Raw genomic sequence first — 57,114 nt, forward strand, 5'->3', positions numbered from 1 at the left:
GTTCAAAAGTTACAAGTAGAGCAATTGCAGTACATTGATGGTTTAAAAGGGTTATCAAGCTCATTTGAAGAAATGGTTGTTCAGTTTTGTAAAGAACAAGGAGTTGAATCGTTTCGTGTAAGTGCGTTATTTTCGTATTTTTCTCAAGAAGAAATTGAAAAAATGAAAGAATTACAAAAAAACGTAACTGAATTAGAAGAGAATGTAAAAATGATTCTTTTGAAAAATCAATATTACTTAAACGTACTATTAAAAACTACAGAAAGTATTGTGGATTCTGTTTCTGAATATAATTTAGAGCGAAACAATAATTCGCAAATCTTTATGAACGAACTATTGTAAAGGAGAAGTGAAGCTTTATGAGATTATCTGATTATAATACACCGCTATCGGGCATGTTAGCGGCTCAAATGGGGTTACAAACAACGAAACAAAACTTGTCTAACATTCATACACCGGGTTATGTGCGTCAAATGGTGAATTACGGATCTGTTGGAGCAAGCAATGGTCATACGCCAGAACAGAGAATTGGTTACGGTGTACAAACGCTAGGTGTTGACCGTATTACTGATGAGGTAAAGACGAAGCAGTTTAATGATCAATTATCTCAGCTCTCTTACTATAACTACATGAATTCGACTTTATCACGTGTAGAGTCTATGGTTGGAACGACAGGAAAGAATTCATTATCTAGTTTAATGGACGGTTTCTTTAATGCCTTTCGTGAAGTGGCGAAAAATCCAGAACAACCAAACTACTACGATACATTAATTTCTGAAACTGGGAAGTTCACAAGTCAAGTGAATCGTCTTGCGAAAAACTTAGATACAGTGGAAGCACAGACGGCAGAAGATATTGAAGCGCATGTTAATGAATTTAATCGTCTTGCTGCTAGTTTAGCAGAAGCGAATCATAAAATTGGACAAGCAGGTACACAAGTGCCAAATCAACTTTTAGACGAACGAGATCGCATCGTTACAGAGATGTCTAAGTATGCAAATATAGAAGTATCTTATGAATCTATGAATCCTAATATCGCGAGTGTTAGAATGAATGGTATTTTAACAGTAAATGGACAAGATACATATCCACTTCAATTAAATAAAGAAAAAGACCCAATGTCAGTTGAGATTTACGGTTCAGAAATCAATGTAACTAGCGGAGCGATAAAATCAGCGATTGACACGAAAGCGAAGATAGTTGATTATAAAAAAAATCTTGAAGACTTAATGAGTTCGATGAAAAATCAAGTGAATACAGTGATGGGAAAAGATTTCTTCGTTGGAGATCATGCGAAAGATATGAAGTTAAATCCAGAATTCCAAAAAGATATTTCGAAAATGAAAATATCTGCTGAAACAGCAAATAAACTAGCAGCAGTTACAGAGGACGATTATAAAGAAGGTCTTTCTTATAAACAAGCATTAGATCAATTTATAGTTCGTGTTGCATCTGATAAAAGTGCAGTAAATGGTTATCAAAAAATTCATGGCGACTTACTAGAAGGTATTCAACAAGAAAAAATGAGCGTTGAAGGTGTAAATATGGAAGAGGAAATGGTAAATTTAATGGCCTTCCAAAAATATTTCGTCGCAAACTCTAAAGCTATTACTACAATGAATGAAGTGTTTGATAGTCTATTTTCGATTATTCGATAAGTGATAATAATTGATTGGAAATATATAAGGAGGAGATAGAAATGAGAGTATCTACATTTCAAAATGCAAACTGGGCAAAGAATCAGTTAATGGATTTGAATGTGCAACAACAATACCATAGAAACCAAGTAACTTCAGGGAAGAAAAATCTTCTTATGAGTGAAGATCCACTTGCAGCGAGTAAATCATTTGCGATTCAACATTCATTGGCGAATATTGAACAAATGCAAAAAGATTTAGCTGACTCAAAAAATGTATTAACACAAACTGAAAATACTTTACAAGGTATTTTTAAATCTTTAACGAGAGCAGATCAATTAACGGTACAGGCATTAAATGAGCCAAATGGTGAAAAAGAATTGAAAGCCATCGGTGCAGAGATTGATCAAATTTTAAAACAAGTTGTATATTTAGCGAATACGAAAGAGCAAGGTCGTTATATTTTCGGTGGTGATAGTGCAGAAAAGTCACCATTTACAGAAGATGGTACGTACCAGGGCGGAAAAAATGATGTGAACTGGCAATTAAATGATGGTTATGAATTAAAGGCATTTCGTAACGGAGAAGCATTATTATCCCCGGTTATAAAAACGTTAAAACAGATGAGCGAAGCGATGCAAAAAGGTGACCAAAAAGCGTTACAACCGTTATTGGGAGAAAATAAGAAAAACTTAGATGGCATCATTAACCGTACAACTGAAGTTGGTTCAACAATGAACACGATGGAGACATTTAAAACAATTTTAAGTGAGCAAAATTTAGCGCTTCAAGAAAACCGTAAAGAAATTGAGGATGTTGATTTAGCGGTCGCAATTTCTGACTTGGCATATATAAATGCAACGTATGAAGCGACGCTTAAAGCGGTTAGTACGATGAGTAAAACCAGTATTTTAGACTACATGTAATCTATAAGGAGTGAGAAAAATGGCAGGAACAACGATGACAGGTATTGGTGGTAGACAACAAATTTGGAACCTCGGAAATAATATGATCGATACTTCTAACTTCGTCGAATTAGAAATGAATGCTTTAGATATGAGGAAAACACCATATACGAAAGAAAAGAATGACCTTACAAATGATAAACTACTATATACAAGTTTAAAATCAGAATTTAGTTCTTTTACACAAACTTTTAAAAACTTAGCGGCTTTTAAAGGAAATGAGAAAAAAGTAACGACAACACAAGACGGTTATATTAATGTAAAAGCTGATGGTGGTGCGATTGCAGGAACTTTTAATATGACGATTACACAGCTTGCACAGCGTCATCAAATAGCTTCAAATGACATTAAAGATATAAATGCAAAGCTTCCTAAAGATGAAACATTAAAACTAGGTGGTAAAGAACTAAAAGTAACAACTGATATGACATATAAAGATTTAATTAATAAGATTAATGATGGAGATTATGGCGTATCAGCTTATACACTTGGAAATAAAATTTTCATGACCTCGAAAAAAGAGGGAACAGATGGACAGATTAAGTTTGAGGCGAACACATCTACACTATTTCAAGATATGGGTTTAGCTAAGGCGGATGGCACAGCGCTCAATACAATCAATGAAGCACAAAATGCTATGTATACTATTAATGGTATCAAAGGGGAAGGTTCTACTAATACAATTGAAGCTCTTCCTGGTGTGAAAATTGAATTGTTAAAGGTAACTGAGCCGAAAGTAGAAGGAGCGCCAGATGCTGGTACAACAACAGATCCAAAAGCAAAAGGTATAGATCTGAAATTTACAGTAAGTGATTCAAACGTAACAGATGCATCGAATGTTATTAAAAAAATGGTAGCTGATTATAATAAAGCTGTTTCTACAGTAGATATCTTTGCTGGAAAAGGTGGAGCTTTCCAAGGTCAAGCTATTATGCAAAGTGTACGTCAGGCAATGAACAATGTCGTAACATTTTCTCAAGATGGTAATTATTTATTCACATTTGGCATTCAATTAAAGCAAGATGGAACGATGGAAGTTAATGATGAAAAATTAACACAAGCATTAAAAGAAAAACCCGATGCAGCGAAGCAATTTTTCTTTAGTTCTAACGGTTTAGGAAAAATGATGGAAGAACCGCTTGATAAACTATTCGGTGATAAAGGTGTAGTCGGCGAGAGAGTTAAAAACATTGACTCACGTGTAAGTGATTTAGATAAAAAGATTCAAGATATTGAAAAGCAAAATTTGGACAAACAAAATGATATTGTGAAGAAGTATCAAAAGCTAGAAAGCACATTAGCGGCGCTTGATAGCCAACTAAAAACAATTAAAGCAATGACAAAACAAAAAAGTGATGATTAATGAAAGTTGAGGAAGTGATCGTATGCAAGCATGGCAACGTTATATGCAAAATGATATTATGACGAGTAATCCGATTAAAAATACAATTTTTATTTATGAAAGATGTATTGTAGAGTTTCGTAATTTAGAAGAACTTTTACATACTTTTAAACTACAAGAAGGGGACGCACTTCTTGAAAAATTAGAACGTATTTTTGAAGAACTAAAGCTTCAATTAAATCCTGAGATTACGAAAGATTTATATGATAGTCTCTATGGTTTATATGATTGGATTAGCATTCAAATTCAAACGATGAAAGTAACGCGTGAAGCGAAAGATATTGATGCAATTGTGAAAGTGTTACAAGATTTAATAGACGGTTACCGCGGAGCACTTGAAAATGAACAATGATATTTATCGGACGTTTGTCAGCTGTTTTAATGAAATCGGTGAATTGCAAGTGTCAGACAGAGAGTTTGCTGAGAAGAGTGAGATGTTAAATCGCTGGATGATGACATTGGATGAAGAAACGCGTGCGCAAGTTGCAGCAGAAGTAAGCCCGTTCATTATTAAGGCAGCTCAGCATATTCGAGATAAGCAAAAGATTTTGGAAGAAATGATTATGACAAATGATGGGCGAATGAAGGCTAATTCATTTTACGGTAAATATTAATAATAACGTTTGGAAACAGATTCCCCTTTTAAAAGGGGGTCTATTCCTTCGTTTACATAAAGAACTCCGCTGATTGAGGTTTCATTTTATGACTGTGATGAAAAAATAATAGTAATCTAAATAATAGAAAAATGGATTTTAGTTTATAGTTCATATATTGAAATGTTCTATAGATTACTATGTGTATACAGTTTTTTTGCATTCTTTTTTATATTTTTGTATTTTTCTAAAGACAACAATGAAAAAATGGAATAAAATATGTAAGGGTACATAATAGTAAATATTTTAATAAACGCATATAAGAAAATAAATAATGAAGTGAAACTTCTATCAGTGGATCATTACGTTAGAAAAGGAAGGGTGTGGAATATGCCAGATTTAGTGAGTGATGTAAGCCATTATATGAATTATTTAGTGACGAAACGAAATACTGTTTCTAGTAATATTGCAAATGCGAATACACCTGGCTATAAAGCACAAGATGTAACATTTGCTGAGCAGATGAATAAAAGTAGTGCATTATATAAAAATAATGCGGCTGATTTAAAGAGCAATCCAGATTTATATCAAACGAATGAAATGCACTTACCGACAGTAAATACGAAAAATACATATGCAAAGATTCAAACAAAATCAATGCAAACGAATAAAGACGGAAATAGTGTGGATGTAACGACAGAAATGCTAGATTTAATGAAAACAAATCAGTTATACGGTATTTCAGTTAACGCAATTAATACACAATATGCAATTAACCAAGCGGCACGCGGACGTTAAAAGTAGAAGGAGAGACAACGGATGTTTCAGGCAATTAATGCAAGTGGCTCAGGGCTAACGACAGCGAGAAAGTGGATGGAAGTTACTTCTAACAATATTGTAAATGCAAATACGACGGCGGCTCCGGGGGCAGATTTATATGAGCGTCGTAGTGTGGTGCTAGAATCAAACAATAGTTTTGCAAGTATGCTAGATGGGGCTCCTACTAACGGAGTAAAGATAAAAAGTATTGAAGCAGACAAAACGGAAAATTTAGTGTATGATCCGACGCATCCGCACGCAAATGAAGAAGGATATGTACGTTATCCAAATATTGATGTAACTGCTGAAATGACGAATGTTATGGTTGCTCAAAAAATGTATGAAGCGAATACGAGTGTATTAAATGCAAATAAAAAAATGCTTGATAAAGATTTAGAAATCGGCCGAGGATAAGGGGGAAGATAGTAATATGAAAATCCAACCAATGTTACATACACAACCATTTGGAGCAATTCAGTCAATTGGTGCACCGAAAACTTCTGAAACATCTGTAGCTCCGGGGAAAAAGTTTATTGATTTATTGGAAGATATGAATCAAACGCAAAACAATGCGCAAACAGCAGTATATGATTTACTAACCAAAGGGGTAGGAGAAACACATGACGTTTTAATTCAGCAAAAGAAAGCTGAGTCTCAAATGAAAACAGCTGCTCTCGTACGTGATAATCTTATTGAAAATTATAAGTCACTAATTAATATGCAAATTTAGGAAAGTGGACGGGTGTGTTTAAATGGAAAAGATGAAAAATGTTATCAAATCGTTAAAAACGTGGCATAAGTTAGTAATTGGTGCTGCGCTTTTAGCGATTGTAACAGGAGCACTTTTATACTTCACCTTGCCAGATAAATATGTTGTTGTATATCAAAATTTAAATGATACAGATAAACAAGAGATTACAGCAGAATTATCGAAGTTAGGTGTCGATTATCAATTAGCGGCCGATGGTTCAATTCGTGTGCAAAAGAATGATGCTCCATGGGTTCGAAAAGAAATGAATGGGATGGGCTTACCGTTTAATTCGAAAAGCGGTGAAGAAATTTTATTAGAAAGCTCGCTCGGTTCAAGTGAACAAGATAAAAAAATGAAGCAAATTGTCGGTACGAAGAAGCAATTGGAGCAAGATATTGTAAGAAACTTTGCGACAGTTGAAACGGCAAATGTTCAAATTACATTGCCTGAAAAAGAGACAATTTTTGATGAAGAAAAAGCAAAAGGAACAGCGGCGATTACGGTTGGAGTGAAACGTGGACAATTGTTAACAGCTGATCAAGTTGCAGGTATACAGCAAATGATTAGTGCAGCGGTTCCTGGTGTGAAAGCAGAAGAAGTAAGTGTTATTGATAGTAAAAAAGGTGTTATCTCAAAAGGAGCAGATGAAGCACATTCTAGTAGTTCCTCTTCTTATGAGAAAGAAGTAGAGATGCAGCACCAACTTGAAGGTAAATTAAAGCAAGATATTGATGCAACGTTAATGACGATGTTTAAACCGAATGAATATAAAGTGAATACGAAAGTATCTGTAAACTACGATGAAGTTACACGTCAGTCAGAGAAATATGGTGATAAAGGTGTACTTCGTAGTAAACAAGAGCAAGAGGAAAGCTCTACTGCGCAAGAAGGGGCAGATACGAAGCAAGGTGCTGGTATTACAGCGAACGGTGAAGTGCCAAACTACGGTACGAACAATAATCAAAATGGTAAAGTTGTCTATGATAATAAAAATGGTAACAAAATCGAAAACTATGAAATAGATAAAACAGTTGAAACAATTAAGAAACACCCAGAATTAACGAAAACAAATGTTGTTGTATGGGTAGATAATGATACGTTAGTAAAACGTAGAATTGATATGACAACTTTTAAAGAAGCAATAGGAACAGCGGCAGGACTTCAAGCTGATCCGAACGGTAACTTTATAAATGGTCAAGTTAACGTTGTAACTGTTCAGTTCGATCAGCCGAAAGCTGAAAAAGAGAAAGAGCCAGAAAAAAGTGGTATGAACTGGTGGTTATTCGGTGGAATTACAGCTGGCTTATTAGCAATCGGTGGTCTAGTATGGTTCTTATTAGCAAGACGTAAGAGAAAGAAAGAAGAAGAGGAATATGAAGAATACTTAGCAGAAGAGGAAGTGGCTGCAAGTAATGAAAGTATCTTGGAAATTCCTGAAGAAAAAATAGTGCCAGAGCCAAAACCTGAACCAGAAGAACCGAAAGAACCAACGTTAGATGAACAAGTGCAGGATGCTACGAAAGAACATGTAGAAGGTACTGCAAAAGTAATTAAAAAATGGTTAAACGGACAGTAAGGGAGGAACAACGATGTTAGATGAAATCTCCTCCAAAGAAAAAGCTGCCATCCTCATTCGTACATTAGACGAAGGGGTGGCAGCAAAAGTCATTGAATATATGACAGCTGAGGAAAAAGAAGTATTACTTCGTGAAATTGCGAAGTTTCGTGTATATAAACCAGAAACGTTAGAGAATGTACTAGGAGAGTTCTTATATGAACTAAATGTAAAAGAATTGAACTTAGTCACTCCAGATAAAGAATATATTCGTCGCATATTTAAAAATATGCCAGAAGACGAACTGGAAAAATTATTGGAAGACCTTTGGTATAACAAAGATAATCCATTTGAATTCTTAAATTCACTTACAGATTTAGAGCCACTTCTTACAGTGCTTAATGATGAGTCACCACAAACAATTGCAATTATCGCTTCTTATATTAAACCGCAACTTGCGTCTCAATTAATTGAGAGATTGCCAGATCATAAACGAGTAGAAACGGTAATGGGTATTGCGAAACTAGAACAAGTTGATGGTGAATTAATTAATCAAATTGGTGAGTTGTTAAAATCGAAATTAAATAATATGGCATTTAGTGCAATTAATAAAACTGATGGCTTGAAAACAATCGTAAACATTTTAAATAATGTTTCACGAGGTGTTGAAAAAACAGTCTTTCAAAAGCTGGATGAAGTCGATTATGAGTTATCTGAGAGAATTAAAGAAAATATGTTTGTCTTTGAAGACTTACTTGGTCTTGAAGATCTTGCGCTTCGCCGTGTATTAGAAGAAATTACAGATAACGGTGTTCTTGCGAAAGCACTTAAAATTGCAAAAGAAGAAATTAAAGAGAAATTATTTACATGTATGTCTTCAAACCGTAAAGAGATGATTCTAGAAGAATTAGATGGCTTAGGACCGCTTAAGATGACGGATGCTGAAAAAGCGCAGCAAACGATCACTGGTACAGTGAAAAAGCTAGAGAAAGAAGGAAGAATTATCGTTCAAAGAGGTGAAGAGGATGTCCTTATTTAAAAACAGAATTCCGAAGAATTCTGTTTCTTTTTCTGAAGAAACGTATGAATTACAATTTCCAAAACCAGCTTCAGTCCAAATAGAAGAGGAAGAATTACAAGCTGATCATGCAGAGCTTCGCGCCCAGCAAGAATCATTACATATGGAAATGAATCAGCTAAGGCAAGAGCAGCAAATGTTAGAACGAGAGCGTCAACAGTTATTACAAGAGAAAGAACAATTTCAAATGCATATTCATGAACAAATGGAACAGATGGAAGCAGCGCGTGTGCAGTTTCAAAAAGAACAACAAGAAATAGCATATGAATGGACAGAGTTATTATGGGATCAATCATTTCATTTAGCAGAAAAAATCGTGAATCAAGCGGTAGATTCACGATTGCTTGATGTGTTACCTATTTTAACTGGCATCGTGCAAACATTGCCAACTTCGTTTGAAAAATTAATCATTACAGTACATCCAGAAACGTTTGAACGTATTCAAGAAGAGAAGGAGAATACGAAAGAATATTGGTTACTACAATTAGTAGAATGGAAATATGATTTCTCCCTGCAGTTTGGTGAATTTGTTCTGGAAGAAGAGAAAGAGTTCTTTGAATTTAAATTTGCACCTATATTTGCGAAACTTCGTCAGAAATGGGAAGAAGAGAAGTTATTTGAGGAGCAAAATGTATGAGCCGCCTGTTAATGAATGAGAACGAAAAATGGAATAAGTTCATTGAAACACCGCTGTATACGAAAGTAGGCAAAGTTCATAGTGTACAAGAACAGTTTTTCGTAGCAAAAGGGCCGAAAGCGAAGATCGGAGATGTTTGCTTCGTTGGAGAACATAACGTCTTATGTGAAGTGATTGCCATTGAAAAAGAAAATAATATGCTACTTCCATTTGAACAGACAGAAAAAGTATGTTATGGAGATTCAGTGACACTAGTTTCAGAAGATGTTGTTGTACCACGTGGTAATCACTTGCTCGGAAAAGTGTTAAGTGCAAATGGTGAAGTGTTAAATGAGGAAGCTGAAAACATTCCATTACAGAAAATAAAACTAGATGCACCGCCTATACATGCATTTGAACGTGAAGAGATTACCGATGTATTTGAAACAGGAATAAAATCAATTGATTCTATGCTAACAATTGGTATCGGTCAAAAGATTGGTATTTTTGCTGGGTCAGGTGTTGGTAAATCAACTTTACTTGGAATGATAGCAAAAAATGCAAAAGCTGATATAAACGTTATTAGTTTAGTAGGAGAACGTGGCCGGGAAGTAAAAGACTTTATTCGAAAAGAGTTAGGCGAGGAAGGGATGCGAAAAAGCGTCGTTGTTGTAGCGACGTCAGATGAAAGTCATCTTATGCAACTTCGTGCAGCGAAACTCGCAACGTCTATTGCTGAATACTTCCGTGATCAGGGCAATAACGTATTACTTATGATGGACTCTGTTACTCGTTTTGCCGATGCACGAAGAAGTGTTGATATTGCTGTTAAAGAGTTACCGATTGGTGGTAAAACACTGTTAATGGAAAGTTATATGAAGAAGTTGTTAGAGCGGTCTGGGAAAACACAAAAGGGATCTATAACAGGTATTTATACGGTGCTTGTTGATGGGGATGATTTAAATGGCCCTGTACCAGATTTAGCACGTGGTATTTTAGATGGACATATCGTATTAAAGCGTGAGCTTGCAACGCTTAGTCATTATCCTGCAATTTCAGTATTAGATTCAGTAAGTAGGATTATGGAAGAAATTGTTTCGCCACATCATTGGCAACTTGCAAATGAAATGAGAAAGATTTTATCAATTTATAAAGAAAATGAATTGTATTTTAAGCTAGGAACGATTCAAGAAAATGAAGAAAATGCTTATATTTTTGAATGTAAAAATAAAGTAGAAGGCATAAATACATTTTTAAAGCAAGGCCGATCGGATAGTTTCCCATTTGATGATATCGTTGAAGCGATACACCATATAGTATAAGGCCTCTGCCAAAGAGGTCTTATTTTTTTGTTTTTTAATATTTCACAGATTTTTTTGGAAAAAAACTATATAATAGAAAAAGAGAACGTTATAATAGGAAGGGGCTATGAAAACAGGTGGATAAACAGCAGTACGACACAATAAAATTGCAAATAAATCAAGAAAAAGAACATATTTTAAAAGAAGTGTATGAATTAACAGCTGAAAAAAGAAAAATAGAACAAAAAAAAGAATATGATTTATATGTTGTGAAATCGCGTAGTAAAGTCGTACAAACTGGGCAACGTATTATGGCTGGCATGCTTTCTTCACATACGTTTTCACCTGAAAGAATAGAAGAATGGAATCGAAAAATTAAAAAAACGGAAGGTTTTATTCAAAAAAATGAAAGCCTTTTAGAGCAAGTAAAAGAAAAAGAACGTGTCATTGATGAGATGTATCAAGAAGATTGCCAAAAGCTTGCGAAAGCACAAGAAAAGCTGGAAGAAAAAATGCTTCTTGATTTGAAAATGTGTATGAATGGATGAGGTGAATGTAGTGATACAGTCTGTATTACCGGTGCAACAAAGTTTACCTCCGCAAAAAGAAAAAGGGCTAGAAGTACAATCGAAAAATGAAGATTCTTCATTCGATCGTACGATGAGAATCGAAAATAAAAAGCAGCCGAAAACGGAGAAAACGAAACGAGAAGAAGCACAAAAAGAAGAGAAAAAAGAATATAACCTTTCTAAACCATCGGTAACGAAAGAAGAACCAATTGTAAAGAAAGAAGAAAAAAAAGAGACAGAACAGTTGTTATTAGCTGTATCTGAGCAAATGGTTGCAATTGAGCAATTACATGTGCAGCCGGAATTGTTATATCAATACATACAAAAAATACAAGAGCTATATAAAGAATATGGCAATATTAAACTTAATGAATTACCTGCAGCTGAATTACAACAATTACAAGAACTTCTTTCAAATATGAATATCAAAAATGCTATATGTTTAGAAGATACAATGCAAATGGTATTAGACAAAATGAAGATGCCAGAGCAAACGATGCAAGCATTGAAGGTTGTAGAAACAGAAACTTGTAATATTGCAAAGAAACAAGAAGAATTTAAAGATGTAGATCTTCCGAAAGCTGAGAGCGATGATGCAAAGGTAGAGTTGCCAGAAGGTGATGCATTAAACGATTCGAGCTCTGCAGGTGCAGAGTTATTAAATAAAACGACGAGTACCGAACAAATAGGGAAATCAAATAGTGGTGCTGAGAAAGTTTCATTACCTGACTTAGGAAAGAAAATGGAAGCGCAAGTAGAAGCCTTGCAAAAATTTGTAGTGAAACAAGAACGTGTTTTATTTCAGTTAAATCCAGAAAAACTTGGTACATTAACAGTGTTTATGAAAAAACATGGAGATCAAATTGACGTTCACGTAGAAATGGAAAAACACGATGCGAAAAAACGTGTTGAAATCATTTTTGATGAATTGAAATTAAAGTTAAAAGAAAAAGAAATCAATATTCAAATTAGCTATTCAGATAAAGATGAAAATCGTAAAGAACAGCGAGAACAAGAGCAAAGGCAAAAACAGAAATTAGCAAATACAAATCATGAAAAACAACAATCAACAGAATTTGCGGGATTATTGGAGGAATAAAGCGTGCCAACAGTTGGATTAAATACAACGAGTACAAATCATATTCCGTTACAAGCAGGAGCGCAAAAAAGTAATGTACCTGTTAATGGTGTACAATCGCCAGTGCAACAAAGTAATGGAGTTTCAGCAGGAGCGCAAAAGACTCCTGGGGTAATGGGGAAAGATGATTTCCTAAAATTGTTTTTATCAAGTTTCCAACATCAAGATCCATTTAATGCGATGGATATGAATCAAATGATGAATCAGACAGCGCAGTTATCTCTTATGGAACAAGTACAGAATATGACGAAAGCAGTAGATAAGCTGCAATCAACGATGTATTCAACAGCACTTGATGGTGGAATGAAGTTTTTAGGGAAATACGTAAGAGGTGTTGACGGCGAAGGAAACAAAGTAACTGGTCAAGTAGAGACAGTTCGCCTTGCGGAAAATAACGATGTACAGCTCGTTATTAATAATAAAGTTGTATCTCTTCGTTTCGTTGAGAGAGTGTCTGATAAACCGATTGGGGAAACGAACCCAGAAGACGCAAAGAAAGACGATCAAAAAGTAACTGAAGAAGTAAAAACTACAAATTCATAAGGAGTGTCCATACGTTATGATTAAAGCGTTATATACAAGTATTACAGGGATGAATGCAACACAAAATGCATTAAGTGTAACTTCAAATAATATTGCCAATGCACAAACAGTAGGTTATAAAAAACAAAAAGCAATGTTTGATGATTTACTATATAACAATTCGATTGGTGCAAAAGGTGACGGTAAATACGCAGGAACGAATCCGAAAAGTATTGGTAACGGTGTGAAAATGAGTGGTACTGTTACGGATTATAGTGATGGTACAATTACGTTAACTGGTGGCAAAACACAAGCCGCAATGGAAGGTAATGGTTTCTTCGTTGTAGGTGATTCAAAAGGCGGAAATATGGAATTTACTCGTAAAGGTACGTTTGGGATATCTTCAGATTACTATATTACGAATACCGAAGGTCAATACGTGTTTGCATACCCTGCGAATGAGGCAACTGGTGAAGTTGATTTATCTGGAATTCCAGGACCGTTGCAAATTCCAATGGGAACAGCAATTGGTGGTATTCGAACATCGAAAGGGACAATTAAAGGGAATATTCCAACTGGTGAAAAACAAATTACACAAGATTTACCTGTATATGATAATGCAGGGAATACATGGACAATGCGTGTAGAGTTTAAACAAACGAGTGAACATAATTATACATATAAAGTACAAATGCGTAATGACTCGAAAAAAGAAACAGAGTTTAAGGATGTTCCAGGTGCAGGTGGTAATATGACATTTGATGCTGTTGGAAATCCAAATCCGAAAGAGCAAGGAGCAAACATTCCATTTGACGGTGGCTCTATAAAATTAGACTTAAGTCATTTAACAAACCATCCAACAGATAAAACATTATCAGTAACAGACGTAGATGGTAGAGCAGCAGCGACGGTTAAAGATTGCTTCATTGCTGACGGTGGATATGTGATGGTAAAATATTCTGATGGAAGTATGAAATCTGCAGGTCAATTAGCTGTTGCGATGTTTCCGAACGAAGGCGGACTAATGAAAACAGGTAATGGTAACTATACAGCGACGAATACAACAGGTATTTTAGCTCTTGGTGCATCTGGTCAAAACGGTGCGGGTAAAGTACGTGGTGGTGCACAAGAAGGTGCAAACGTAGATTTATCTGTAGAGTTCGTTGACTTAATGTTATACCAACGCGGATTCCAAGGAAATGCGAAAGTAATTAAAGTTTCAGATGAAGTATTAAATGAAGTTGTAAACTTAATTCGATAATATATCGTAATGAAAAAATGTAATGGAGTAGAAAGGGTTTTTTATTCGTATGACAAGACAAGAGCGAATTTTACAATTGCCTTTTTTCGAAAATAAACGTGAACTTGCCGAGCAAGTATTAAAAATAGAACGAGAAGAGCATGTATATTTACCAGATCAATTTGAAATTAAGCAAGTGCCTCCGTATTCATTTGGCGAAAAACAAGCAATCATTGGCCGTATCCATGAGTTTTATTTCATAAGTGTTGGTAGCGATAGCGTTTGGAAGTATCAACTGTTTAAGGATGAGATGAAGTGTCGTGAGTTTTTTGTTATGTTGCCAAACATTACGGATCAGCAAATAGCGTTTTGGTTTAATAACATAGAGTTATTGAAAGGTTCTTAAAAGCACTTTTTAGGTTTTGAGAGAGGACCTGGCGATGTTTTGGAGCGGTTAGTGCCTAATAGAGTCCCGACCGATGTGTAAGACCAGAGATATGTAGCGTTACTAGAGTAGTGTGGTAGTGTAAGAAGTGGTAATATAAAATAGTTTTAAGTTAATTTAAGATAGTTGTAGTATACAATTAGACTGAATTTCTATAAAAGGAGAGGTGAGGAGGATGGCGCAAAATAAGTATCGCGTTACATTCATTTCGCCGAGTGAGGTTGAACAGCGGACTGTAATGGCGGCGAATAGTTTGCCAGATTTAATTCGTAAAGTAGAAAGTATTATCGCAGATCCAAACGGTTATTTTGTGAATGATAAAAAAAATAATTGTTATTTTAAAGTGATTAAAGAAAATGTTACGTTTATTCAATATGAGTTACTATTTTCGGATAAGGAAATTCATATTGAAAAATTAAAACATATAGCACCGGTAGTATTAAAACGATTATTCGAAAAAATAAATGACCCGGAATTATATGCACTCGCGCTACTTGATGTTGATATAGCAACGAAAGAATATGTGCTAGCAGAAATGAATTCTGAGCTGAGAATAAGAGTAGAGACGGAGCTTTCGAAAAAATGGGAAGCAATGCCGACAGAAATTGTAGGAGCGCAAGAAGTGTTATTAGAAGCACTTGCTTCGTTTATACAAGATTAATTGTTTTTTAATAAAATGAATCGTTCGACTATCTATATTTTTTATATAGGTAGTTGACTTTTTCTCTTTTATAAAGCTTAATAATTAGATATACGGAATTAATGGAAGGGGAGCGACACCTTTATGTCACAAGCACAAAGTATTTTATTAGAAAGCGGAACAAATGAATTAGAGATTGTTACGTATACTGTTGGTGAAAACCTATTTAGTATTAATGTTATGAAAGTACGTGAAATCATTAATCCATTCCCTGTTACAACTGTGCCAGAATCTCATCATGCAGTTGAAGGTGTTGTTCAAGTACGTGGTGAAATTTTACCTGTTATTAACTTGGCAATGGCTCTTAATTTAAAGTCAACAAAGCCACTTGATCAAACGAAATTTATCATCTCAGAATTAAACCAAATGAAAGTTATTTTCCGCGTTGATGAAGTGCATCGTATTCAACGTATTTCGTGGGAACAAATTGATGAACCAGCTTCATTATCTATGGGACTAGAAGAAACGACATCTGGTATTGTAAAACTAGATGGCAAAATCATCTTACTATTAGATTATGAAAAAATTGTATGTGAAATTAGCGGCACTGGTTATGACAATAAATCAATTGCAGGGTTAGAACAAAAAACAGATCGAGCTGAAAAAGTAATTTATATTGCAGAAGATTCAGCGATGCTTCGCCAAATATTAGAAGAAACATTATCATCAGCTGGATATACGAAAATGAACTTCTTCAGCAATGGTGCAGAAGCGTTAGCACAAATTGAAAAATTAGCGAAAGAGCAAGGCGAAAAAATGTTTGAACATATTCACTTGCTAATTACGGATATTGAAATGCCAAAAATGGATGGACATCATTTAACGAAAGTGGTTAAGGATAGTGAAGTAATGAATCGTTTACCAGTCATTATTTTCTCTTCATTAATTACAAATGAATTATTCCATAAAGGTGAAGCTGTAGGAGCAAATGCTCAAGTAAGTAAGCCAGATATTCAAGAGCTAATTGGTTTAGTTGATAAGTTAGTACTTTAAAAGTTTCTATTTAGCCGGAATAGAAGCTCTAGCCAAGTGTTGAGCGGTCAGTGCTTAATAGAGCCCTATGCGATGTTGAGACCAGAGATATGAAGTGGTTATAGGTAAGTAGAAGAGCTGGAGTATAACATTTTTCTATTTAGTAGGAATAGAGGAACTACTTATGTAAGGAAGTTTTCAGTGATTAATAGAGTCTCATTCGATGTGAGTTCAGAGGTATGAAGTAGTTTTAGGTAAGAAGAAGTGAGACTTCGATTGAGGATTTGAAGACTGGGGTTATAACTCTATTCTGTTAGAGAGAGGAAGGAATTAGCCAATGCTACATATGGCTAATTCCTTTTTAGTATTCTATACTTTAAGCTGGTAGAAAAATGAAAGGTTTCTGGGGTGTTTGGCGCTGTATGTATGAAAAAATCTTCATTTGAAGATTTTTGATTTAAAAATATAAGCAAACGTATTTTCGATGGTTATTTTAGTAATATTTCGTGGTAACGCAAATTTTTTCGGTGAAAAAATATTCAAAATACCATATAATATAATTAAATGTAATTAATATGCAATTTTACATATTAATAAAAAACATTTTCCAATTTTTTATACTTTCTATACATTTTTGTATGTTGATTATTTGACAGATAATTTCGAACTGTTATAATATGGATATGTAAAAATTGCTATTTTCTTAAAAGACATGGGAGTCAGATGAGAATTGTGAAAGGATGAGGGGGAGTGGCACAGATTATGTATCACCACACAGCAATTAATGTATTAGGTCTTTTACAAAACATGTCAAATAATAAAATGAACGATATGCAACTAGAGGTGGAATTAAAAAAAATAGAAAAAGAATTCCAAGTAAAGTATGAAGAATTAGTTGATTTGCATAATAGAATGGTATTATTTCAAATAGATATAGAAAAAAATGGCGGGATGCGAGCATATGAAAAATCAGCAATTACATGGCTGAAGTCTGAACTAGAGCTACTGTATGCAGTATATCAATTTTGTCAACGTCACGGTTTAAACATTTTAAATATTTCAAAATACGTAAGTAAAAATGAACTAAATCTTTTTCCAAAAACAGAAAGTCAATTGCAAAATACGTATTATAAATTGAAAAAACGTGAAATACCGTTTGAAAATATTGAAAAACAAAAACCAGGACGAAAGCGAAAATATATACCAGTAAAAGAGACAATTGTTGCAAGAAAACAAGAAAACGAGTACGAATTAAAAGAAGAAATCCAGCATAAAGAGGATGAAAAAAATCTTGTAACAGTTATATCTGGTATCGTTGATAACTTTGAAACAATTAATCAGTGTAGTGAAAGAAAAGAAGACGAACTACATCAGTTTATGGAAGGTATTTATAAGCTTTCTAGCATGGCAGCAGGGCGTTCTAGAGAAGAAAAGAATACACGTAGCTTAGAAGGTGAATTGCAGTCGTTACAACTAGAAAACGAAAGGTTAAAACGAGAGAAAGAAGAGCTTGTACAAGATATTAAAGGTATGACGCAGCTTTTAATTCATTTCATTACAAGTTCTGATATTGATCAAATTCGTAAATTACCAACTTTCGTACAAGATTGTAAAATGGAATTACATAAACTAGGGCTATATAATGCACAGGACGGTAAAATGAAAATTATGGTTGATCGTAGCGGACAAGTTATGACCGTAACACAGTAATAAAATTTGGGTACAAAATAAAAGGGAGATACATAGTTTATATGTATTTCCCTTTTATTTTGTATGGAATCGTTCCAAAGAAGGAAGATGAATTTTTACGATTGTAGTAGTTTAGAAACCATTTGCGGAATTTGGTTCGCTTGTGAAACCATACTAAGCGCAACTTCAGTCAATAATTTGAACTTTAAAAAATCACTCATCTCCTGCGCCATATCTGCATCTTCAATTCGAGATGCAGCATCTGTTAACGCCATACTTTGGCTATTTAAATTTTCAATATTAAACTGTAAACGATTTATCATAGAGCCAAGGTCGGCACGATGAAGTGACACACTTTGCAAAGCCTCTTCAATTTTACGGATTGCCGCACTTGCTTCTTGTTCTGTTGAAATCTTGATGTCATGTTGTGTAGGGGAAGGGGGAATGTGTTTCGGCATATTTATTGTATGACCGATATCGTCTAATGTAAAAGGGCGGTTTTGACCATCAAATACGGATAAATCATTAAATTCAGTCGTCTTGCCAATATAGCTAATTTGTTCTGTTAAAGATTGAAACTCTTTATTTAGTGGATCACGGTTTGCATTTGAATTTGTCCCGTTTGCGGATTGAATGGCTAAATCACGCATGTGCTGCAAAATATTCGTAACAGTTTGAAGGGCAGCTTCTGCCGTGCGAAGCATCGATATCGCATCCTCATTATTACGAATCGCCACGCGCATACCACTTGCTCTCGCATGCATACGAGTAACAATTGCAATATTAGAGGGATTATCAAAAGCAGTATTCAGCTTCTTACCAGTCGCCAAATGCTCCATCGCAACATTCATACGTTTCTCATTCTCATACAACGACTGCCTAGCATTCATACTCAAAACATTCGTACCAATACGCATAATAGACACTCCTTATAGATTGATATAGTTAGTATCTTTTAATCTAATAAACAGTTATGGAAGGATAGAGGGGCTTATGCTTATTTACTGTTTGTGTTTTAACATAAGAGGGGATCAAGATAAGCACTGACCGCTTCTATGCACCGCAGATGCTTTCTTTCACATAAAAAAGAAGGTTTTATAAATCATCTATCTATATAGAAAAAATAAACCTCTCCGCAAGCAGAGAGGTTTATTCAAGAAACTAACTCAAATGGCTTATTGTAATAATTTAGAAACCATTTGTGGAGTTTGGTTTGCTTGAGAAAGCATGCTGATACCAGCTTCGTTCAAGATTTTGAACTTAGTCATTTCAGACATTTCTTTCGCCATGTCAGCGTCTTCGATTTGAGAAGCAGCTGAAGCCATAGAAGAAGATTGGCTCTTAAGGTTGTTTACGTTAAAGTCTAGACGGTTTAATGTAGCACCTAGAGTTGCACGGTTGTCAGCAACTTTTGTAAGGGCAGCGTCAATTGCTGCAATTGCACTAGATGCATTTGAAGTTTCAAGTTTTGCACCAGCAGCAGGTGCTGTGAATGCAGCTCCAATTGCTTTAGCATTGTCTACAGTTTTGTCGTTTTCAAAAGTTGTAATTTTTTCGTTAATAGCCTTAACGTCATCACTTGACATGAAATCTTTTACTTTTTCAAATGCTTTTTTAAATTCTCCTACTTTAGTTTCGGCATCTGTTGCATCGTCTGCCAATCCAGTTAGGTTTCCTTTAGCAGTATTTGCACCTGTACGGTCTAAATCAGCAAGTGTTTTTTCAGTTTTTCCGTTAATTTGTAAATTATTAAGTTTTAATTCGTTAGTAGAAACATCTGATAATTTGATATTAATTTGTTTTCCAGTATCAGCATCATCTAATGTTTGAATTGCGATAGATTCTTTAGAACCATCTAGTAATTTTTGATCGTTGAATTCAGTATTTTTAGAAATGTAGTCAATTTGATCTTTTAATGCAGTAAATTCTTTGTCTAGTGCTGCTTGGTTTCCATCAGTATTCGTACCATTCGCAGATTGGTTAGCAAGGTCACGCATACGAAGTAAGATGTTAGATACTGAGTTCATTGCTGAGTCAGCTGTACGGATTAAAGACATACCGTCTTGTGTGTTGTTAGCTGCAACACCTAATCCGCTTTCACGAGCACGCATACGAGTTGCGATTGCAAGACCTGCTGCATCGTCAGAAGCGTTGTTGATACGTTTACCGCTTGATAAACGGTCCATAGCGTTGCTCATTTTTGCTTGGTTTTGGCGCATGTACTCTTGCGTACGCATGCTGTTAATGTTTGTATTAATTCTCATGTTAAGAAACCCCCATTTTTTTATATTGACTTTTCTGCAAATTGAAAAACGGTAATATGCGAAAAAATCAATTTCGAGATTTATTGTAATCCTTGCCACAACGGGTGTCAACTAAAAATTCGAATTAATAAATATAAAAAAATAACAGTTTAACAATATATTCATTTTTTTATTACATAATTATTAAAAGGATTATTGCAAACTTTAAAAAAAAACTCTAATATTAGATTATCTTTGTTTACCGAAAAGGTGATATTATGATAGTTGGAAATATAGTAAAAGAAGTGCTTGCATATAAGAAAGGGCAAATTCAGCAAAAGCTAAGTAGTCCACAAGCATTCGTTAGTAGTCGTTTTCAAGAGAAGTTGCAGAGTGAGCCTGCGAAGGAGACGAAGGCTACTACGCAGCCGGCAAACATAGAAGATATGAGTCAGCCGGTACAATCTACGAAAATAGAAGCGGTTGTTAATAAGCCGGTAGAAACTATTAATAAAGTAGATGAAGCGAGTAAGCCTGAAGAAAAGGCTGAAACGAAGAAAGCAGATGAAGTGCAAGTTGCGCAAAAAGAGTTTGAACGACGTTTCCCAGAAACGAAAAATGAGGCTGCTGATACGTGGGAATTAACGAAGAAGTATAATATTCAAAAAATACGTTCTTCTAATGAAGGGAAGTATGAGGATATTATTGATCGTGTAAGTCGTACATATGGAATTCCAAAAACGTTAATTCAAAAAATGATTGAAGTAGAGTCTAATTTTAATCCGAAAACGGTGTCACACGCAGGTGCGATGGGACTTATGCAGCTTATGCCAGCGAATGTGAAGGAGATGGGTGTGAAGAATCCCTTTTCACCAGCTGAAAGTATTGAAGGTGGCGTGAAAGAGTTAAGCGGTTATTTAAAGAAAAATAACGGCGACTTAGTATTGGCACTTGCTTCTTATAATGCTGGTCCTGGCAATGTGAGAAAGTACGGAGGCGTACCGCCATTTAAAGAAACGCAAGGATATATTAAAAAAATATTAAATATCGACGTTTCAAAATAAGAAGTTTCATATAGAGAGAACATGAAATTTTCGTGAACATGATATGGGAGTTGGCTAGATTTGAAATTACAAGATGATATTCCGTTAACAATTTATTTTGAAATCGGAAATACGAAAAAGAAAATTGAAGATCTGCTTCATATTACGAAAGGTACATTGTATCGTCTTGAAAATTCAACGAAAAATACGGTGCGTCTTATGCTTGAGAATGAAGAGATTGGAACCGGAAAGATTTTGACGAAGAATGGGAAGATGTACGTTGAAATCGTTGAATTGAAAAGGTAGGGAAGGGGATTGTCATGAGTGGCGAAAAATTAAGCCAAGAGCAAATTGATGCCCTGCTGAAGGCGGTAAATGAAGGCGAGGAAATGCCAGCTTTCGCACAAGAAGCAGGAAAGCAAGAGAAATTTCAAGAGTATGATTTTAATAGACCAGAGAAGTTCGGTGTTGAGCATTTACGTAGTTTGCAAGCGATTGCTTCTACGTTTGGAAAACAGACGTCACAGACGTTATCAGCGCGCATGCGTATTCCAATTGAACTAGAGCCTTCAACAGTTGAGCAAGTTCCATTTACGAGTGAGTATGTGGAGAAAATGCCGAAAGATTATTATTTATATTGCGTGATTGATCTCGGTTTACCAGAGCTTGGAGAAATTGTTATTGAGATTGATTTAGCATTCGTTATTTATATTCATGAATGTTGGCTTGGCGGAGATAGTAAGCGTAACTTTACGATGCGCAGACCGTTAACAGCGTTTGAGTTTTTAACGCTTGATAATATATTCTTGCTTCTTTGTAAAAATTTAGAGCAATCATTTGAAAGTGTTGTTGCGATTGAACCAAAATTTGTAACGACGGAAACAGATCCGAATGCATTAAAGATTACGACAGCGAGCGATATAATTTCATTACTTAACGTAAATATGAAAACAGATTTCTGGAATACGACGGTGCGTATCGGGATTCCGTTCTTATCTGTTGAAGAAATTATGGATAAGTTAACGTCTGAAAATATTGTCGAACATTCTTCGGACAAACGTAGGAAGTATACGTCTGAAGTGGAAGTGAAAGTAAATCAAGTGTACAAACCTGTTCACGTTGCAATTGATGAGCAGAAAATGACAATGAGTGAGATTGAACAAATTGAAGAAGGCGATATTATTCCGCTTCATACGAAAGTTTCGGATGAATTACTTGGTTATGTAGATGGAAAGCATAAATTTAATTGTTTTATTGGAAAAGATGGAACGCGTAAGGCGCTCCTATTTAAAAGTTTTGTAGAGTAGGAGGATCCATATGAAGCATGAAGTATCTCCCGTGTCATTAATGGGATTAGAAGATTTTGCAGGAAAGCGGAATGAAGCAGGTAAAGCACATATTGATACTGTTTCAGATATTTCGATTGAACTTGGTGTAAAGCTTGGAAAGTCATCTATTACACTTGGTGATGTAAAGCAGTTAAAAGTTGGCGATGTTCTTGAAGTAGAGAAAAACTTAGGACATAAAGTAGATGTGTATTTAAGTAATATGAAAGTCGGCATCGGTGAAGCAATCGTAATGGACGAGAAATTCGGTATTATCATTTCTGAAATTGAAGCTGACAAGAAACAGGCGGCGCTTATGAAAGCGCAAAGTCAAATGCAAGATAAAGAGTAGAGGAGGAGTCATATGTCGTATATGACGACCTTATTTCAAGTCGTTTTACTGTTTGGTGCGCTCGGTTACGGTGCATATTATATGACAAAAAAGACGCGCAAACAGCAGTTTTTTAAGCAGGGTGAAAATGGCCATATTCAAGTAAAAGACGGCGTGTATTTAAATCATCAAACGAGTGCCTTTTTATTTGAAGTGGACGGAAAGCAAGTGTTCACTGTTATTAGTAATAACGGTGTACAGTCTGTGCAATTAACCGGAACAGGAAATCAGTTTCAACAAGCACTAGAAGACGCGGTGAAGACTGAAACGAAAAAAGTAGAGGATCCATCATGAGAATAAAGAAACAGTTATTATTATTAGCCGTTATTTTCGTATTTTCTATCGTTTTTTCAATTATTTTTGTAAATCCAGCGTATGCGGCCCCGAACGGTTTTATTAATTTCGAAAATGGAAAAGAGTTTACGAGTAATTCAAGTGTACAACTATTTGCGCTCGTTACCCTTTTATCATTATCTTCTTCTATCGTTCTATTATTTACACATTTTACTTATTTTATGATCGTTCTTGGGATTACACGTCAAGGACTTGGGGTAATGAATTTACCACCAAACCAAGTGCTTGTTGGACTTGCATTATTTTTATCACTCTTTACGATGCAGCCTGTACTCGGGCAACTGAAGAGCGATGTGTGGGATCCGATGACGAAAGAGAAAATAACAGTAAGTCAAGCTGCGGAAACGACAGCTCCTATTATGAAAGAATATATGTCAAAGCATACGTATAAGCATGATTTGAAAATGATGCTGAAAGTACGCGGAGAAGAGTTGCCGAAAGATTTGAAAGATCTTTCCTTATTTACACTCGTACCATCCTTTACGTTAACGCAAATTCAAAAAGGTTTACTAACAGGGATGTTCATTTATTTAGCGTTTGTATTTATAGATTTGATTATTAGTACACTTTTAATGTACCTCGGGATGATGATGGTACCGCCGATGATTTTAAGTTTACCGTTTAAAATACTCGTTTTCGTATATTTAGGTGGATATACAAAAATTGTCGATATTATGTTTAAGACGGTCGCCTGAAGCGCTTGATGCTATGTGATAGGAGTCATATAAATGAATACGTCACCAATTATAGATATTTTCCAAACCTTTTTTTATAAAGGGGTTATGATTTTAATGCCGATTGCCGTTGTAAGTCTGATTGTCGTTATTATTATCGCGGTTATTATGGCGATGATGCAAATTCAAGAGCAAACGCTGACGTTTTTACCGAAAATGGCGAGTATTGTGCTCGTTATTATCATTTTAGGTCCGTGGATGTTCCAAGAGTTAACGATGCTTATTTTAGATTTATTTGATAAAATCCCATCGCTATTGCGTTCGTACTAAGATAGGTGAACTGAAATGAATATGGAATTATGGGCGGCGACGTTTTTTGCGTTTTGTCGCATTACTTCATTTTTATATTTTTTACCGTTTTTCTCAGGCCGATCCATTCCAGCGATGGCAAAGGTTACATTTGGACTTGCTCTTTCAATTACAGTGGCCGATCAAGTGGATGTCTCTCACATCAAGACAGTTTGGGACGTTGCAGCTTATGCAGCAACGCAAATTGTAATTGGTTTATCACTTTCAAAAATTGTAGAGATGCTGTGGAACATTCCGAAAATGGCAGGGCATATTTTAGACTTTGATATCGGTTTATCACAAGCAAGTTTGTTTGATGTAAATGCGGGCTCACAGTCTACTTTACTATCAACCATTTTTGATATATTTTTTCTCATTATTTTTATTTCACTTGGCGGCATTAACTATTTCGTTGCCACGATTTTAAAGTCGTTTCAATATACAGAGGCGATTTCAAAATTGTTGACGACTAGTTTTTTAGATAGTCTACTCGCAACGTTATTATTTGCGATCACATCAGCGGTTGAAATTGCTCTGCCGCTTATGGGAAGTTTATTCATCATTAACTTTGTTCTTATTTTAATTGCAAAAAATGCTCCACAATTAAACGTTTTTATGAATGCATACGTAATTAAAATTACATGTGGTATTTTGTTTATTGCGATGAGTGTACCGATGCTCGGTTATGTGTTTAAAAATATGACGGATGTATTACTTGAAGAGTATACGAAACTATTTAACTTTTTCTTAACGAAGTAGGGGGACGCGCATGGCAAAGGATAATAAAACAGAAAAGGCCACCCCGCAGAAGCGTAAAAAATCGCGTGAAGAAGGGAATATTGCCCGAAGTAAAGATTTAAATAATTTATTTTCCATTCTCGTATTAGCAGTTGTCGTTTACTTTTTCGGAGATTGGCTAGGGTTTGAGATTGCGAATTCCGTAGCGGTGCTGTTTGATCAAATTGGAAAAAATACAGATTCAACCGAGTATTTTTATTTAATGGGGATTTTATTACTGAAAGTATCGGCTCCGATATTAATACTCGTATATGCTTTTCATTTATTCAATTATATGATTCAAGTCGGCTTCCTATTTTCTTCTAAAGTCATTAAACCGAAAGCGTCACGTATTAATCCGAAAAACTATTTTACGAGATTGTTTAGTCGTAAAAGTTTAGTAGATATTTTGAAATCACTGTTTTATATGGGATTAATCGGTTACGTTTCGTACGTTCTCTTTAAAAAGAATTTAGAGAAAATCGTCAGTATGATTGGATTTAACTGGACAGCGTCACTTACTGAAATTATTAGCCAAATTAAATTTATCTTTTTAGCCATTTTAATTATTTTAATCGTTCTTTCTATTATTGATTTCATTTATCAAAAATGGGAGTACGAACAAGATATTAAGATGAAAAAAGAAGAAGTAAAAAGGGAGCATAAAGATAATGAAGGGGACCCGCAAGTAAAGGGGAAACGAAAAAACTTTATGCATGCGATCTTGCAAGGGACAATCGCGAAGAAGATGGATGGTGCAACGTTTATTGTGAACAACCCGACGCATATTTCAGTGGTGCTTCGGTACAATAAACAAGTTGATGCGGCGCCTATTGTCGTTGCAAAAGGGGAAGATGAGCTCGCATTATATATACGAACGCTTGCCCGTGAACATGAAATACCAATGGTGGAAAACCGTCCGCTTGCTCGTTCTTTATATTATCAAGTCGAGGAAGATGAGACAATTCCTGAAGATTTATACGTAGCTGTAATTGAAGTTATGCGCTATTTAATTCAGACGAATGAACTTGAAGTATAATAGCGCGTTTGGAGGAGATCTCTTTGTTTAAGATAGATTCTGCAAGAACCTATTTTTCTATCTTTTTAGCAGCGTCATTCGTTGTGGCGCTCTTAATTCCACTTCCACCATTTATACTTGATATCGTTATCGTTTTTCTGCTAAGTATGTCAGTACTTATTTATATGCGAGCGACAAGTATTAACGAGTGGGATGAATTAAAGTCATTTCCGACGATGTTGTTATTAATCGGGATTTTCCGCGTATCGATTAACGTTTCGACGACGCGAGCGATTTTAACAGACGGAAATGCCGGTCATGTTATTGAAGAGTTTGGCCAGTTCGTAATTGGCGGGAACTTATTAATTGGTATCGTTATTTTTATAGTTTTAATCATATTCCAGTTTATCGTTGCAAACGGTGCGTCTCGTACAGCTGAAGTAGCAGCTCGTTTTACACTTGATTCTTTACCAGGGAAACAAATGTCTATCGATGCTGATTTAAACCAGCGTATTATTTCAGAAAAAGATGCACAAGCAAAACGAAAAAAATTAAATATGGAAACAGAGTTTTACGGGGCGATGGATGGTGCCGGAAAGTTCATTAAAGGGGACGTTATTTTCGGGATTGTCATTTTATTCGTAAACATTATTTTCGGTTTAATTGTCGGAATGATGCAGCAAGGAATGAGCTTTGCAGATGCAGCTCTTCATTATACACAGTTGACTGTCGGTGACGGAATCGTAAACCAAATCGGTTCGTTAATGCTTGCAATTTCAACAGGTATTATCGTAACGCGTGTATTTGACGGCTCACCTGATACGGTAACAGAAGGTATCTTTAAAGAGTTATTAGCGCATGAAGTCGTTGTATATGCACTTGGTGGTTTATTTATCGCAATGGGTATTTTTACTCCGCTACCGTTTCTACCATTCGCACTCGTTGGTGGAACGATTATTTTCTTAGGCATTCGTAATAAAAATCGAATAAAGAAAGAAAAAGAAGACGAGCTTCAAAAAGAATTAGAAATGATTCAAGGCGAAGATGAGCAACTGCAACAAGTGGAAGATTCATTCGGAGTATTTACGGATAAATATCCGATTATTGTAGAACTCGGTTTAGATTTAGCAGCACTTGTAAAGCAGAAAATTAACGGGGAAACAGCTCGTGATAAAGTTGTTCTTATGAGGAAGTCGATTATTACTGACCTCGGTATTAATGTTCCTGGAATTAACTTTAAAGATAATACGAGCTTTAGACCACGCGGACGTTACATTATTCGAATTAAAGGTGCGAAGGCAGCTGAGGGTGTTTTAAAATCAGGTTATTTATTAGCATTGAAAACACCGAACGTAATGGCTGATTTAGATGCAGAGCCAGCGAAAGATCCGATTTTCGGTGAAGATGGGTATTGGATTTTAGAGCATATGGTGCAAGATGCACAAATGAAAGGCTATCAAGTGTTAGAGCCACTTAGCATATTAATTACACATTTAGATGTTGTCGTTAGACGTAATCTTCATGAATTAATTCAGCGTCAACATGTAAAAGACTTAATTAACTCGCTTGAAAATGATAATGGCGTTCTATTAGAAGAGATTAAGAAGAAAGAAATTGATTTATCACTCGTTCAAAATGTTATTAAACAACTTCTAAAAGAAGGTATTTCTATTCGTGATTTACCAACAATTATTGAAGGTATTATTGACGGAAAAGAAGTGTATCAAAATCACGTTGACGGTGTGACATCATTTGTTCGTGAATGTATTTCAAAAGTTATTTGTGAAAATGCGAAAAATCCGGACGGAAAAATATATGCAGCGCTCTTCTCTGATTCAATTGAGTTAGATGCGGATGTTGTGAATAATTCATATCAAGGTTACTTATTAAACTGGGATTTAGATTTAGAAACACGTGTCGTTGAGCAAGTGCAACGCGTCTTTAAGCAAGCACGTTTAATGGGAAGAGAACCAGTGTTATTAACACGTAGAAAAGATTTTAGATTTGCGATTGTAAGACTGCTAGAACGTTATCAAGTGGAAGCACAAGTACTTTGTATTAGCGAATTAGCACCAGAAATTGTTGTGGATCAAATTGCCTATATTGAATAGTAGGGGGTGAAGTAATGGAAAGTACAGAAAAGAAAGAAGCGTTAATGCGAATAAAAGCAGCTTCGAAAAATGAATTGTATCGAAAGTTATTTGACCAATATGGTACAGATTATTATTACGTTGTCGATGAAAGTGTAAAACGAAATATACCGTTTTTCTGGAAAAAGGATTATGAAATGTTAGTTGCTTTTCCAGAAGAAAAACAGGAAGAAGTGAATGAAGGTACAGCTCAATTTCATGAACAGTTAATGGATGTTGTGAATGATCCTTCAGAACAAATTGTGAAGGCGAATGGAATTCAATCAGTACTGCACAATTTAGAAAACGTAACGACTTCTATGTCATACGCGGCAATGCAAACAGGAAATAGTGAAGAATGGGCAAGAAAAAAAGAAAAACTATTAAAGCTGTTTGAAAAAGGAATTGTCGTGGTGAAACAGACGAAAGAAACGGAAGTACCGAAAAAGAAAAAAGTTGTGAAACAAGTCGTTCCGGTAAAGAAAGAAGAAGTAGTTCCAAAGAAAGAAAATCAAGAATCTGTACCGTTTATTATTCAAAAAGTAATTCGGATGCTAGAACAAAACGATGTAGAACAATATTTCATTTATGCATATGCTGAAAAGTTAAAAATAAAGTTTGAAAATGCAACGATGATTACGGAAGAAGAAGTTATTAGGTACATATTGGAAGATATGAAATCTCATTTCAATACGGAAAACGTCTTTGAAAAAGAAGTACAAACAATTGCATTAATCGGTCCAACTGGTGTTGGTAAAACGACGACGCTTGCGAAAATGGCATGGCAATTTCACGGTAAGAACAAAACAGTTGGTTTTATAACGACAGATCATTCACGCATAGGGACAGTGCAGCAATTGCAAGATAACGTAAAGACAATTGGATCGGAAGTAATTGCTGTGCGTGATGAAGCTGCCATGACAAGAGCGCTTACGTATTTTAAAGAAGAAGCGCGCGTCGATTATATTTTAATTGATACAGCCGGAAAAAATTATCGTACGACAGAAACAGTGGAAGAAATGATTGAAACGATGGGACAAGTAGAACCAGATTATATTTGTTTAACGTTATCAGCTTCGATGAAAAGTAAAGATATGATTGAAATCATTACAAACTTTAAAGATATTCATATAGATGGTATTGTGTTTACAAAATTTGATGAAACAGCAAGTAGTGGTGAATTGTTGAAAATTCCAGCAGTATCATCAGCTCCTATTGTATTAATGACAGACGGCCAAGACATAAGGAAAAATATACATATCGCTACAGCTGAACATTTAGCGAAACAAATGTTACAAACATCGTAGAAAAGAGGTGAAGAATAAGGCGCTTGCCTTATTCAAACGAATATGAACGGTCTTTATATAGGTTCTATGGGTATGATGAACTACATGCAGCGAATTAATGTTCATTCGAATAACGTTGCAAATGCTCAAACGACAGGATTTAAAGCAGAAAATATGACGTCTAAAGTATTTGATGTACAAGACACATATCGCCGCGGAGATGGGGCGGTAACAAATATCGGTTCGGTCGATTATGCTGTAGTACCAGCTGCAACACATGTGAATTTAGTACAAGGAAATATACAAATGACAAATAGCGCTACAGATTTCTTTTTAGATGACGGCGCAGCCGGCACAACATCATTTTTCGTTACTTCTAAAAATGATGAAACGTTTTTAACGAGAGATGGTAGTTTCACATTAAATAGTGATCGTTATTTACAAACATCTTCAGGTGCTTATGTTATGGATGTCAATAATGAGCGTATTCGTATTCCTGAAAATGTTGAGTTCTTCGTATCTAATAATGGAGAAATTTATAGAGAAGTTAACGACGGAACTTTGCAAGACCCAGATATTAAGAGAATAGTAATTGCACAGTTACAAACAAAAACAGTAGATGCAGAAACGAATGCTCGTCTCGTGCAACGTGAAAATAAAAGCTTTACACTAGCAGAAGGAAACATCGCTAATTTACCGAACGGAACAGGAATAGTAAAAAATCATATGCTAGAAAATTCAAATGTAGATATGACGAAAGAGATGGCCGATCTTATGACAGATCAAAAGATGATTCAAGCATCACAGCGCGTTATGACGTCATTTGATAAAATTTATGAAAAAGAAGCGAATGAAATATTGAGATAAAGGACTTCCAAAAGTGGGAGTCTTTTTTGTTATTGCTTTTATTACAGTTACATCATAAAATGATAATGATTATCAATATCATTTTATCTATTTTCATAAGAATAGAATTTCATAATGACAGCAATATTTGTTTAACTAAGTGAATTAAAAACAAGGGGATGGTGTATATATGTCTACAAAGAATCAACTTTGCATTGGATTATGTTTAATTTCTAGAAAGAAAGAACAAGAGAATGAGTTTAATTCCGGAATTGATGAACAAGTAGAGTTGGCACTACAGGCAGAAAAGGCTAAGTTAGATTTTGTTTTTAAAGCCGATTATTTAGTGGCGCACCCAGATTTAATTGCTCGTAATAAAGGGAATGTCATTTTAGACCCGACGTTACTGTTTACTGCTATTGCTTATGCGACAGAAAAAATTGGAGTCGTTACAACTGCTTCAACTTCGTTTTATCCACCATATATATTAGCAAGGCAATTACAATCGTTACACTGGATTAGTAACGGCCGAGTAGGGTGGAATATTGTTACATCCATTGACGGTGCTGAAAACTTTGGTGAGGAAGAGATGCCATCATCTGAGGAACGATACGCGAAAGCGGCAGAATGTACAGAGTTAGTAAGAAAACTTTGGAGGAGCCATCCTTATGAAGTGTTGAAAATAGATAACACTGAAGTTATTAGAGAGATGGCTAAACCAATTGAACATAGCGGTGAATATTTTGAGGTAAAAGGTCCACTTAATATTCCGCAGCATATATCAGGAGAAATGCCATTATTTCAAGCCGGTGCTTCAGAGTCTGGTCGGAATTTTGCTGCTTCTGTTGCTGATGCAATTTTTGCTGCAACGCCAGATGTAGAGTCAGGTATTGAACTTCGTCAAGATTTAAGAAGAAGAGCAGAAAAACATGGCCGAAAGCAAGATGCTATACGCGTATTACCTGGATTATATTTCTTTATAGGTGATACATATGAAGAAGCGTTAGAAATGCATAGGCAAGCTCATCAACATCTCACAAAAGAGAAGAGATATGCGTTACTTGAAATGGTTCTCGGATTAGATGCGAGAGGGATTCCGCAAGAAAGTAAAATTACAGAAGAGATGCTGCCAAGTCGGGATCAAACTGTTCGCAGTAAAACTCATGCCGAGTTATTACGGAACTTCATTATTAAAAATGAACCAACAGTTGAACAAATATTAGAACGACCAGAAGTTGTTGGATCGGCTCATTGGGTTGCAGTTGGTACACCAAAAGACGTTGCGAAGCAAATTATGGATAGGTTTGAGGCAGGGGCGTTAGATGGATTTATTGCTATTCCAGGAGGACCTCCAAAGTCACTAGATCTATTCTTTAGTGAAGTCATTCCTTTATTTGTGAAGGCGGGTGTATTTAGGGAAGAGTATACAGGTTGTACTTTACAGGAGCATTTGGCGGGGAACATATTAAATACTTTACAGTTAAAATAAATAATAGTATGTAGAAAAAAGCCTAATTATAAAAGGCTTTTTTTATTTAAAATTAAAAATTCTGAAATATAAGTTGACTGTATGAATGTTATTTTTTATATTAGTAGGTATAACTATAACTACTAAAGAGGTGAGAGTATGACAACGGCATTATATTTAGAAGATGCATACAAAACGAGTTGTGAAACAGAAGTGATAAAAGTAGAAGGGAATAAAGTATTTCTAAAAGAAACAGTTTTTTATCCAACTGGTGGAGGGCAGGAATGTGATACGGGTGTCATTGTACAAGATGGGTCTGTATTTGAAGTTGAAAAAGTAAAGAAGGAGCAGGGAGAAATAGTTCACTATATAAAAGATGAAGCTCAAGTAAAATTAGGTCCAGTTAAATTAGAGATGAATTGGGAAAGACGTCATAATTTAATGCGTCATCACTCGTTACTGCATCTTATCGGAGCTGTTGTTTATGAAAAGTATGGAGCACTATGCACCGGAAACCAAATTTATCCTGATAAAGCACGTATCGATTTTAATGAGTTACAAGAGTTATCGAGCGTGGAAGTAGAAGAAATTGTTGAGGAAGTGAATAAACTTATTGAGCAAAATAAAGAAATTTCCACTCGCTATATGAGCCGCGAAGAAGCAGAAAATGCTGTAGGAATGATTAAAACAGCAATAAATCTCCTGCCAACTACTATCCAAGAAATCCGCATTGTTACAATTGAAAATTTAGACGAACAAGCTTGTGGAGGCACACATGTGAAAAATACGAGTGAAATAGGAACACTTGTTATTGATAAAGTAAAAAGTAAAGGGAAGCAAAATCGTCGTTTTGAAGTAAGGGCGATTTAGATTGTGAGGGGTTACCGATGGATGAAATTATAAAGGAATTACAAAAGTTAGGATTTTCCCAGTATGAATGTAAAGCGTATATTGGATTGTTAAAACACTCCCCAGTAACAGGCTATGAAGTGAGTAAACAAACAGGAGTACCTCGTTCTATGATTTACGAGGTACTCGGTAAGTTAATGGATAAAGGAGCGGTGCATATTGTACCTTCTGAACCAGTTAAATATGTACCAGTACCAGCTACCGAATTAATGAATCGAATGCGAAAAGACTTTGAAAAATCCTTTGAATTTTTAGATGAGAAACTAAATTGTTTAGAACAAGAGCGACAAATAGATGTAATTTCGCATATTCGCTCAAATGATCGTGTTTTAAAAGAAATATGCAATATAATTAATAGGGCAAAGGAAGAATTATGGATTTCTGTATGGGAAGATCAAGTGCATGAAATTGAGCCATACATTCATCAAAAGAAAGAGGAAGGCGTACATATATTTTCAATCTTATTTGGAGCTCCAGAAACAAAAATAGGAGCGACGTTTCATCATAATTATATGACGCCCCACGTTGTTGAAAAGAGAATGGGTGGTCATTTAACTGTTATTGCTCGTGATGGAGAGGAAGTATTAATTGCGAACTTCTCAAATGATAGCACTTCATGGGCCGTTACAACGTATGACCCAGCGCTAGTTCTCGTTGCGACAGAGTATGTGCGGCACGATATTATGGTTGAAGAAATCACAAAGGAATTTGGAGCTGATAAGTTAGATACGTTATGGCGTGAAAATATAGATTTAGTTCATGTCGTAACAGGAAAACGAACTTTAGAAGGAATGGAGGATGATAAGGATGAGTAAAGCTGAGGCACATGTAGCTTTGCAGAGCGATGATACATTTCAGCAAGGAGTAAAAGATTGTTTACCAACTGTATTTGGTTATTTGAGCATCGGTATAGCAGCTGGTGTAATTGCAAAAACAGCAGGTTTTTCTATCATTGAAATTGCATTTATGTCCACTTTAATTTATGCAGGTTCTGCCCAATTTATATTAGCTGGTATGTATGCAGCCGGTGCTCCTGCTTCCGCAATTATTTTTACTGTATTTTTTGTTAATTTACGCCATTTATTAATGAGTGCTGCCCTCGCACCGTACTTTACGAAACTACCTCTATTAAAAAATGTCATTATCGGTTCGCAAATTACAGATGAAACTTTCGGCGTTGCAATGCAGCATGCAGCGCAAAAAGGATATTTAGGTGAAAGATGGATGATTGGGCTTAATGTAACAGCGTATTTAAATTGGATACTTGCTACTATTATTGGTGGGCTATTTGGTGAGTGGATACCAGATCCACATACATACGGGATGGATTATGCATTACCAGCGATGTTTATCGGATTATTTGTTCTTCAGCTCATAAGTAGTAAACCAAAACTAGTAATTCATTTAAGTGTTGCAATTGTAGCGATTATTATCGCATACGTTTCACACCTATTTATGCCAGATAGTATAGCGGTTATTATCGCAACATTACTAGCTGCGACGATTGGAGTGGTGATTGAAAGATGGAAATGAGATTAGATGTATTATTACTTTTACTAGCAGCAGGAGCTGTTACACTCGTGCCACGTATTTTACCTCTACTCGTGTTTAGCAAACTACAAATTCCTGACTGGGGTTTAAAATGGTTAAATTACATACCAATTGCGATATTAGCAGCGCTTTTAGCACAAGTTTTATTTATGCATGAGACGATACAGTGGGATTATCTTATTGCAGCAATTCCAACATTTCTTGTAGCGATATATACTCGTAGTTTATTAGGTACAGTATTAACGGGAGTGGTTGTGATTATTTTGTTACGTTTCTTTTTCTAAAAAGGATTCAGCTCATATAATAGCGAAAAGTGTAATAACATGAAAAATATAGGGGTGGTGTTATGATACTTTTAACGATAGGAGCAATTTTGTTAACGTTGTTTATTTTCTTTATTATCGGTTTCGTTACGTTTATGATGTTTGTTGATAAGGCGACACCTCAAATATATTATACACCTTGTGAATCAGTGACAGTGAAAACTAAAGGTAAACATAGAAGGAAGAAAAGTTGAAAGTTGGCTTTTCTTCCTTCTTCTATTACATCCCCGAAAGAACTAACAACAACAGCCCAAATAGAAAACTAATAAAGGAAAGAAAACCAATACATATCGAGAACACACGATTATTTCTCCATTCGTGCCAAAAAGCGATAAATCCTAAAATACAAAGGAAAAACCAAATGGGCAGGAATATGAACTCGCTAACTTTCTCGGGGAGTAACGAATAAAAAGTTGTTACATATAAGATCCAATTTGTAAAAAATAAAATGCAAATGATAATAGATTGTAAGTAGGGGCGGTTGAAAAATATCCCTTTTTTTACGGTTTTAAAAATGATAGTTAGCGCTGAGATAAAGGCAATGAGTATGAAAACAAGTAAGAGTAATGTCAGCGTCATTTTGAGTCTCCTTTATAAGATTGTTCTTATCACGCATGGGCAGTAAGACCCACATCTTAAAACTCAACGTAAGAAAAGAGATTAGGTGGGGGATGAACACCCCCCACTGATTGAAGTTTCACTTTACAAGAAATGAATCTATTAAATGGTATGCTTGTTTTGTAGAGTGCCAGTTATATTTTTTAGTGTACGGATTTAGAAATCCATGTTCACCGTGTAGTTGTTTTATTTCTAATAAAGGATTATTTTGTTGCTGCAATGTTTGAATTAAAGAGGATACTGAAAAACTAGCTTCTTTTTCAGGAAATATAAGTAGTGTAGCGCATGTAGGCTTTATGTGAACATAGTCGCGTATACGAGAACCGTAACATCCGATAATAAAATCTATTTTCGGATTGTTACTACATAGCCATGAGACGGTAGCTCCAACGCTAAAGCCGATAAGACCAATATGTGTATAACTACTAGAAAGATGAGAAATGAATTCTTCAATTTGCTTTTTTCCATAATCAAATCCAATATGATTTACAAAATGTTCATATGCTTTTTCTTCATCACTATAATGAAATGCATGTTGCGATTGTAGAAGGTTAGGACAGAATACGTCTATATGAGATGAAGTAAAGTGGTTGGTAACGTGATGCATATGGTCGTTCACACCATATATTTCATGAACAATAACGAGAGCTACTTTTTTCTTCATAGTTATATTGTGCCTCTTTGAAACTTAAATTCTTTCTCAACAAGGCAGATACGCAGGTGGAAGTTTTCATACCATTGCTCACGACCTCTTTTTTTCGCTTCTTTATGTAAGGTGTTCTTTTTCCAATTTTCAATCGCATCAAGTGATTCCCAATAAGAAATTGTTATTCCGAGTCCAGAATTACCTCGTGCACTTTCTACACCTAAAAATCCAAGTTGCTGTTTCGCAAGTTCCTCCATTGTTTCGGCAACGGTACTATAATCTTTCGTATCATTTGATAAATTAGAAGTGAATATAACTGCATAATAAGGTTTGTTTTTTTGTAAATCAGATTTCATTGTCTTTCCCCCTTAATATATAGTGCGAATAATTGATTCATAGTTTGTATTTTAGCAGGTCAAAAAAAGAAAAGAAGTAGAAAATTCTTATTTTTTTCATCCCATGTAAAATAGAGGGGTAGAAGAAATTTATAGTAAATAATCTAAAGTAAGAAAAACGCCACTCCAAAAAATTGAAGTGGCGTTTCTTATATTTCCTCTAAACTATTAACTGGAACTGTTAATTCGCGTTTTGGATTTGTTACTTCATATATGCGGGCGGTTTCGTTGCTTTCGTCGACGTGTTGAATCATAACAGGCATGCCTTGGAAACTGACATTGGCTTCTTCAGATGACTCGGAAAGCTCTTTTGCACGTTGTATATTCATTTATATTCCTCCCATCATTATTATCTTTGCAAAAATAGAGGAATAATATACCATTTTGAGACGTTCTTAAAGTTTTTGTATTATTTGTAATGTTTCTTTAATAAATGCAGAGAAAATAGAATCCGGATAAGATTGTATAATTTGATTTGCTTTTGTTGCTTCTTCAAGAGCTCTTGTTTTATCATTTAGTCTGACGTAACAAAGTGCACGATATGCACCTGCTGTTGTAAGCCACGCTTGATCAAGTGGATGGTTCATATAATCCGGTATAATACCACGTTGCAATGCTTGTAAAGCTTCCTCGTAACGTTTTAATCCGTATAAAGCTTTTCCTTTTTCAAGATAATACAATCCGTCGTCTTGAAAAATTGGTTCATCTTTTAGTTTTTCTCGAAATTGTTCTAGATGTTCTAATGCAATTGTATATTCATTCGTAATTGTGTTGTAGTAGTAAGCCTTTAAAAGATCAACAATCGCAGCGGATAAAGTATCTTCTGTAAAGATGGCAAATTGCTCAGATTTTTTTATGTAATATAAATATTGTTCTTTATCAGCTGTAATGACTTTTTGGTAAGATAAAATACGGTAAAATTCGTCTGTTTTAAAATACACTTGATGCTTTTTTGAAAACGCGAGTGCCTCTAATATCGTTTTTTCACATTTTTCATAATCGCCACATGCTAGTAAAATGATGGCTTCATATAAACATAACTCGATATGTATAATGAGATCCATTTCTAAATGTTTCTCTTCATAATCATTTCTAATACTAGCTATAAGTTGTAAACATTCATCATATTCTTTACGTGTGAATATCGCAAAAGATAATTTTAATTTTGTTTCTGTACTGTCGCGGTATAACTTATATTTTTCAAAAATAGAAACAGCTTTTTCTACGTAAGATTCAATGCTGTAATCTTTCATAATCGCCGCAGCAGTTATAAATTGTTTGTATAAACGAGCTGTATTTAAAGTAGAAGGTAGTTCTTTTTGAACAATCGGTAGTAGAGCTTCATATACTTCATCACATTTATTTTTCTTTATGAGTTGCTCCATTTTTGTAATGAGTTCTGCCATTTCTATATCATCTTCTTCTAGTAAAAAACTTGTTTCACATCCAAGTTTTTCAGCGATATATTGCAATGTTTTCATAGAAGGTGTAGCTTTTCCATTTTCAATTTGACTAAGCATACTTTTTGTGAGTTCCGAACCTGCCAGTGCTGTTTGCGTAAGCTTTTTTTCTTTTCGTAATGCTTTGATTTTTTCACCGAGAGTTGCCATATTATTGCTCCTTTATATTCAAAAAGTTTAATTGTATTTAACTTTTTATTGTGAAAATTGGAAAGTTGATTATATAATAAGTTTAACACAATTTAACTTTTAAGGGGAGAGAGTCAAAAATGGGAGATATAAGTATAGGACAACATGATTCAAGAATGAAGATTGCAACTAGAAATATCATTTTAATGATGATTGGAAAAATGACGTCTTTATTAGGCGCAGGTATTTATACGTTCGCAATGGGGTTATATGTATTAAAGACTACTGGTTCAGGGATGGGGTTTGCAATTACGCTCGTTTGCGGATCACTTCCAAGGATGATCTGTGGCCCAATTGCTGGTGCTGTAGCAGACCGTGTGAATCGAAAATGGCTTGTCATTGGTACTGATTTATTAAGTAGTTTAACGATGCTTAGTATGTTTATTCTTGCTACTATATTTGGGCCATCACTTCTTTTTATTTATATTTCAGCAGCATTATTATCAATTTGTGCAAGTTTTTATTCTGTTGCATTAACTTCGTCTATTCCGAGTTTAGTAGATGAAGGACGTATTCAAAAAGCGAGTGCTTTAAATCAAACGGCAGCTTCTTTATCAAATATTTTAGGACCGATTATTGGCGGAGTTGTATATGGTTTCTTTTCAATTAAATCGTTTTTCCTATTAAATAGCATTACGTTCTTTTTAGCGGTTATTTTGCAATTATTTATCGTATTTGATTTATATAAAAAAGAAGTGGCTGAAAGTACAGAGCATTTCTTGACGAGTATAAAAGAAGGTTTTTTATATGTAAAAAGACAACGTGAAATATATGGTTTAATGAAAATAGCATTGTGGGTAAACTTTTTTGCGTGTGGTCTAACAGTTGCACTTCCGTACATTATCGTCCATACATTGCATTTATCTTCAAGGCAACTCGGTACTGTAGAGGGAATGTTAGCAGTCGGGATGCTAATGGGAGCGATTGCTTTATCAGTGCGTAAAGAAGTGAATAATCCGTTTCGTTCTATTTATACTGGACTGTTTTTGTTTGCAGGTTTAAGTTTATGTACAGTCTTTCCGTTGTTAGTTGTCATTCCAAAAGTAGCAAGTTTTATTTACTATATTGCTTTTATGATGTTAACTGGTATAGCAATTATGATTGTAAACATTCCAATGCAAGTACATATGCAAAAAACGACAGATCCGAGCTACCTAGGGCGTGTGTTTGGCCTACTTGAAACAATTGCGACTGCAATCGCACCGCTTGGTATGATTGTATATGGACTACTATTAGATATGTTGCCAACTAGCATTGTTATGATGACAATAGGTGGAGGGTTATTGTTAGTTGTATTAGTTGGAGTAAAGCAACATATGGCGAAAAAACAAGTAGATGTGTCCGCTTAAAAATAAGAAAATAATAAAAATTTGACTTATCATTATAAAAATGACTAAATTAGTATTTTAGTTTTTGAAACTCTTTTTCATGTATGTTAAAGTAAAGTGAGCTTGCAAAGAAAAGGAGACAACAGCATGAAAAAATTAAGTTTTGTTATGCTTTTTCTATTAGTCGTAATGGCTGGATGTAGCAATTATGACACATATATTGAAACAGGTATGCAATCATTGAAAGATGAAAAGTATAGTGATGCAACAATGTGGTTCGAAAAAGCAGAAAAAGAGAAATCAGGAAATGAAGCGAAATCATATAAAGAAGTTGCTGAGAGAATGGATCACGGAGCAACAGCATTAAAAGACGGTAAGTATTTAGAAGCGAAAGACATTGCAAATGAAGTGTTACAAAAGAAAAAAGATGATGAACTTGAAAAAGCTGTAACATCAAATGCAGAGAATATGCTTCAAAAAGCAAAAGATGTGGAAGAGAAAGTAAATGAAAGAGTGGCAAAGCGTAGAAAGGTAGAAGAAGAAGGAATCGATAAAATTATTAAAGCTGTCGATAGTATAGATGAAGTGAAAGAAAAAGAGAAGAAAGTATCAGAAGCATTAGATAAGGCTGAAGAGGCGCAAGCAAAAATTGAGGCAAAGAAAAATAAATAGATTTATAGTTTAAAAGGCTGTCGTGCATAACGACAGCCTTTTAATTTTTTGTTGCAAATGAAGTGATGCTCTGTAGTAAAAAAGAAATGATTTTAGAATTCCATCTGTCCTCATGATGAATCGTATAAATGTTACGCTGAAATTCAAATTCAGGGATTGGTATATAGCATAGCTCATTTCGTTGTATTTCTTGCTCGATAGCAAGTTTAGAAATAAAGGCAATTCCATTACCATATTTTAAAATTTGTTTCATCGTTTCTAATGAGTCTAATTCAATTTCAGATTGGAATGTAATGTTGTGCGCCAACGTCCATTGTGTAAGTAAATCTCTCGTTGTAGATGGATTACGATGCAATAGTATGCGTTCCTTTTCGATATTTTGTAACGATACATTGTCTTTCTTTGAAAAATGATGTTCTTTGGAAAAGGCAAGAACAAGTGTATCGGGCATTATATTCGTTTGTTTTAAAAGTGGTTCATCAAATGGAGCAGCGGAAATTATCCCAAGATCGATTTCGTGATTTTGTAGCATCATTCGAATTTCAGGGGCTGTTTTCACTAGTAGCGTTATTTTTATATTGGGAAATTCACATTGAAATTGATGAACGACTTCTGGCAAAAGATAAGTCGCTGGTACATAACTAGCGCCGATTGTTATAGCACCTTTATGAAAATCTTTAAACTCTTGCGTGACACGTCTAGCTTCTTTCATAAGTGCATCTATTTTACAAGCATAATGGTGCAAAGCCTCACCAGCCTCTGTTAAGAAATACCTTCCAGAACGTAATTCGAATAGAGATACACCGAGTTCTTCTTCTAAGCTTTTTATATGAAATGTAATAGTTGGTTGTTTAACGCCAAGTTTTTCTGCAACGATTGTAAGCTTTTTGTATTTCTTAATAAGTACTACAATTTCTAATTTTAAGAGATTCATTATGAATTGCCGCCTTTTTTATTTTAACTATAGAAAAAATCTATAGAAATAAATAGTTTATTAGAAGTTTTTTAATTTAATCTTTACAGTACATTAACATTCAGTATAAATCTTCCATATAGAATGAAAGCAGGTTAAGAATGAGGGGAGAGAGGTGAAACGGTGGATATTACAATTAGTGGATTAGAAAAGGCATTTGGAAAAATACAGGCGTTAAAGACGTTGCAGATTGTAATGAAACAAGGGGAATTCACTACACTTTTAGGACCTTCGGGGTGTGGAAAAACGACTTTACTTAGAATGATAGCAGGGCTTGAAGAACCAGATAAGGGAGAAATATATTTTGGAGACCAGTGCATGTATTCTGCTGCAAAAAAGATAAAGACATCTCCTCATGAACGGAATATCGGTATGGTATTTCAAGATTTTGCTTTATGGCCGCACATGACTGTTTTTGAAAATGTTGCATTTGGTTTAAGAGCTACAAAGCAAACGAATCAATTGCGAGAAAAAGTAGAAGATGCGATAAAGCGAGTTCGCCTGCAAGGTATGGAGAAAAGGTATCCACACGAACTTTCTGGTGGACAGCAACAACGTGTCGCATTCGCTAGAGCAATTGTAACAAAACCTCATTTTATTTTGTTTGATGAACCGCTAAGTGCACTCGATGCAATTTTGCGAGAAGAAGTGAGAATAGAGCTTATGGATATCGTTCATTCCATTGGTTTAACTGCACTGTATGTCACTCATGACCAAACAGAAGCAATGTCAATGTCAGACCAAATTATTGTCATGAAACAAGGAGAAGTATTACAAAAAGGAACACCGGAAGATATTTATGTGAAACCGTCTCATGAATTTGTTGCCAAATTTGTTGGTAAGGCGAATTGGCTTGTAGAGGGTAAAAAAATGGTTCGTCCAGAGCATGTGAGCTGGACGAAAAATGAAGTGTGCGAAATGTATACAGGTGAAATTAAGCACGTTACATATGCAGGAGAACGGTATGAAATAAAAGTAAACATGGGGGCACTCGGAATATGGACAGCTTATCACAATAGTAAATTAAGCATCGGTAAACCAGTATCGTTATATGTGCCAAAAAAATGTATTCATCATATAGGGGGAGAATCATATGAAGAAATTCAGTTCGCTTAAGTCTTTATTTGTATGTACTTTATTATTTTCGGCTGTAGTAACAGGGTGTAGTTCAAAGACAGGCAATGCAGATGCAAAAAGTAAAAATACGACTGAAAAGAAAATTGTTGTATATAGTGCAGGGCCAAAAGGGTTAGCAGAAAAAATTCAAAAAGACTTTGAAAAGAAAACTGGTATAAAGGTGGAAATGTTTCAAGGGACAACTGGTAAAATTTTAGCGAGAATGGAAGCTGAAAAGAAAAATCCAGTCGTTGATGTAGTCGTACTTGCATCATTACCAGCGATGGAAGGATTAAAGAAAGAGGGTCAAACGTTAGCTTATAAAGAAGCGAAACAAGCTGATAAGCTGCGTTCTGAATGGTCAGATGATAAAGGACATTATTTCGGGTATAGTGCTTCAGCATTAGGGATTGTGTACAATACAAAAAATGTGAAGACAGCGCCTGAAGATTGGAGCGATATAACGAAAGGGGAATGGAAAGGAAAAGTGAATCTTCCAGATCCAGCACTTTCAGGTTCAGCTTTAGACTTTGTAACTGGATATGTGAAAAAGAATGGAAAAGATGGATGGAATTTATTTGAACAACTTAAGAAAAATGAAGTTACAGTAGCAGGAGCAAATCAGGAAGCGTTAGACCCAGTTGTAACAGGTGCGAAAGATATGGTAATTGCGGGTGTTGATTATATGACGTACAGCGCAAAAGCAAAGGGTGAACCTGTTGATATCGTATATCCAAAAAGCGGAACAGTTATTAGTCCACGCGCAGCGGGAATTATGAAGGATAGTAAAAATGTAGAAGGCGCAAAAGAGTTTATTGATTATTTATTATCCGATGATGTACAAAAACAAGTTTCTAAAGCGTATTTATTGCCTGGTAGAACAGATATAAAAGCTGAAAATAGACCAAATGTAGAAGAGATTCCAGTATTAAATATTGATTGGAAAACAGTTGAGAAAGAGCAAGATGAAATAGGAAAACAATTTAAGAAAGTATTTCAATAAGATGGTGATTCCATGGTAAATCGATTCGTATCAGTAAGACAAGTTGGAATGACGGTAGCGTTATTGCTTGTGGCGATGTTAATCGTCATTCCCCTTTTTCTTATTTTATTTTCTAGTATATATGAAAATAGCAGTTGGAACTTTTTAAAGCCTTTTGAAGTGATGCAGAGTGGTGGATTAGCTGGGATTTTTCTGAATTCGCTGCTTCTAGGTGTACTCGTTGTAATAGGAGCTACAATATTTGCATTTCCATTGGCGTTTATTATGAGCAAAACAGATGTAGGAAAGTATAGTAAGTTAGATATTGTTTTTATGATTCCATTTATGACACCGCCGTATATTGGATCAATGGGCTGGATTTTGTTCATGCAACCTAACGGCTATTTTGAACAATTTTTTCCGATGCTAAAGACAGTTTCATCATTGTTTTTTAGTTTAGGAGGTATGGTCTTAATTATGAGTCTGCATTTATTCCCATTCCTGTATTTCATGCTGAAAAACACGTTACTTCAGATTGGGAGTAGTAAAGAAGAAGCTGCAGCAGTTCATGGCGGAAGTTTTTTCTATCGTTTAAGAAAAATAATATTGCCGTTATTAGTATCAAGTTATGTAATGGGTGCTTTACTCATTTTCGTAAAGACGATTGCTGAATTTGGAACACCGGCTACATTCGGACGTAGAATAGGATTCCACGTGTTAACATCAGAAATCCATAAATTTATTTCGAGTTGGCCAATTGATTTTAGTAGTGCAACAGCATTATCTTCTTTATTACTTAGTGCTTGTATGCTTATTTGGTATATGCAAAATGTATTGAATCGAAAGTATTCATATGCAATGGTTAGTGGAAAAGGTGTGAAATCTAAAAGATATACTTTGTCTATATTTACGCGCGTTGTAGCATGGATGTATGTAATTGGTTTATTAATAGTATCAATTGGAATTCCATACTTTTCTATACTTATTGCTTCTTTGTCAAAATTAAGAGGCGGCGGTTTACATGTAAATAACTTTACAACAAGCCATTATGAGGCATTGTTTACAATAGGATCTCCGGGATTAGAGGCTTTATGGAATAGTTTTCTTTTTTCACTCGTAACAGCGATTATCGCGGTAATGATTGGAGTCTTTTTGGCACTTATGATTCGAAAGGGGAAAAAAACCTCTGAAAAATGGCTTGATATGTGCGGTATGTTACCGAATATGGTACCAGGAATCGTTATGGTTGTAGGTCTTATTCTATTTTGGAATTCACCATATATGCCTATGTCAATTTACAATACACCAATCATGGTTATCGTAACGTATGTTGTTCTGTTTTTACCTTACACGGTGCAATATGTAAAATCATCACTCGGACAAATTGATGATTCTCTCATGCAGGCAGGAAGTGTTTTTTCTGGAAATTATATTTATATTTTTAGAAAAATAATAATGCCTCTTATTATCCCAGGCATTCTTGCTGGATGGGCGATGACATTTACAATTTCGATAAGAGAGTTAGTAGCATCGCTTCTCGTATTACCTCCATCAGTAGAAACGTCAGCAACGTTTATTTTTGCTCAATTTGAACAGGGTGAAGTATCTATAGGCATGGCGATGGCCGTTGTTTCTGTTGGACTTACAACAATGTGCTTATTACTGCTGCAACATATGGAGCAAAAACGAAAAGGGGTAGCATGATGAGGGTAGAAGTATGGGGAGGAGCTGGAGAGTACGGTCGCTCCTGCTATTTTGTAAAAAATAAAGAGACGAAAATAGTATTTGATTGTGGTATTAATCGATCTTATGAGGATAGTTATCCAAAAATAGAGAGAGAAGCTGTTCCATTTCTAGATGCGGTATTTTTATCACATATTCATGAAGATCATACGATGGGTTTACCTTTATTAGCGAAGTATGGCTATAAGAAAAAAATTTGGACGACTCGTTATACGAAGGAGCAACTGCCGTTATATTATGAAAAATGGAGAAACTATAATGTGATGCAAGGGTGGGATTTACCTTATAGCGACCAACACATAAAAGATTTAAATTATGTATGTATTGATGAGATTAGCAATCCAAATGAATGGGTACAAATTACTCCTACATTGCGGTTTCAATGGGGATATAGTGGGCATGTATTGGGAGCTGTTTGGTTTTTAGTTGATATGTATAATACATACGTATTTTATTCAGGCGACTATTCAGCAGAGTCTAATATACTACGAGCTAATTTACCTGAGAAATTGGGCCACAATATAAAAGTCGCAATTGTGGATGCCGCTTATCACACAGATGATGTTTCGCAAAATGAACGTGTAAACGAACTATGTGCAGAAATTGAACGAGTTATGCAAAATAAAGGAATAGCATTATTACCGCTGCCACAACTTGGTAGGGCGCAAGATATAGTATTGTATTTATATGAACGATATAAAGAATTTCCGCTTATAGTAGATAAAGAAATTTTGGCTGGATTTGAAGAGATGTTCGTATATAAAGATTGGATAAAAAATAATGAAGAATTTAAATGGATTATGGAGAGTTTAAAAAGAAACATAATAGTGATGGATAATGACATTAGTATGCAAAATAGTTACGGAATAGTTGTAATGAGTGATGCGAATATGCAAACGAAACGAGCACAGTTATGCTATGAACAGCTTCGGAATGAAAAACGTAATTCCGTTATTTTTACTGGGCATATTGCGAAAGGGAGTTTTGCAGAAAGAGTTATGAAAGAACCTGTAAGGAGTACATGTAGGGTGAAGCGAGTTCCGTATAAAGTTCACCAAAGTATAAGAGACGTTAAAGAGATGTTAAATACATTATTACCAGAACATACGGTGCTAGTACACGCTTTGAAAGAGGATACAGATCGATTACAACAAAAGCTAAGTACAGCAGGATATGAAAATGTATATTCACTTGCAATGGAACGTATAGAAGTCATTTAAAATACAAAGGGGATAGGTATATGAAAAAAGTATTTGTATTCGTAAGCATTTTCTTTTGTTGTTTCCTTTATAACGTTAAGGAAGGGTTTACTGCTAGTCCAATGAAACCTAGTTTTGAAGTGAAGTTATTATTAAAGCCAGAACAAGTATTAGGTTATAACAAAGAGATGAAGCAAGAGGTGCTAGAACATTTCCAGGCTGGTACAAAATATGAAAGAATACAAGTGCAATTTTTAGATACTGCGAATAAAAGTTTAAATGATGAAGGTTGGTTTGCTAGAATTCGAAAGAAAGAATTTAGTAAAGATTTTGAACTAACATATAAAAAAAGATATCCTATTCAAAATGGTGTAATTCAAGATGCACTAGAAGTAGCTAAAAAAGAAGGATTCGATAGTAATACGGATAGTTATGAGGCGGAAATAGATTGGGGATTTGAGAAGAAAACATTAAGCATTTCAAATAAGAAAAGCTACAGTGCTAAAGGATATGGGATACTTGATTTACCAAATGAACAAGCTGCTCAAAACATGTTAATAGAAAAATTACCAGGGAAAATGAACAAATGGTTGTATACAAATTGGGGAGAAGAGATGTTAAAGAATTCCCGTATTTACGGTCCTGTATTAATGAAGCGATATACAGGAGAGTTTGAAAACATAAAAGCAAATATTGAAATTTGGCCATTAAGTAATACTGGGAAATTAGAAGATGACTTCGTAATAGAAGTGTCATTTAAAACAAATGAAGAAAGTATTGCGACAAAACAAAGGGAATTATTAATGGCGGGTTTAGAGAAAAAAGGCTGGTTGTTACCGAAAGATAGTTTAAAGACAGAGCTTATTTTTCAGTAAATGAGAAAAAAGGAATCCATATTTCGTGGATTCCTTTTTCTAATATATGAGTATTAAGCTAAATCAGCTGACACGAACATATCACTATTTTGAAGATTTTTAGAGCGTAAACTATAAGCAACTACCTTCTTTTTATATTGTTTTACAACATCAACATGCTCTTCATGACTGTAAATATAAAATGTGAAATCTTTTTTACCACGTTTTGCATGGATAATTAAAGGAGTGCCTTCATTATGGGGTGGTGCATAATAGCGATCTAAAAATAAACCTTCGTTAAAATCATGAATAATTTTTGATTTCTGTTCGCCTTCTACGTTATTTCCGTGAATTGTAATAGTCACATTCTCTTCTTCAAGTTGTGGATGTGTTTCGTACTTGCTAATAATGGATTCAATAACAGTGTTAGGAAGGCTAGAAACGATAATTTTAAATGCTCCAAATACAACTAACATTACAATAAACCAAGTCGTCATAGTAATCATCCCCTTTATTCTATTTAATAATATAACTCATATGGTAATAGTACATATGGTGAAGTTTTGTATAATTTGTGAAAAATATGCCATTTTTACGAACGAAATGTTAGAAAAATCAATTTTGTTACAAAAAGTTGAAATTGAAGTATTTTGAAAGAAAAAGGTTTATAATAAAAATATAACTAATAATCACATTACTAATTATAAGGAAGTGTAACTATGAGTACTGTAGCAATCGTATATGGTATTATTCTTTCCACAATTATTGTTTTGTTTTTTGTTGGGGTTTCACGTTATATTCATAAATGGAAAGAAGGCGTTGCGAAATTAAATCACATTGAAGAAGAACTTAGTGATTTAATGTTACATCATGGTAAGTAAAATTTTTCAACTAAACAATGTGAAGAATATCACAAAACATGCTTTCCTAATGAAGGCATGTTTTTTTGTTGTTTAAAAAAAGAAGTGTTTTGTATAAATAATCTAATTATTACTTAAAAAGGGAAATTTATTTAGTATAATATATAATATGTTTATTTTAGGGGGAGTATCATGAGGGGATTAAAAGTTGTTGGAATTATAGCTGGAATTACTATAGTAGGCTGTATAGCTTTCTTTTCAGTGAAGGAATATGTCAATTCCAAAGAAGACTCTAATTATGTGCTAAATTACATAAAAGAACATAAGGATGATAAAACAACTTCTTTAATTGTTAAAAGAAATGGTGAAACATTGACATCAATAAATGAAAAAGAAAAACTACCGCTAGCAAGTATGTCGAAAATCGTTATAGCAATTGAATATGCTAAGCAAGTAGCTGAAGGGAAAATAAGAAAAGACGAGCAAATTTCATTGAAAGAATTAGAAAAATACTATGTGAAAAATACTGATGGTGGTGCACACCCTGCATGGCTAGATGATGTAAAAGTTAAAGAGTTAGTGAAGGGTGGTCAAACTTCTTTAGAAGAAGTAGTGAAAGGAATGATCCATTATAGTTCGAATGCGAATGCATCATATTTATTGGACAAGCTTGGAGCAGCGCGGATAAATGAAAGTTTGAAAGAGTTAGGCTTAAATAGTCACGATGAATTTTATCCAACGTATACAGGGGCATTATATATGAGGGGCTATGTTGAAAAAGAACTGCATATTCCTCAAAATAAAGCATTGGACAAGCTACGTAATATGTCTAATGATGAATATGTTAAGCATGTATGGCAAATACATGAATGGATGAAAGACGAGAAAGAATGGACAAAACGCGAGATATCGTTAAAAGCCGATATGGACTTTCAGCGTATTTGGTCAGATCGGTTTATAGGTGCAAATGCGAAGGATTACATGAGTTTACTGGAAAAGATAAATAGCAGAAATTATTTTACACCACAAATGCAAGGTGAGATTGAGAATATATTTAAAGGAACCGTAGGAGAGGGTATGTTCGAATTTGCTGGACAGAAAGGTGGTTCTACGGCATTTGTATTAACAAATAGTTTCTATGGTACTGATAAAAAAGGGAATAAGATTGAGATTGTCTTTATGATGAACAATTTGAGTGAAAAAGCATTTGAAAAACTTCTAAGTAATATGGATTACTTTATTCGAGATATTGTCATAAGTGAGGAATTCAGAAATAAATTATAATGAAATAATTTTATTATGTAAACAAAAGGCGATTATGAAAAGCGCTCTTTTTTAATACAGGATTTTCCAATCATATTATTGAATATAGATTGAAAATAAGAAAGGAGGTTGAAAAATGACAACAATATATTTCGTTCGCCATGCCCATTCTACATATACAAAAGAAGAACGGGAACGACCTTTATCTGAAAAAGGGCACTGTGATGCAGAGAATGTAACGCATTTATTAAAAGATAAACATGTTGATGTTGTTATTTCTAGTCCGTACAAAAGAGCAATCCAAACTGTACAAGGAATTGCGAATACATATAAATTATCAATACAAACAGAAGAAGATTTGCGTGAAAGATTATTGAGCACAGAGCTGGTATCAAATTTTAATGATGCTATGCAGAATGTGTGGGAAGATTGGAGTTTTGCATACGAAGGCGGAGAATCGAATGATGTCGCACAAAGGCGTGCTGTAATATGTATGCAAAATATATTAAAACAATATGAAGGTAAGAAGATTGTAATAGGTACGCATGGAAATATTATGGTATTACTCATGAATTATTTTAATTCGAAATATGATCTTGAGTTTTGGAAAACACTTCATATGCCTGATGTGTATCAATTAAATTTTGATAAAAATCGTTTCATTTCTGCTGAAAGAATAGAGAAAACAGGTCATCGGTTAAATATTTTGTAAAAGTTTATCAAAAAAAGAGGAAAGAGAGAAGTTATTGTAGAAGTATGACTTTGTAACATAAAAAATATATGTTAAAGGAGGCTGTTTACATGTTTGAGAAAGAGAAAGAAGGGCTTATTGAAGTTCAAAACGTATATGAAATTGCACCAGAAGATGGAACAATTATTGGTATGGCAACGGAAGAAGAAATGGAAATTGCTGCTGAACTAGAGTTACAGTACTATGCCCATTCTCGTTTGTTAGAAGCAAATATTCAGTTAGACGGTTCCTCCTACAAAGAGTTACTTCAGGAGTTCCAGGAGTACGAAAGAAAATCAATGAGCTTTTGGCGAGCGATACATAAACGTTTAGCTGTGCCATGGGCGTGGGTACTACGTATTGATGTTGCGAATGGCCCTATATATGTAAGTAATGGGAGTTCATATTACGAAGAAATCGATGATGAAGAAGATTATGAATAGATAAGTAAGGAAGCAGCTTTAGTTGCTTCCTTTTTTGATTTGTAAGAAATGAATCGCTTCAATAATAACATCTGGTCGATCATTTTCTATACCGTGACTAGCATGTTCGGCAAGAATATATTGGTTATTAGTTGAGAGGTGTAATTGTTCGTGAATTAGTTCTTGCCACATTGCTTCAAGTTGTGTTGCTTCCTCTTTTGGCATGCCGCCATTAGTCAATTGAGTAATAGAATATTGAGGATCTCTACCGATAACGATTAATGGTATTTCTAATGTTTTACATAGCTCTTTTAGTGAGAGAGCACAGTTTTTCCACTCCGATAGTTCAGAAGCTGTCGCTTTATATAATGAAGACGAGGTAGAGAATTCAATTTGCTGTTTTGATTGATCGGTGAGCATAGGTTTTAGTTCATTATAAAGTGTGTCTACATCCATTTTGGAATATATATTATATTTTTGAAACCAAACATCATCAGAATCAGTTTGATCAGAAATTGGTAAATGAAGTTCATCTAAACGGTGTAAGTTCATCGAAGTAGAATCAACTAAAATAAGTGCTTGCAGCTTATCTTCATGTAACATCGCAAAATGTTGTGCACATAATCCTCCATAGGAATGACCGATTAGAATGAATGGATCTTGAATAGCTAGTTTGTTTAGTAACATATGTAGCTCTTTTGTAACTTGCCTTATTGTACGCGGCTGATTGCCTAAATCACTTTTTCCGTAACCTGGGCGATGGTATGAAACGACTGTAAAGTGCTCTGAAAGCTTTTCTATAATAGGAAACCAATCATAAAATGAGCAACTCATTCCAGTTTGAATGACTACAGTTTGTTTACCAATTCCTTTTATATGTACTTCTATATTTTGCCCCATTATTTCTACAAATTTATGAATGTTAATTCCTCCTAAGCTTGAAATAATTTTTGACAAGCAAAAACGATACACCAAACACCTATACCGAGTAGGACAGATGTACTAAGTGTAAATGAATTTTTCAAACCAATATAGACGATAAATAATAGTAGTGCTGATGCGGGGAATCCATATAATACCCCTAAAGCAAATTGACTCAATTCTTGTTTATTTCCGCCTTCGAATGAAATCCAAAATAGACTAAGTAAACTCACGAGAGGAAGGGCAGCAATAAAGCCACCTATCGTACTGTAGTGTTTAGCGACTTCAGTGATAACGCCGATAATAAGTGCCGAAACGATTACTTTAACGAGGAAATGCATATTTTGCCTCCTTCGCTAATAACGAAAATGCTTTTTCAATTAATTGTTGTTCTTCTTTTGATAACTGTGATTCTAATATTTTTATCTTTTCTTTATCTAGTAAAGTATGTTTTTCTAATCCTTCAATTCCTTCAATTGTTAATGTAAGGTTTACAACTCTTTCATCTTTTTTATTTCGCTCTTTAATGATGAAGCCCTTTTGAATAAGGCGCTTTATGTGTTCAGACGCTGTGTTATGAGAAAGACTAAGCTCAGTAGCGACTTTTCCAATTGTTATATCTTTCTCACGAGAAACGATTTGTAAAATACGAATTGCTTGGTGGGAAAGGTTGTCCTCGTATTCGTATCGTAAGTGATAATAAATGCTCTCCCAATGTTGATTAATGTTGTTCATAATAATAAATCCCCTTTTTTATATCGTATAGTAAGATATATTCGTTGTTTTAGAAATAAAATCCTTTTATTTGGATAAAAAATGTTGAAAAAGTTTATTTTTATTGAAATATAAGGTAATCTATGTGTAAAGGTATACATTTAGCAAGAGAGAGGATGATAGCTGTGAATACATTCAAATGGATTAGTCATGAACAGATGTATGTAGATGAAATACATGTTGAAAAATGTGGTCCTCTTTCAGTCGGCGTATATGGGGGGAATCAAGAGAGTGATGCATATGAACGAGGAGATGCGGTGCTAGCTTGGTGGGATCCTGAATTACAATTTGAATTTGTTATGATTTTTGATACACATCACAAAACAAAAAATATAGATTATATAATAGAAGCGATTTCGGAAAGAAAAGAAAAACTAAAAGAGTTATTCTCATATCCAATACATTTAGCTTTTCATCATACACATATGTACTTATTAGCGTTATTTACAGATGAGTTATTTATTAAAAAGTGTGATCAAGATGATGAGGAACTCGCTTGCTTAATTTGTTTACGAAAAGGCGAATTTTTATATTGGTTATCAGTTGGTGATTGTTTCGCGTATTTATTCTATTCTGAGAAAACGAAAAATGGAAAAGGACGATTAAATAAACGGAAAAATTACGAATATATTGGCAGGAAAAATATATTTGCAGCAAATACACCTTGCTTTACGTCAGGTGTAAGAGGATTAGAAAAAGGAATGAATCACATTGTAATGGCAACGGACGGTATTTTAGAGTGTGACAAACGAAGGTTTGATGATGATCAATCTTTAGTAGAAATATTACACGACGGAAATAGCTTGCAGATTGAGCCAGTATTAACAAATGTACTGCAGTGGAAAGGTAGAGACTGTGCCACGATTATTGGATGGTCTATTGATACTGATAATAAACAATGTGCTAATTAATATAAAAGGAGTTCAAGGTTTTTATCCTTGAACTCCTTTTTGTTAAGCAATATGGATGTGATATGTTTTTAACCATTCATTTACTTGTAGCATATACTCCATGGCACTTCTTGCCTCAAAATTGTTAATCTCTTTATTACTTTGATCAGCAATTGAAAGTAAGATGGAATGGTTAATAAGTGAGAAAATAGGATTGTTTTTATTGTTACACATATCAAGTGTTAAATTACGGATTGTTTGTAAGTAGTGTGGATCTTGTGAAGTTGGATAAGCGCTTTTTCTTCTATTGCGTACATCGTCAGGTAAAGCTGGTTGGAGTGCTCTACGTAAAATGCCTTTTTCAATATTATCAATACTTTTTATGTTGAAAGGAACATTCCATAAATATTCAACTAATCTATAATCGCAAAACGGTACACGAACTTCAAATCCAACAGCCATACTCATGCGATCTTTACGGTCAAGTAAGAAAGGAAGGAATCTTGTTAAAAATAAATAAAACATTTGACGTTGTTTCGCGGATTTTTTACTTTCGCCTTCAAGAGTAGGTACTTCAAGTATCGCTTCTTGGAATCGTGTATCAATATAGTCTTCTAGATTACATTGGTTACTTACTTCATTTAGTAGAAGAGGAGATGTATTTTTCCAATTTGTTAGCCAAGGAAACTTATCTACATATAGTAGTTCTTCTTGATGAAACCAAGGATATCCACCGAATACTTCATCAGCCGATTCGCCGGATAAAGCTACGGTCGCATCTTTTTTCATTTCGCAAAATAGTAAATATAGTGAAGTTTCCATTTCACCAGCACTCGGTAAATCTTTTGCATGAAGGGGAACGAATAAGTGATTTGCCAATTCTTCAGCATTCACAATAATATCATGATGCGCTGTCCCGACATGTTCAGAAACGCGTTTTACCCAAGGTGCGTCTAAACCAGTGCGAGCAAATGTCAGTTCGAAATCTTTTGCGCTATTTACAAAGTCAACAGAATACGTATGAAGTGTTTTATTTTCAGCAGCAAATTCTTTACCCGCAAGTGCAGTAATACCGCTAGAGTCTAATCCGCCTGATAACATACAAACGAGAGGAACATCGGCAATTAATTGTCTTTTTACTGTATCTTGTAAAATAGATAAAATATGCGAAGATGTATCTTCTATAGAGTCTGTATGGAACTTACTTTCTAAATTCCAATACTTCGTAACTACTTTTTTATGACGTGTAAATGTTATAGAATGTCCAGCACGTACTTCTTGAATATGTTTAAAGACGCCACATCCTGGAGTGCGAAATAAGCCTAATCCAAATATTTCATTTATTCCATCCGCATCAATTTCAGCAGGGACAGATGGATGTGCTAATAATGCTTTAATTTCAGAGCCGAAAATAATACTGCCATTTCTTTCTGTAAAAAAGAGTGGTTTTACACCTAAATGATCTCGTGCTAAAAACAATTGTTGCTTCTGATCATCCCATAGGGCAAAAGCGAAAATTCCGTTTAAATGTCGTACGCAGTCTTCTTTCCATTCTAAATAAGCATGTAGCAATACTTCTGTATCTGAATGGGTTTCAAATGCATGCCCACATTTTTGAAGCTGCTCTCTAAGTTCACGGAAATTATAAATTTCTCCATTATAAGTAAGAGCATACGTATAATCACCAGCACGAAATGTTTTTGGCTGCGTTCCTCCTTTAGGATCTATTACGATTAATCGGCGGTGTGCAAAAGCTGCGCGAGGTGAAAACCAAAATCCTTCAGCATCTGGACCACGATGCTGGATACTATTTGCCATCTTTTTTAAAATAACATGTTGATTTGAAAGGTCTTCCTTCCAATCTACCCAACCTGTAATTCCACACATACATATCTCATCTCCTAAATTAAAATAGTAGATTAACGAAATAAAATGTACACCAAGTTAAAAAATGACTATATAAATAGTGTACTACATGAATTAAATTCCAGACTTGAGAAAATTTTCTTTGAGCGCATAGTTATGTGAGACAATGGCTAAGGGAAAGTATTCCATTACATACAAAAAATAAAAAAGATGAGAGAAAAAATTTTCTCAGACGTTATATAGGGTGTAAAAGCTTTTACAAAACAATAAGGGGAATCGCTACATGAAATCAAATGAGAAAAATTTTATAAAAAGATTACAGCGGCAAAAAGAAGACGCGTTAGAATTTGTTGTCGATACATACTTACCACTCATAAAGGGGATCACGCATAAAGTTCTACTTCCAATTCAAAATGATGGACTCATAGAGGAATGTATAAACGATATATTTCTTTCTATTTGGAATAACGCAAATAAATTCCATGGAAAGCCGAGTGATTTTAAAAAGTGGATTGCAGCGATTGCGAAGTTTAAAGCAATTGATTATTACCGGAAATCGACTAAAAAAGTAGAAATCATTTCAGATGAGTTTCATATCAGTACAGAAAAATCAGCAGAAGACGAATTAATCGTTATGGAAGATAGGGAAGAATTATTGAAGCTCATTAATCAATTAGAAGCGCTAGATCGAAAGGTGTTCATTATGAAATATTTACTTGGTATGAAGACAGAGGAAATAGGTGACAAGTTAGGATTAACTCGGGCAGCAATTGATAATCGAGTGTACCGGGGGAAAAAGAAACTACAACAAAATGCTACGAATATTAGTTTTGGAGGTAGTGCAATATGAAGGACATTTATGAACTATTAAATGATATTGATATAGACGAAAAAGAACTAGAAGAAATTGAGGCTTCTGAAATTGAAAAGGAAAAAGTAAAACGAAATGTAAAACAATCGATACGTACGAAGAAAAAGATGAAAAGTTGGAAGAAGGGTGTCGTTGCTGCATCTATTTTAGTAGGATTATCGGTTGCAACTCTTGGTATCGGTTTTCCTACATATGCGGGGGGATTGCCAATTGTCGGTGACATATTCCGATTTTTAGATAATGGTAGAACAGGGTTATATGAAAATTATAAAGAGTTTTCGACTGAGTTGAATATGACGAGAGAGAGTAATGGAGTTAAGGTTACAATTAATGATGCTGTGTTCGATGGTAGAACAATCACAATTACTTATTCTATTGAGAGTGATAAAGATTTAGGTGAGAAACCGTTCCTATTTGGAAGTCCGCAAGTTAAGGGCTTTAATGGTGGGGGAGGTGGTTCGAGCGTTACAAAAGTTGGAGAGGGAAAATATGTAGGTATGATTACGATGAGTGGTCATAGTAATGAAAGGCTAGATGTTGCAAATGTTTGGTGGGATATAGAGGCAATTGAGTTGGATTATGAAGGTAATGTAATAAAGGGGAACTGGAATTTCGCACTTAGTTTAAAAGCAATGGATAGTAAGGAAGTAAAGGTTAATGGGGTTTCTGAAAATGAATTAATAAAAGTAAATATAAACAAAATGGAAGCAACCCCGATGTCCTTTATCGTTTTTTTCAATCAGGAAGAATCTAAGGCGTTAAGAAGTATATGGGATAGTGCGGATGTTGAGTTAGAAATAAAAGATGATTTAGGAAATCATTATACTGGTGAAGGAAATGGCGGAAGTAGTACAGTAGCAGAGCCACATAAAAGTAGTTGGAGTGCCACCTTCCAAAAACTAAACGAAAATGCAACAAAGCTTATCGTTACACCTCGCGTGCACTTGCGAGTACATACACCTGAAAATCATGGTGGAGTAGAGTATGTGAATGGGAAAGAGAAGAAAATAGAAGTGCCGAAAAAAGAAGCGAAGAGTAAAGATATTGTGTTAGATGATATTGTCATCGATTTAAAGAAATAAAAGAGAGACTGCCTAAAACCATTTAGGCAGTCTTTTTTTCGTTAAGAACTAGTAACGAGCAATGCATGCGGATGCTGCGTTTTATATTCATCTTTCCACGGAATATTTAGTTGTTCCCACGATTCGCCGCTATCATTGGATTGAAAGACGCCATTGTTATTTAACGTGTAAAACGTATGTGGTTCAGCCTTGTTTGTCGCAAACATCGAAATGACTGTACCGATTGCAGATGGTAGTCCTTGTTGTACTTGCTGGAACGGAGTATCTTTCGTTTTTCGATAAATATAAGATTCATAAGGGATACGGTGATGAGCCAGATCAGCACTCGGTGCAGCTGAAACGAGAATCGTATTGCAATCAGCTGGATCAATTGCCATGCTGTATAAATAATGATGTTCAAGTCCTTCACTACATGAGATCCAGCTGTTTCCATTGTTATAACTTTCAAGATAAGCACGATCAGGTCCGCCCATAAATCCGTCACCACATGATGCATAAAGACGATTTGGTGCTTCAGGGTGCATAAGTAATTGATGAGCATCGATAGGAGCACCGAATTTTTTATCAATCCATGTATGCCCTT

At 34.8% G+C, this 57,114-nt stretch carries 68 protein-coding genes (2 of these 68 running past the window's edge); 54 read left to right on the plus strand and 14 right to left on the minus strand.

The genetic code is table 11. The annotated features are described in order from the left end of the window. The 21 genes from ACO6VI_RS10045 to ACO6VI_RS10145 form a co-directional block, all read left to right on the plus strand. On the plus strand, positions 1–342 hold the 3' portion of the coding sequence (locus ACO6VI_RS10045; RefSeq protein ID WP_000275879.1) for a hypothetical protein. 111 nt of this gene lie to the left of the window's left edge; the window shows 342 of its 453 coding nt (coding positions 112–453); the start codon falls outside the window, past its left edge; the stop codon is at positions 340–342. A gap of 17 nt (positions 343–359) precedes the next feature. Beyond that, positions 360–1,658 carry a flagellar hook-associated protein FlgK gene (gene flgK / locus ACO6VI_RS10050; protein WP_016082184.1) on the plus strand — a complete coding sequence of 433 codons (1,299 nt, stop codon included), beginning with the start codon at positions 360–362 and terminating at the stop codon, positions 1,656–1,658. A gap of 41 nt (positions 1,659–1,699) precedes the next feature. Then, the gene (locus ACO6VI_RS10055) at positions 1,700–2,563 is read left to right on the plus strand and encodes a flagellar hook-associated protein 3 (protein WP_001266403.1); all 864 of its coding nucleotides are present in this window, start codon (positions 1,700–1,702) and stop codon (positions 2,561–2,563) included. A gap of 19 nt (positions 2,564–2,582) precedes the next feature. Further along, a complete protein-coding gene (locus ACO6VI_RS10060; protein WP_086409072.1) occupies positions 2,583–3,965 on the plus strand; it encodes a flagellar hook-associated protein 2 in 1,383 nt (460 codons plus the stop codon). Between the two features lie 22 nt (positions 3,966–3,987). Beyond that, the gene (fliS, locus tag ACO6VI_RS10065) at positions 3,988–4,356 is read left to right on the plus strand and encodes a flagellar export chaperone FliS (protein WP_001149516.1); all 369 of its coding nucleotides are present in this window, start codon (positions 3,988–3,990) and stop codon (positions 4,354–4,356) included. After that, the gene (locus ACO6VI_RS10070; protein WP_001058088.1) at positions 4,346–4,618 is read left to right on the plus strand and encodes a hypothetical protein; all 273 of its coding nucleotides are present in this window, start codon (positions 4,346–4,348) and stop codon (positions 4,616–4,618) included. The genes fliS and ACO6VI_RS10070 overlap by 11 nt, the downstream gene beginning before the upstream one ends. Before the next feature lie 318 nt (positions 4,619–4,936). Next, entirely contained in the window at positions 4,937–5,395 is a 459-nt protein-coding gene (flgB, locus tag ACO6VI_RS10075; RefSeq protein ID WP_074789290.1) for a flagellar basal body rod protein FlgB, read from the plus strand. A 21-nt stretch (positions 5,396–5,416) separates the two neighbouring features. Next, the gene (gene flgC, locus ACO6VI_RS10080; protein ID WP_000484680.1) at positions 5,417–5,830 is read left to right on the plus strand and encodes a flagellar basal body rod protein FlgC; all 414 of its coding nucleotides are present in this window, start codon (positions 5,417–5,419) and stop codon (positions 5,828–5,830) included. A gap of 16 nt (positions 5,831–5,846) precedes the next feature. Further along, a complete protein-coding gene (gene fliE / locus ACO6VI_RS10085; protein WP_000701668.1) occupies positions 5,847–6,146 on the plus strand; it encodes a flagellar hook-basal body complex protein FliE in 300 nt (99 codons plus the stop codon). 22 nt (positions 6,147–6,168) lie between these two features. Beyond that, positions 6,169–7,743 carry a flagellar basal-body MS-ring/collar protein FliF gene (gene fliF, locus ACO6VI_RS10090; RefSeq protein ID WP_088338812.1) on the plus strand — a complete coding sequence of 525 codons (1,575 nt, stop codon included), beginning with the start codon at positions 6,169–6,171 and terminating at the stop codon, positions 7,741–7,743. A 13-nt stretch (positions 7,744–7,756) separates the two neighbouring features. Then, positions 7,757–8,761 carry a flagellar motor switch protein FliG gene (gene fliG / locus ACO6VI_RS10095; RefSeq protein ID WP_086384959.1) on the plus strand — a complete coding sequence of 335 codons (1,005 nt, stop codon included), beginning with the start codon at positions 7,757–7,759 and terminating at the stop codon, positions 8,759–8,761. Then, entirely contained in the window at positions 8,748–9,437 is a 690-nt protein-coding gene (locus ACO6VI_RS10100) for a FliH/SctL family protein (protein ID WP_161519768.1), read from the plus strand. The genes fliG and ACO6VI_RS10100 overlap by 14 nt, the downstream gene beginning before the upstream one ends. Continuing rightward, positions 9,434–10,738 (plus strand): flagellar protein export ATPase FliI, encoded by a 1,305-nt coding sequence (locus ACO6VI_RS10105; protein WP_000088690.1) that lies wholly within the window; start codon positions 9,434–9,436, stop codon positions 10,736–10,738. Before ACO6VI_RS10100 ends, ACO6VI_RS10105 begins: the two co-directional genes overlap by 4 nt. 116 nt (positions 10,739–10,854) lie before the next feature. Next, entirely contained in the window at positions 10,855–11,265 is a 411-nt protein-coding gene (locus ACO6VI_RS10110) for a cytoplasmic protein (protein ID WP_088338811.1), read from the plus strand. 10 nt (positions 11,266–11,275) lie between these two features. Next, on the plus strand, positions 11,276–12,385 hold the full coding sequence (locus tag ACO6VI_RS10115; RefSeq protein WP_161519769.1) for a flagellar hook-length control protein FliK: 1,110 nt from the start codon (positions 11,276–11,278) through the stop codon (positions 12,383–12,385). A 3-nt stretch (positions 12,386–12,388) separates the two neighbouring features. Then, the gene (locus ACO6VI_RS10120; RefSeq protein ID WP_001143463.1) at positions 12,389–12,967 is read left to right on the plus strand and encodes a flagellar hook assembly protein FlgD; all 579 of its coding nucleotides are present in this window, start codon (positions 12,389–12,391) and stop codon (positions 12,965–12,967) included. A 16-nt stretch (positions 12,968–12,983) separates the two neighbouring features. After that, entirely contained in the window at positions 12,984–14,207 is a 1,224-nt protein-coding gene (locus ACO6VI_RS10125) for a flagellar hook protein FlgE (RefSeq protein WP_000588320.1), read from the plus strand. A 49-nt stretch (positions 14,208–14,256) separates the two neighbouring features. Beyond that, the gene (locus ACO6VI_RS10130) at positions 14,257–14,592 is read left to right on the plus strand and encodes a DUF3964 family protein (protein WP_000198166.1); all 336 of its coding nucleotides are present in this window, start codon (positions 14,257–14,259) and stop codon (positions 14,590–14,592) included. Between the two features lie 214 nt (positions 14,593–14,806). After that, positions 14,807–15,292 carry a hypothetical protein gene (locus ACO6VI_RS10135; protein ID WP_000068301.1) on the plus strand — a complete coding sequence of 162 codons (486 nt, stop codon included), beginning with the start codon at positions 14,807–14,809 and terminating at the stop codon, positions 15,290–15,292. Between the two features lie 123 nt (positions 15,293–15,415). Beyond that, complete coding sequence (locus ACO6VI_RS10140) at positions 15,416–16,324, plus strand: chemotaxis protein (protein ID WP_000075943.1); 909 nt, start codon at positions 15,416–15,418, stop codon at positions 16,322–16,324. A 741-nt stretch (positions 16,325–17,065) separates the two neighbouring features. Continuing rightward, positions 17,066–18,013, plus strand: a complete 948-nt coding sequence (locus tag ACO6VI_RS10145) for a DNA-binding domain-containing protein (protein WP_119683173.1) — start codon at positions 17,066–17,068, stop codon at positions 18,011–18,013. 95 nt (positions 18,014–18,108) lie between these two features. Here ACO6VI_RS10145 and ACO6VI_RS10150 read toward each other — a convergent pair whose 3' ends face one another. After that, positions 18,109–18,909 (minus strand): flagellin, encoded by an 801-nt coding sequence (locus ACO6VI_RS10150; RefSeq protein ID WP_161519770.1) that lies wholly within the window; start codon positions 18,907–18,909, stop codon positions 18,109–18,111. A 258-nt stretch (positions 18,910–19,167) separates the two neighbouring features. Next, entirely contained in the window at positions 19,168–20,256 is a 1,089-nt protein-coding gene (locus tag ACO6VI_RS10155; RefSeq protein WP_098447243.1) for a flagellin, read from the minus strand. Between the two features lie 257 nt (positions 20,257–20,513). On the opposite strand from ACO6VI_RS10155, the gene ACO6VI_RS10160 reads away from it, so the two are divergent. From ACO6VI_RS10160 to ACO6VI_RS10245, 18 genes are all read left to right on the plus strand, one after another. Then, entirely contained in the window at positions 20,514–21,299 is a 786-nt protein-coding gene (locus ACO6VI_RS10160) for a lytic transglycosylase domain-containing protein (protein WP_098447242.1), read from the plus strand. A 60-nt stretch (positions 21,300–21,359) separates the two neighbouring features. Continuing rightward, positions 21,360–21,584: a flagellar motor switch protein FliN gene (locus ACO6VI_RS10165; protein WP_000775712.1), complete on the plus strand. Its 225-nt coding sequence runs from the start codon at positions 21,360–21,362 to the stop codon at positions 21,582–21,584. Between the two features lie 14 nt (positions 21,585–21,598). Further along, complete coding sequence (fliM, locus tag ACO6VI_RS10170) at positions 21,599–22,585, plus strand: flagellar motor switch protein FliM (protein WP_098818562.1); 987 nt, start codon at positions 21,599–21,601, stop codon at positions 22,583–22,585. 10 nt (positions 22,586–22,595) lie between these two features. Further along, the gene (fliN, locus tag ACO6VI_RS10175; RefSeq protein ID WP_000680010.1) at positions 22,596–22,955 is read left to right on the plus strand and encodes a flagellar motor switch protein FliN; all 360 of its coding nucleotides are present in this window, start codon (positions 22,596–22,598) and stop codon (positions 22,953–22,955) included. Between the two features lie 12 nt (positions 22,956–22,967). Next, positions 22,968–23,288: a hypothetical protein gene (locus tag ACO6VI_RS10180; protein WP_000121178.1), complete on the plus strand. Its 321-nt coding sequence runs from the start codon at positions 22,968–22,970 to the stop codon at positions 23,286–23,288. Next, positions 23,285–24,043, plus strand: coding sequence for a flagellar type III secretion system pore protein FliP (locus tag ACO6VI_RS10185; RefSeq protein ID WP_065228575.1), 759 nt, complete (start codon positions 23,285–23,287; stop codon positions 24,041–24,043). The genes ACO6VI_RS10180 and ACO6VI_RS10185 overlap by 4 nt, the downstream gene beginning before the upstream one ends. 33 nt (positions 24,044–24,076) lie before the next feature. Further along, positions 24,077–24,352, plus strand: coding sequence for a flagellar biosynthetic protein FliQ (locus ACO6VI_RS10190; protein ID WP_001098080.1), 276 nt, complete (start codon positions 24,077–24,079; stop codon positions 24,350–24,352). A 15-nt stretch (positions 24,353–24,367) separates the two neighbouring features. After that, positions 24,368–25,129, plus strand: coding sequence for a flagellar biosynthetic protein FliR (locus tag ACO6VI_RS10195; RefSeq protein ID WP_001055695.1), 762 nt, complete (start codon positions 24,368–24,370; stop codon positions 25,127–25,129). 10 nt (positions 25,130–25,139) lie between these two features. Then, the gene (gene flhB / locus ACO6VI_RS10200) at positions 25,140–26,186 is read left to right on the plus strand and encodes a flagellar type III secretion system protein FlhB (RefSeq protein WP_063546976.1); all 1,047 of its coding nucleotides are present in this window, start codon (positions 25,140–25,142) and stop codon (positions 26,184–26,186) included. 23 nt (positions 26,187–26,209) lie between these two features. Further along, entirely contained in the window at positions 26,210–28,276 is a 2,067-nt protein-coding gene (gene flhA, locus ACO6VI_RS10205; protein ID WP_065228578.1) for a flagellar biosynthesis protein FlhA, read from the plus strand. A gap of 14 nt (positions 28,277–28,290) precedes the next feature. Then, positions 28,291–29,601 (plus strand): flagellar biosynthesis protein FlhF, encoded by a 1,311-nt coding sequence (gene flhF, locus ACO6VI_RS10210; protein WP_071730842.1) that lies wholly within the window; start codon positions 28,291–28,293, stop codon positions 29,599–29,601. Between the two features lie 42 nt (positions 29,602–29,643). After that, entirely contained in the window at positions 29,644–30,447 is an 804-nt protein-coding gene (locus tag ACO6VI_RS10215) for a flagellar basal-body rod protein FlgG (protein WP_029441913.1), read from the plus strand. A 169-nt stretch (positions 30,448–30,616) separates the two neighbouring features. Next, positions 30,617–31,915, plus strand: coding sequence for an NtaA/DmoA family FMN-dependent monooxygenase (locus ACO6VI_RS10220; RefSeq protein WP_098818561.1), 1,299 nt, complete (start codon positions 30,617–30,619; stop codon positions 31,913–31,915). Between the two features lie 138 nt (positions 31,916–32,053). Next, positions 32,054–32,764: an alanyl-tRNA editing protein gene (locus tag ACO6VI_RS10225; protein WP_097853429.1), complete on the plus strand. Its 711-nt coding sequence runs from the start codon at positions 32,054–32,056 to the stop codon at positions 32,762–32,764. 17 nt (positions 32,765–32,781) lie between these two features. After that, a complete protein-coding gene (locus tag ACO6VI_RS10230) occupies positions 32,782–33,618 on the plus strand; it encodes a TrmB family transcriptional regulator (RefSeq protein ID WP_000343355.1) in 837 nt (278 codons plus the stop codon). Continuing rightward, positions 33,611–34,336 carry an AzlC family ABC transporter permease gene (locus tag ACO6VI_RS10235; RefSeq protein WP_063546979.1) on the plus strand — a complete coding sequence of 242 codons (726 nt, stop codon included), beginning with the start codon at positions 33,611–33,613 and terminating at the stop codon, positions 34,334–34,336. The genes ACO6VI_RS10230 and ACO6VI_RS10235 overlap by 8 nt, the downstream gene beginning before the upstream one ends. Beyond that, positions 34,327–34,638, plus strand: coding sequence for an AzlD domain-containing protein (locus tag ACO6VI_RS10240; protein WP_063546980.1), 312 nt, complete (start codon positions 34,327–34,329; stop codon positions 34,636–34,638). The genes ACO6VI_RS10235 and ACO6VI_RS10240 overlap by 10 nt, the downstream gene beginning before the upstream one ends. A gap of 62 nt (positions 34,639–34,700) precedes the next feature. Then, positions 34,701–34,871, plus strand: coding sequence for a DUF3951 domain-containing protein (locus ACO6VI_RS10245; protein WP_000602244.1), 171 nt, complete (start codon positions 34,701–34,703; stop codon positions 34,869–34,871). 25 nt (positions 34,872–34,896) lie between these two features. Here the strand turns inward: ACO6VI_RS10245 and ACO6VI_RS10250 are convergent, their stop codons facing one another. The 5 genes from ACO6VI_RS10250 to ACO6VI_RS10270 all read right to left on the minus strand — a co-directional run bounded on the left by ACO6VI_RS10250 (position 34,897) and on the right by ACO6VI_RS10270 (position 37,946). Continuing rightward, entirely contained in the window at positions 34,897–35,256 is a 360-nt protein-coding gene (locus tag ACO6VI_RS10250; RefSeq protein ID WP_080469764.1) for a hypothetical protein, read from the minus strand. 118 nt (positions 35,257–35,374) lie between these two features. Beyond that, positions 35,375–35,959 carry a dienelactone hydrolase family protein gene (locus ACO6VI_RS10255; RefSeq protein WP_063546981.1) on the minus strand — a complete coding sequence of 195 codons (585 nt, stop codon included), beginning with the start codon at positions 35,957–35,959 and terminating at the stop codon, positions 35,375–35,377. 2 nt (positions 35,960–35,961) lie between these two features. Then, a complete protein-coding gene (locus tag ACO6VI_RS10260) occupies positions 35,962–36,297 on the minus strand; it encodes an antibiotic biosynthesis monooxygenase family protein (protein ID WP_161519771.1) in 336 nt (111 codons plus the stop codon). Between the two features lie 188 nt (positions 36,298–36,485). Continuing rightward, positions 36,486–36,665, minus strand: coding sequence for an H-type small acid-soluble spore protein (locus ACO6VI_RS10265; RefSeq protein ID WP_001025736.1), 180 nt, complete (start codon positions 36,663–36,665; stop codon positions 36,486–36,488). A 66-nt stretch (positions 36,666–36,731) separates the two neighbouring features. Beyond that, the gene (locus ACO6VI_RS10270) at positions 36,732–37,946 is read right to left on the minus strand and encodes a helix-turn-helix domain-containing protein (protein WP_088020796.1); all 1,215 of its coding nucleotides are present in this window, start codon (positions 37,944–37,946) and stop codon (positions 36,732–36,734) included. A gap of 119 nt (positions 37,947–38,065) precedes the next feature. Between ACO6VI_RS10270 and ACO6VI_RS10275 the strand changes: the two genes are divergently transcribed. Together ACO6VI_RS10275 and ACO6VI_RS10280 are read left to right on the plus strand one after the other, a co-directional pair. Next, positions 38,066–39,334: an MFS transporter gene (locus ACO6VI_RS10275; RefSeq protein WP_065228583.1), complete on the plus strand. Its 1,269-nt coding sequence runs from the start codon at positions 38,066–38,068 to the stop codon at positions 39,332–39,334. Positions 39,335–39,460: 126 nt separating this feature from the next. Then, a complete protein-coding gene (locus ACO6VI_RS10280; protein WP_000736442.1) occupies positions 39,461–39,985 on the plus strand; it encodes a DUF4398 domain-containing protein in 525 nt (174 codons plus the stop codon). A gap of 40 nt (positions 39,986–40,025) precedes the next feature. On the opposite strand, the gene ACO6VI_RS10285 is transcribed toward ACO6VI_RS10280, so the two are convergent. Next, positions 40,026–40,919, minus strand: coding sequence for a LysR family transcriptional regulator (locus tag ACO6VI_RS10285; protein ID WP_001050611.1), 894 nt, complete (start codon positions 40,917–40,919; stop codon positions 40,026–40,028). A gap of 162 nt (positions 40,920–41,081) precedes the next feature. Here ACO6VI_RS10285 and ACO6VI_RS10290 point away from each other — a divergent pair, with 162 nt between their 5' ends. From ACO6VI_RS10290 to ACO6VI_RS10310, 5 genes are read left to right on the plus strand one after another with little or no spacing between them, the layout of a single operon-like run. Then, positions 41,082–42,074, plus strand: a complete 993-nt coding sequence (locus ACO6VI_RS10290; RefSeq protein WP_088020797.1) for an ABC transporter ATP-binding protein — start codon at positions 41,082–41,084, stop codon at positions 42,072–42,074. Beyond that, positions 42,052–43,077, plus strand: a complete 1,026-nt coding sequence (locus ACO6VI_RS10295) for an ABC transporter substrate-binding protein (protein WP_000714686.1) — start codon at positions 42,052–42,054, stop codon at positions 43,075–43,077. Before ACO6VI_RS10290 ends, ACO6VI_RS10295 begins: the two co-directional genes overlap by 23 nt. A 12-nt stretch (positions 43,078–43,089) precedes the next feature. Beyond that, entirely contained in the window at positions 43,090–44,760 is a 1,671-nt protein-coding gene (locus ACO6VI_RS10300) for an ABC transporter permease (RefSeq protein ID WP_161519772.1), read from the plus strand. Then, complete coding sequence (locus tag ACO6VI_RS10305; protein WP_063546986.1) at positions 44,757–46,019, plus strand: MBL fold metallo-hydrolase; 1,263 nt, start codon at positions 44,757–44,759, stop codon at positions 46,017–46,019. The genes ACO6VI_RS10300 and ACO6VI_RS10305 overlap by 4 nt, the downstream gene beginning before the upstream one ends. 20 nt (positions 46,020–46,039) lie before the next feature. Beyond that, positions 46,040–46,873 (plus strand): hypothetical protein, encoded by an 834-nt coding sequence (locus ACO6VI_RS10310; protein ID WP_063546987.1) that lies wholly within the window; start codon positions 46,040–46,042, stop codon positions 46,871–46,873. Positions 46,874–46,926: 53 nt separating this feature from the next. Here ACO6VI_RS10310 and ACO6VI_RS10315 read toward each other — a convergent pair whose 3' ends face one another. Further along, on the minus strand, positions 46,927–47,349 hold the full coding sequence (locus tag ACO6VI_RS10315) for a YfmQ family protein (protein ID WP_063546988.1): 423 nt from the start codon (positions 47,347–47,349) through the stop codon (positions 46,927–46,929). A 40-nt stretch (positions 47,350–47,389) separates the two neighbouring features. Here ACO6VI_RS10315 and ACO6VI_RS10320 point away from each other — a divergent pair, with 40 nt between their 5' ends. The 5 genes from ACO6VI_RS10320 (at position 47,390) to ACO6VI_RS10340 (ending at position 50,148) form a co-directional block, all read left to right on the plus strand. Next, entirely contained in the window at positions 47,390–47,506 is a 117-nt protein-coding gene (locus ACO6VI_RS10320; protein ID WP_001987133.1) for a hypothetical protein, read from the plus strand. A 65-nt stretch (positions 47,507–47,571) separates the two neighbouring features. Beyond that, entirely contained in the window at positions 47,572–47,733 is a 162-nt protein-coding gene (locus tag ACO6VI_RS10325; protein WP_000108701.1) for a hypothetical protein, read from the plus strand. A gap of 171 nt (positions 47,734–47,904) precedes the next feature. After that, positions 47,905–48,996 carry a serine hydrolase gene (locus ACO6VI_RS10330; RefSeq protein ID WP_062922227.1) on the plus strand — a complete coding sequence of 364 codons (1,092 nt, stop codon included), beginning with the start codon at positions 47,905–47,907 and terminating at the stop codon, positions 48,994–48,996. Between the two features lie 115 nt (positions 48,997–49,111). After that, positions 49,112–49,687: a histidine phosphatase family protein gene (locus tag ACO6VI_RS10335; protein ID WP_063546990.1), complete on the plus strand. Its 576-nt coding sequence runs from the start codon at positions 49,112–49,114 to the stop codon at positions 49,685–49,687. Positions 49,688–49,776: 89 nt separating this feature from the next. Next, positions 49,777–50,148 carry a hypothetical protein gene (locus ACO6VI_RS10340; RefSeq protein ID WP_000461779.1) on the plus strand — a complete coding sequence of 124 codons (372 nt, stop codon included), beginning with the start codon at positions 49,777–49,779 and terminating at the stop codon, positions 50,146–50,148. Between the two features lie 18 nt (positions 50,149–50,166). Here the strand turns inward: ACO6VI_RS10340 and ACO6VI_RS10345 are convergent, their stop codons facing one another. Genes ACO6VI_RS10345 through ACO6VI_RS10355 form a run of 3 tightly spaced genes read right to left on the minus strand, consistent with a single transcriptional unit; the run spans position 50,167 to position 51,783 of the window. Continuing rightward, positions 50,167–51,099 (minus strand): alpha/beta fold hydrolase, encoded by a 933-nt coding sequence (locus ACO6VI_RS10345; protein WP_063546991.1) that lies wholly within the window; start codon positions 51,097–51,099, stop codon positions 50,167–50,169. Beyond that, a complete protein-coding gene (locus tag ACO6VI_RS10350; protein WP_000545640.1) occupies positions 51,060–51,389 on the minus strand; it encodes a DUF3147 family protein in 330 nt (109 codons plus the stop codon). Before ACO6VI_RS10350 ends, ACO6VI_RS10345 begins: the two co-directional genes overlap by 40 nt. Further along, positions 51,373–51,783, minus strand: coding sequence for a MarR family winged helix-turn-helix transcriptional regulator (locus ACO6VI_RS10355; protein ID WP_063546992.1), 411 nt, complete (start codon positions 51,781–51,783; stop codon positions 51,373–51,375). The genes ACO6VI_RS10350 and ACO6VI_RS10355 overlap by 17 nt, the downstream gene beginning before the upstream one ends. Before the next feature lie 122 nt (positions 51,784–51,905). Here ACO6VI_RS10355 and ACO6VI_RS10360 point away from each other — a divergent pair, with 122 nt between their 5' ends. Next, positions 51,906–52,733, plus strand: a complete 828-nt coding sequence (locus tag ACO6VI_RS10360) for a protein phosphatase 2C domain-containing protein (RefSeq protein WP_063546993.1) — start codon at positions 51,906–51,908, stop codon at positions 52,731–52,733. 42 nt (positions 52,734–52,775) lie between these two features. Here ACO6VI_RS10360 and asnB read toward each other — a convergent pair whose 3' ends face one another. After that, positions 52,776–54,599 carry an asparagine synthase (glutamine-hydrolyzing) gene (gene asnB / locus ACO6VI_RS10365; protein ID WP_063546994.1) on the minus strand — a complete coding sequence of 608 codons (1,824 nt, stop codon included), beginning with the start codon at positions 54,597–54,599 and terminating at the stop codon, positions 52,776–52,778. Between the two features lie 262 nt (positions 54,600–54,861). Between asnB and ACO6VI_RS10370 the strand changes: the two genes are divergently transcribed. Then, entirely contained in the window at positions 54,862–55,428 is a 567-nt protein-coding gene (locus ACO6VI_RS10370) for a sigma-70 family RNA polymerase sigma factor (protein ID WP_063546995.1), read from the plus strand. Next, positions 55,425–56,531: a DUF4179 domain-containing protein gene (locus ACO6VI_RS10375; protein WP_161519773.1), complete on the plus strand. Its 1,107-nt coding sequence runs from the start codon at positions 55,425–55,427 to the stop codon at positions 56,529–56,531. Before ACO6VI_RS10370 ends, ACO6VI_RS10375 begins: the two co-directional genes overlap by 4 nt. Before the next feature lie 41 nt (positions 56,532–56,572). On the opposite strand, the gene ACO6VI_RS10380 is transcribed toward ACO6VI_RS10375, so the two are convergent. Beyond that, on the minus strand, positions 56,573–57,114 hold the 3' portion of the coding sequence (locus ACO6VI_RS10380) for a WD40/YVTN/BNR-like repeat-containing protein (RefSeq protein WP_161519774.1). The gene runs 532 nt beyond the window's last position; 542 of the gene's 1,074 nt are visible here — the last part of the coding sequence; the start codon falls outside the window, past its right edge; it ends in the stop codon at positions 56,573–56,575.

Origin of the sequence: Bacillus sp. PSXD-155 (assembly GCF_049310765.1) — a bacterium.
In the GTDB taxonomy this organism is placed as follows: Bacteria; Bacillota; Bacilli; order Bacillales; family Bacillaceae_G; genus Bacillus_A; species Bacillus_A cereus.

Coding starts and splice junctions, on each gene's coding strand:
- ACO6VI_RS10060 (WP_086409072.1), top strand. CDS start 2,583: ATGGCAGGAACAACGATGACAGGTATTGGTGGTAGACAACAAATTTGG.
- ACO6VI_RS10285 (WP_001050611.1), bottom strand. CDS start 40,919: ATGAATCTCTTAAAATTAGAAATTGTAGTACTTATTAAGAAATACAAA.
- ACO6VI_RS10245 (WP_000602244.1), top strand. CDS start 34,701: ATGATACTTTTAACGATAGGAGCAATTTTGTTAACGTTGTTTATTTTC.
- ACO6VI_RS10195 (WP_001055695.1), top strand. CDS start 24,368: ATGAATATGGAATTATGGGCGGCGACGTTTTTTGCGTTTTGTCGCATT.
- ACO6VI_RS10185 (WP_065228575.1), top strand. CDS start 23,285: ATGAGAATAAAGAAACAGTTATTATTATTAGCCGTTATTTTCGTATTT.
- ACO6VI_RS10140 (WP_000075943.1), top strand. CDS start 15,416: ATGTCACAAGCACAAAGTATTTTATTAGAAAGCGGAACAAATGAATTA.
- ACO6VI_RS10265 (WP_001025736.1), bottom strand. CDS start 36,665: ATGAATATACAACGTGCAAAAGAGCTTTCCGAGTCATCTGAAGAAGCC.
- ACO6VI_RS10315 (WP_063546988.1), bottom strand. CDS start 47,349: ATGACGACTTGGTTTATTGTAATGTTAGTTGTATTTGGAGCATTTAAA.
- fliS (WP_001149516.1), top strand. CDS start 3,988: ATGCAAGCATGGCAACGTTATATGCAAAATGATATTATGACGAGTAAT.
- flgK (WP_016082184.1), top strand. CDS start 360: ATGAGATTATCTGATTATAATACACCGCTATCGGGCATGTTAGCGGCT.
- ACO6VI_RS10235 (WP_063546979.1), top strand. CDS start 33,611: ATGAGTAAAGCTGAGGCACATGTAGCTTTGCAGAGCGATGATACATTT.
- ACO6VI_RS10375 (WP_161519773.1), top strand. CDS start 55,425: ATGAAGGACATTTATGAACTATTAAATGATATTGATATAGACGAAAAA.
- ACO6VI_RS10330 (WP_062922227.1), top strand. CDS start 47,905: ATGAGGGGATTAAAAGTTGTTGGAATTATAGCTGGAATTACTATAGTA.
- ACO6VI_RS10070 (WP_001058088.1), top strand. CDS start 4,346: ATGAACAATGATATTTATCGGACGTTTGTCAGCTGTTTTAATGAAATC.
- ACO6VI_RS10145 (WP_119683173.1), top strand. CDS start 17,066: ATGTATCACCACACAGCAATTAATGTATTAGGTCTTTTACAAAACATG.
- ACO6VI_RS10190 (WP_001098080.1), top strand. CDS start 24,077: ATGAATACGTCACCAATTATAGATATTTTCCAAACCTTTTTTTATAAA.
- ACO6VI_RS10355 (WP_063546992.1), bottom strand. CDS start 51,783: ATGAACAACATTAATCAACATTGGGAGAGCATTTATTATCACTTACGA.
- ACO6VI_RS10220 (WP_098818561.1), top strand. CDS start 30,617: ATGTCTACAAAGAATCAACTTTGCATTGGATTATGTTTAATTTCTAGA.
- fliE (WP_000701668.1), top strand. CDS start 5,847: ATGAAAATCCAACCAATGTTACATACACAACCATTTGGAGCAATTCAG.
- ACO6VI_RS10155 (WP_098447243.1), bottom strand. CDS start 20,256: ATGAGAATTAATACAAACATTAACAGCATGCGTACGCAAGAGTACATG.
- ACO6VI_RS10335 (WP_063546990.1), top strand. CDS start 49,112: ATGACAACAATATATTTCGTTCGCCATGCCCATTCTACATATACAAAA.
- ACO6VI_RS10105 (WP_000088690.1), top strand. CDS start 9,434: ATGAGCCGCCTGTTAATGAATGAGAACGAAAAATGGAATAAGTTCATT.
- ACO6VI_RS10300 (WP_161519772.1), top strand. CDS start 43,090: ATGGTAAATCGATTCGTATCAGTAAGACAAGTTGGAATGACGGTAGCG.
- fliM (WP_098818562.1), top strand. CDS start 21,599: ATGAGTGGCGAAAAATTAAGCCAAGAGCAAATTGATGCCCTGCTGAAG.
- ACO6VI_RS10160 (WP_098447242.1), top strand. CDS start 20,514: ATGATAGTTGGAAATATAGTAAAAGAAGTGCTTGCATATAAGAAAGGG.
- flhF (WP_071730842.1), top strand. CDS start 28,291: ATGGAAAGTACAGAAAAGAAAGAAGCGTTAATGCGAATAAAAGCAGCT.
- ACO6VI_RS10295 (WP_000714686.1), top strand. CDS start 42,052: ATGAAGAAATTCAGTTCGCTTAAGTCTTTATTTGTATGTACTTTATTA.
- ACO6VI_RS10215 (WP_029441913.1), top strand. CDS start 29,644: ATGAACGGTCTTTATATAGGTTCTATGGGTATGATGAACTACATGCAG.
- ACO6VI_RS10275 (WP_065228583.1), top strand. CDS start 38,066: ATGGGAGATATAAGTATAGGACAACATGATTCAAGAATGAAGATTGCA.
- asnB (WP_063546994.1), bottom strand. CDS start 54,599: ATGTGTGGAATTACAGGTTGGGTAGATTGGAAGGAAGACCTTTCAAAT.
- ACO6VI_RS10150 (WP_161519770.1), bottom strand. CDS start 18,909: ATGCGTATTGGTACGAATGTTTTGAGTATGAATGCTAGGCAGTCGTTG.
- ACO6VI_RS10125 (WP_000588320.1), top strand. CDS start 12,984: ATGATTAAAGCGTTATATACAAGTATTACAGGGATGAATGCAACACAA.
- ACO6VI_RS10310 (WP_063546987.1), top strand. CDS start 46,040: ATGAAAAAAGTATTTGTATTCGTAAGCATTTTCTTTTGTTGTTTCCTT.
- ACO6VI_RS10360 (WP_063546993.1), top strand. CDS start 51,906: ATGTGTAAAGGTATACATTTAGCAAGAGAGAGGATGATAGCTGTGAAT.
- ACO6VI_RS10325 (WP_000108701.1), top strand. CDS start 47,572: ATGAGTACTGTAGCAATCGTATATGGTATTATTCTTTCCACAATTATT.
- ACO6VI_RS10270 (WP_088020796.1), bottom strand. CDS start 37,946: ATGGCAACTCTCGGTGAAAAAATCAAAGCATTACGAAAAGAAAAAAAG.
- ACO6VI_RS10230 (WP_000343355.1), top strand. CDS start 32,782: ATGGATGAAATTATAAAGGAATTACAAAAGTTAGGATTTTCCCAGTAT.
- ACO6VI_RS10135 (WP_000068301.1), top strand. CDS start 14,807: ATGGCGCAAAATAAGTATCGCGTTACATTCATTTCGCCGAGTGAGGTT.
- ACO6VI_RS10340 (WP_000461779.1), top strand. CDS start 49,777: ATGTTTGAGAAAGAGAAAGAAGGGCTTATTGAAGTTCAAAACGTATAT.
- ACO6VI_RS10240 (WP_063546980.1), top strand. CDS start 34,327: ATGGAAATGAGATTAGATGTATTATTACTTTTACTAGCAGCAGGAGCT.
- ACO6VI_RS10255 (WP_063546981.1), bottom strand. CDS start 35,959: ATGAAGAAAAAAGTAGCTCTCGTTATTGTTCATGAAATATATGGTGTG.
- fliN (WP_000680010.1), top strand. CDS start 22,596: ATGAAGCATGAAGTATCTCCCGTGTCATTAATGGGATTAGAAGATTTT.
- flhB (WP_063546976.1), top strand. CDS start 25,140: ATGGCAAAGGATAATAAAACAGAAAAGGCCACCCCGCAGAAGCGTAAA.
- ACO6VI_RS10225 (WP_097853429.1), top strand. CDS start 32,054: ATGACAACGGCATTATATTTAGAAGATGCATACAAAACGAGTTGTGAA.
- flgC (WP_000484680.1), top strand. CDS start 5,417: ATGTTTCAGGCAATTAATGCAAGTGGCTCAGGGCTAACGACAGCGAGA.
- ACO6VI_RS10130 (WP_000198166.1), top strand. CDS start 14,257: ATGACAAGACAAGAGCGAATTTTACAATTGCCTTTTTTCGAAAATAAA.
- fliF (WP_088338812.1), top strand. CDS start 6,169: ATGGAAAAGATGAAAAATGTTATCAAATCGTTAAAAACGTGGCATAAG.
- ACO6VI_RS10305 (WP_063546986.1), top strand. CDS start 44,757: ATGATGAGGGTAGAAGTATGGGGAGGAGCTGGAGAGTACGGTCGCTCC.
- ACO6VI_RS10320 (WP_001987133.1), top strand. CDS start 47,390: ATGGTAATAGTACATATGGTGAAGTTTTGTATAATTTGTGAAAAATAT.
- ACO6VI_RS10260 (WP_161519771.1), bottom strand. CDS start 36,297: ATGAAATCTGATTTACAAAAAAACAAACCTTATTATGCAGTTATATTC.
- ACO6VI_RS10280 (WP_000736442.1), top strand. CDS start 39,461: ATGAAAAAATTAAGTTTTGTTATGCTTTTTCTATTAGTCGTAATGGCT.
- ACO6VI_RS10055 (WP_001266403.1), top strand. CDS start 1,700: ATGAGAGTATCTACATTTCAAAATGCAAACTGGGCAAAGAATCAGTTA.
- ACO6VI_RS10180 (WP_000121178.1), top strand. CDS start 22,968: ATGTCGTATATGACGACCTTATTTCAAGTCGTTTTACTGTTTGGTGCG.
- ACO6VI_RS10250 (WP_080469764.1), bottom strand. CDS start 35,256: ATGACGCTGACATTACTCTTACTTGTTTTCATACTCATTGCCTTTATC.
- ACO6VI_RS10100 (WP_161519768.1), top strand. CDS start 8,748: ATGTCCTTATTTAAAAACAGAATTCCGAAGAATTCTGTTTCTTTTTCT.
- fliG (WP_086384959.1), top strand. CDS start 7,757: ATGTTAGATGAAATCTCCTCCAAAGAAAAAGCTGCCATCCTCATTCGT.
- ACO6VI_RS10370 (WP_063546995.1), top strand. CDS start 54,862: ATGAAATCAAATGAGAAAAATTTTATAAAAAGATTACAGCGGCAAAAA.
- ACO6VI_RS10350 (WP_000545640.1), bottom strand. CDS start 51,389: ATGCATTTCCTCGTTAAAGTAATCGTTTCGGCACTTATTATCGGCGTT.